This is a genomic window from Methylobacterium jeotgali, assembly GCF_022179345.1.
Taxonomy (GTDB): domain Bacteria; phylum Pseudomonadota; class Alphaproteobacteria; order Rhizobiales; family Beijerinckiaceae; genus Methylobacterium; species Methylobacterium jeotgali.
In genome coordinates, this window is sequence record NZ_BPQR01000044.1 from 1 (window position 1) to 47,547 (window position 47,547).

The following is a 47,547-nucleotide window of genomic DNA, read 5'->3' on the forward strand; positions in this document are numbered from 1 at the left end:
CTGATCGCCGAACGCGCCCGGTCACTGGGCGCGTTCGGCGATCAGGTACACGGCGGCGGCCATGGCGCCCAGGCCGCGGAAGCCCTTCGGCGTGAAGGCGTTCTCCAGCATGGCCTCGTCGGCTGCCAGAACCGGCAGGGCCCCGGACCGACGGACCGCGTCGCCGTAACCCGGGTCGGTGAGCCACTGGACGTGGCACGGGCGGCCCGACCTGACCTCTTCGAGCACGTAGCAGCGGCTCGGCAGGACGCCGTGCGCGGCGGCACGCAATCGCCACTCGACGTCATCGCGTTCGCGTTTCGCCGCCTCGTCGCCGCCGGAGGGGAAGAGGGCCGCGAGGTCGTCCGGCCGGAAGTCGCGCAATCGCACCGGGATTTTGGCGACCGGCGGTTCGATGGCGACCGACAGGTTCCGCCCAAAACCTATCGAGACCCGCCTGGAGTAGGGGCCCAGGGCGATGCGCCGGGCCACCCTGGCGCGCAGCATCGCCAAGCCATCGCCGAGGGAGCCGTCGCCGCGCGCGTGCGGGTAAGGCTTGAACGTCATGCCGAGCCTCCCTCCATTCGCCGCCGGCGCACCAGGGCGGCCATGCGTCGACGCGCACGGGTGACCGGCGCCTTCCGGCGCACCCAGGGGAGCGGCGGGAGCGCCGCCCATTCGGGCCGCATCAGCCGCCCTCCATGATCCGGGCGGTCCGGATCTCGACGGCCCGGACGCGCGCGACGTGCGCGGCCCAGAACCGGTTCGCGAGGAACATGACGGCCGTCGGCGCCGCGCGGGTTTTCGATGCGGATGTCCGCGGGATGCCGGGACCGGCCGTCGCCGCGACCGCCGCGAGCGGCGACCCCATGGCGGCCAGCCGGTCGTGGGCGCGCCGGCAGTGATCGACGGAGTGCGGCGTCATGCGCTCCTCGCCGTGGCCGGCACGATACTTGGCCAGGGCACGGCAGACATCGCCGCCCGCGAGGCTCCAGGCCCGTGCGAGGTAGGCGACGCCGAAGCGGATGTTCGTGGCAGGGTCGAGAAGTTCCGCGGCCGGCCCGCGATGACCGAGCATCGCCGCCGTGGCCGGCCGGACCTGCATCAACCCGAGTTCGCCGACCGTTCCGACCGCCCCGGCGTCGTAGCCGCTCTCGACGAACGCGACCGCCTCGGCGAGCGCGGGCGGGACCCCGCGTGCCGTCGCCTCCCGCATGAGGAGTTCGCCATAGGCGGTGCGACCGCGGGCCTTGGCGTTCCCGGGGGCCGTGGCCGTCGCGGATGGTCCCGCGGTGCCCTCCGCCGCGGCCGCCCCGGCGCCGGCAACGGCGGCGAGGCCGAGGAGGACGCCCAGGGCGCGAGGTGCCGCCGGGCGTGGGACGTTCCGGCCGTATCCCACTACTTGGCTTTCTGGATGCGGGTGACGGCGATCGAACCGTTCACGCGGTCGGCCGAGAACCGCACCCGCTCGCCGGGCCTCAGGCCCTTGAGCATGGCCGGGTCCTGGACCTTGTAGGCCATCGTCATCGCGTCCATCCCGATGTTCGGGATGGTCTCGTGGTCGAGGGTCACCTTGCCCGCGGCGTCGTCGACCTTCTTGACGGTTCCGGCGACGAGCGGGGCGTTCGACGGCGTCGCCTGCGGAGCCGGCTGCGGGGCCGCCTTCTCCGCGGGGGGCGTTTCCGGCTGACCCTGGGCCGGGTCGCCCTTCGCTCGACGGTCCAACGGTCCCTCGCCCGACGGCGTCTGGTTCGGCTGCGGCCGGTAGCCGGCCTCGCGGCTGCGGACCTGCCACTGCTTCAGGGCGTCGATCTTGGCCTGCTGCTCGTCCTGGATCTTCTGCGCGAGCTCGCGCAGCTGCCGGTCACCGCCGTAGTCGAGCTGCGTCTTGGCCAGGAACAACGTCTCCTCGTAGCTGGCGATCAGCAGCTCCGCGAAGTCCCGGTCCGGGTCGCCGGTCAGCTTCGTGTCCCGGAAACGGTTCGACATCGTTTCGCGCGCCCGCTCCAGGGCTGCGGGCGCGCCCTTGGCGGGCTGCGCGCCGGCGTGCTGCGGGATCGGGGCGACGAGCGCGGCCGCGAGCGCGGTGGACAGGATCAGGCGTCGCATGGTTGCTCCATCTCAGGGCTCCGAAGCCCTCGCGCGGGACCGGGCGGAAGCCGCACGGGGCTTCCCTCCAGGGCGCTACTTCGTCTTCTGGATCTTCGTGACGGTGTACGCGCCGCCGGCCTCCGCGACGTCGAAATCGACCTTGTCGCCGGCCTTCAGATCCTTGAGCATCGCGGGATCCTTGACGGGGTACGCCATCGTCATCGCATCCATGTCGAGCTTCGGGATCGCCGCGTGGTCGAGCGTGACCTTGCCCGCGGCCGGGTCTACCTTCGTCACCGTCCCCTTCACGGACTGCGCCCATGCAGGCGCCGCGACCGCCAGGAAGGCCGCCGAAAGGACGGCGAGCGGGAACTTGCTTCTCATGGTTTCTTCTCCTCAGGTCGATTGAACCGCCACGCCGGCGCCGTTGAGGGGATCGGCGACCGGCGCGGCGGACTTCGGACGGGATCGCTCCCGTTCCGAACGGGTTCGCCTGCCTCGCTCGTGGCGATTCCGGCAGGCCGTCTGGCGCGTTGTGGGCGTCCGCCTAGTGCTCGTGGCCGCCCGCGTTCGAGGCCGTGCGGCGCGTCCGCGGATCGACGACCCGCAGGTCGGTCTGCCGGGCGCGCCGGGCCTTCGGGGTGTCCGGGGCGCGGGCCGGCTCCGGCATCGGCTCGCCGGTCCACTCGTATGCGAGGGTGCCTTCCGGATGCCTGTACCAACCGGGGTCGCGGTAATCGCCGGCCGCCAGTCCCGGACGGACCTTCAGGACCGTGAACATCCCGCCCATCTCGACCGACCCGAACGGGCCCGCGCCGGTCATCATGGGCAGCGTGTTCTCGGGCAGCGGCATCTCCATCTCGGACATCATGCCACCGCCCGTCGAACCCATCGGCATGTAACCTGGGGCGATCTTCTGGATCTGCTTGGCCGTGCTCTTCAGGTTCACGCCGATGTAGGTCCGCACGTTGTGGCCCATGGCGTTCATGGTGTGGTGCGACTTGTGGCAGTGGATCGCCCAGTCGCCCGGGTTGTCGGCGTTGAACTCGATGGCCCGCATCTGCCCGACCGCGACGTCGACCGACACCTCCGGCAACTGATAGTTTTCGTTGATCCAGCCGCCGTCCGTGCCGGTGACCTTGAAGTCGACGCCGTGGACGTGGATCGGGTGGTTGGTCATGGTCAGGTTGCCGAAGCGCATCCGGACCTTGTCGCCCTGGCGCGCGACCATCGGATCGATGCCCGGCCACACCCGGCTGTTGAAGCACCACATGTTCATGTTGAGCATCGTGTTGACCTTGGGCACATAGGACCCGGCCTCGATGTCGTAGGCGTTCAGCAGCCAGACGAAGTCGCGGTCGACCCGCCGCTCGGCCGGATCGCGCGGATGCACGACGAAGAAGCCCATCATGCCCATCGCCATCTGGACCATCTCGTCCGAGTGCGGGTGGTACATGAAGGTGCCGGAGCGCCGGAGGATGAACTCGTAGACGAACGTCTTGCCCGGCGGGATGCCGGGTTGGGTCAGGCCGGCGACCCCGTCCATGCCGTTGGGCAGCGTCTGCCCGTGCCAGTGCACGACGGTCGCCTCCGGCAGGCGGTTGGTGACGAAGATGCGGACCTTGTCGCCCTCGACCGCCTCGATGGTCGGTCCCGGCGACTGGCCGTTGTAGCCCCAGAGCCGCGCGTCCATGCCGGGCGCCATCTCGCGCACGACCGGCTCGGCGATGAGGTGGAACTCCTTCCAGTCGCCGCGCATGCGCCACGGCAGCGTCCAGCCGTTGAGCGTCACCACCGGCTGGTAGTCCGGCCCGCTCGTCGGATAGAGCGGGGGCTGCATGGTCGCCTTGTCCATGATCGGGGCTTCCGGAAGCCCGGCGGCCTGGACGCGCCCGCTGATCATGGAGGTGCCGGCGAGCACGAGGCCGCCCGCACCCAGGATCCCCCTGCGCGAAATGTCTGTCATGGTTTCCCTCCGAATGTCATGGGCGGTCCGGGGTCCGGATCTCAGCCGCCGGGCGTCGCGACGGCGAGGCTCGTCCCCGGGGTGCCCCCGGCGGCCTCGCCGCCGAAGTTGCCCCCCGAGAAACCGCCGCCGACAGTCGCCGCCTTGAGGTCGGTCGCCGCGATCCAGAAGTCGCGCTGCGCCTCGATCGCCTGGATGTTGCTGAGGATCCTGGCCCGGGCGTCGACGATCAGCGTCGTGACGTCCAGCAGCATGCCGCTGTACTGGAGCAGCGCCTGGTCCTGGATCGTCCGCCGCAGGGGCAGGACGCTCGTCTGGTAATGCCGGGTGATGTCGTACTGGCCGCGATAGCGCTGGTACGCCTCGCGCACCTCGGAGCGGGCGTTGACCGCGCGCTCCGCCAGGCGGTTGGCGCTGGCGATGTAGCTTTCCTGCGCCCCCCGGACAGCGGTGGCCCCGAAGTCGTAGATCGGGATGACGAGATCCGCCGAGAACCCGTTCAGGCTGGCCTTGTCGACCTTCGGGGCACCGCCCTCGCCCCCCGCGGTCCTCGACCGCGAGAACCGGTTCGCGAAGCCCGCATCGAAGACGCTGACGAAGCCGCTGGCCTGGTTCAGCCCGAACTGCCCCACGAGCGATTGCAGCTCGAAGCGGGCGGCCTGCACGTCGGCCCGCTTGCTCATCGCCTCGGCCTCGATGGCGTGCCCGTCGACGAGCCTCCCAGGCAGGGGCGGCAGGCCGTTAGGCAGGCGGAAATCGATGTCCCGCCCCCAGAGACCGAGCAGTCGGGTGAGCCGCTCCCGTTCGGCGCGTTGCTGCACCCGCGCCTTGGCGAGCTGCGCGCCCAACTCGCTGTAGAAGGCGTGCTCGCGCGCCTGCTCCAGCTTGTTCAGCGCGCCCGTCTCGCCCAGCTGCTTGGCCAGCGTCGAGGCGGATTCCGCGCCGGCCAGCGCCTGTTCGAGGAAGGCGGTCGCCTGGTTGGCCGCCACGGTCCGGTAGAATTGCCGGCGCGCCTCGCCCCCGAGCCGCAGGACCTGCTCCGCCGCGTTGTACTGGTCGGCCGTGAACCGCTGCCGCGCGATCTCGGCGCGCACCGGGAGCGTCGCCAACTCCAGCACGCTGGCGGCGACGGCGCGCTCGATCTCCGTGTTGAACCCCAATCCCCACTGCGTGATCGAGAGGCGCGGCGAGGGCGGCAGCGTGGCCTGCACGTACTGCGCCTCGGAGACGCCGAGGTCGTTGAAGGCGGCCTGCAAGCCCCGGTTCCTCAGGAGTGCGACCTGCACCGCGCCGTCGGCGGTCAGGGGACGGCGCAGCAACGCGTCCACGCGCGCGTCCGCGCTCGGCGCGACGCCCTGGTCGTCCGCCTTCACGATGTCCTTGCGCAGTTCCAACGCTGCGTAGCCGCCTGCGACGGAGAGGCCCGCGTCCGGCGAGAAGCTCGCGCAGCCCCCCAAGGCGAGGCCGAGGCCGGTAACGCTCGCGGCCACGCGCACGAACCGCCCCCGGACGGCCTCGTCCGGCGGTCGCGCGGTCGTACCGGCGTGTCCCGGCGCGGTCGTCGTGCCACTCATGTCCGGTAGTCCGGCGCCGCCGCCCGTTTGGTTACAGCGACGGGCCATCACCGCCCCCCCGAATCGCGCTTGCCGCCCATGCCGGGCATCCCGTCCATGCCCGGCATGCCCCCCATCCCGCCGGACCCGGCCTTCGGCGCGACCTGACGATTGAGCTCGCGCCAATCCTTAGGGTCGACGACGCCGAAATCCTTCACGCCCTGCGTCACCTTGGCGTAGCGGGGCGGCCGGACCGGGATGTCCGGCTCCGAGGGCAGGACGAGCCCGGCGGGAACGGCGGCGGGCAAGCAGCCGGCGAGCGGCAGGACCGCCGCGAGCGCGGCCGGTCTCGGCAGCTTGAACATCTTGGATTTCCCGAATTGAGGCGGACGGCCGAAGGCAGTCCCAGGCGTTGCACGGGCCGCGGGCCGAGCGGCGACGGCGTCGCGCCCAGCGAAGGCGTCGGCTCGTTGTGGGTGTGCGAGGCCGTCCCTTCGGAGCGGCCGGGGGCGGGCGCTAGATCCGCCCGCGCGTCACGCTTGGCGCCTCGGCGGCCGCTCGATCCGTAGCGGATGCGCGTCGACGGCCCCGTCCACCTGGACGATCAGGACCCGCTCGGACGGATGAAATTCCAGGGTGATGCTCGCCCATGGCAGGGTGGGAAGCGCGGCTTGGCACGCGAGCGGGCAGCAGGTCGCCGGGCAGGGAGGATGCTTGGGGCGATGCCGATGGCCGGGGCATCCTTCGTCGGCGGCCGCCGCCGGCACGGCGAGGGAAGTCCCCCGTATCCCAGCCTCGTCCGGCTCGTTCTGGCCGCCCAAGGCGCCGGCGGCGTGCGCGAGAGGCGTCGCCGCGGCGGCTGCTATGTGGCGGTGAGCCATCGACTGCCGGCCCATGGTGCACGGCGCTGCCGGCGCGATGGCCAAGGCCAAGGCGAGTACGGCAAGCAGCAATGCGCGCACGACATTCACTGATCAGGGCCCCTGCCTAATCTTCGCGGACATTCTCACGCCGGGGTGGAAGCTGCAATCCGTGGTGCTCGACCGATGTCCCACAAACTCAGCGTGTTGGAAGTTCGCCACATGCCGGTGTCGACGGCGAAGCCGCACTCGGCGGATTGACCGCCACACCGGTGCCAGGACCCCCGCCGCGTTCATGCGACGGGCGCTTGGGGGTACCCGGGACGGGTATCACCGCGGCCCGTCCGTCAATGAGCGTGTTCGTGCGGTGTGGAGGGGGCGTCCGGCGCCGGGCGCGTCACTACCTTGCCCGCGGCGGCATCGGGCGTCTTTGGGGCGTCCGCGGTCTCGTGGTCGTGGCCGTGCTCATGGGGATGGCCGCCGCTTGCGGGGTGGACGTGGTCGCCCGATCTCGGGAGCGCCATGACGCCCAGGCCGTAACGGTAGACGTTCTCGCCGCCGAGCCAGCCCGTGACCACGAGGGCCCCGGAACCTCCGGCGAGGAGCACCAGCAGCAGGACGCCCGCGCCTGCGACCTTCCGGCGCTCCAGCCAGGCGACGCCGGCGGCGGCGAGGAACACGAGCGCGGTGGCGACGGCCCAGCGAAGGTGGACGGTCATGTTCGCGTGCGAGGGCGCGTCGTGATCGACCGTGTTGTACGCCGACCAACCCGTGGCGAGGGTCGCGACCGTGACTGCCGCGCCGATCGCGAGGTTCCATCGGGCGGCGGCCGTGAGCGCGCCTCCCGATGCCGCTTTCCTGAACAGGGTCCCCGCGGCGAAGAGGACGCTGGCCGTGATGAGGAGGGCGACCGTGAAATGGACCGCGACCGGATGCCAGTTCGGGATCACCTCGATCATGATCGTACTCCTAGGAAAACGTCGATGGCGGGACGGGCCGGCTTCTTGCCCGGACCGCCCGCGGTGAGGGGAAAAGCGATGGCGCCGAACGCCGGCCCCGGGCCGAGCCCGCCGTCTTCCCCGGATCGGAGACCGCCCTCTCCGCGGCGCTCTCGGCAAGCCTGTCCATGCGAAGGGAGAGCGCCGGCGGCGAGGCTCCGGAGGCTTCCCGCCCGGCCCGTGGCGTCGGGTACGGCTGGGTCTAAGATCGGGGCATAGGCTTGGCAATTATGCGCGGCACATGCCTACGCTCCCGGGCATGCCGCGAGCGCTGTAACGTTTCGGCGGCCGCTTGCGGATTGTTCTCCGAGCGGCGCGGCCGATCATACGTCGCTTTCGGCCGACGAGCCTCAGGGCGCAGATCGCCGTACGACACGCTCCTACAGGATGGTGCTGCGGTCGTGAGGACACGGTGGGGTGGCGGAACATGCGACGTATCTCTGACATCCGCTCAGCGGCTACGAACCGGCCCGCCTAGTCCCGGTGCTGCAGGTGGAAGAGGAACTGCGCGCGCTGCTCATCGCCAGCCTTGCGGGCAGCGCGGCCGACTACCGGCGCTTCCTGGGGCGGCTCGGGTCGCACCTACGCGCGTATTACAAAGGCAAGCTGGCTCGCTCCGGCCGTACCGACACCGAGGCGGAGGATCTCGTCCAGGAGACGCTGATGGTGATCCATGTGCGGCGGCACACCTATGACGTCACGCAACCGGTGACGCCGTGGATCCACGCCATCGCCCGCTACAAGCTCATCGACCATTTTCGGCGTACGCGTACGGCCGCGGCCGACGTCCCGGTCGAGGATGCCGGCGTGCTGGTGGCTCGCGACGATCATGTCGCGGCGGAGAGCTCGCTCGACGTCGAGCGCCTCCTGGCGCACCTACCGCCCAAGATGAGGAACGCGATCCTCTCGACGAAGGTCGAGGGCCTGAGCGCCGCCGAGGCGGCCGAACGTGCCGGGATGTCCGAGACCGCGATCAAGGTGAGCGTCCACCGCGGCCTGAAGACCCTGGCCAATCTCGTGGGAGGCAAGGCGAGATGAAGACCGACGAACTCATCGGCCTGCTGGGCGCCAGCTTCGAGCGCGAACCGGTCGGGGCCCCCTGGATGACCCGCCGGCTCGCGCTGGCGGTCGCGGTCGGCGCGACGGCCGCGCTGTGCCTGGCGCTGGCGTTTCTGGGCCTGCGTCCCGGCCTGACCGAGGTCCGGCCGCTCCTGTTCCTCGCGTTCAAGTTCTCGTTCGCGGCCGCGGTCGGGAGTCTCGCGCTCCGGTATCTCGTCAGGGCGGTCAGGCCCGGCGGCGAGAGCCGCGTCCATCTCGGGGTCGCCGCCTTGCCGTTCCTCGTGGTCGCGGCGCTGGCGTGCGTGAGCCTTTTGATGGCGCCGACCGAACATTGGCACGGCATGGTATCCGGTCACACCTGGCTCGAATGCCTCATCTCGATCCCCGTGATCGCCGTCGTGCCGTTCGCCGTCGTCACCTGGGCGGTTCGACGGTTCGGAGCGCCGACGGATCTCGTGCGGGCGGGTGCCCTGGTCGGCCTCTCCGCGGGAGCCGTGAGCGCGCTCGGCTATTCACTGCACTGCATGGACGATACCGTACCGTTCGTCGCCGTCTGGTACGGGGGGACGATCGCGATGTGCACGCTCGTCGGAGCGCTCCTGGGACCGCGCCTCCTTCGCTGGTAGCGAGCCGGTTCGGAACATCCTCCGGATCGCCTGCCGGGGTTCAAGGGGCGACGCGACGGTTTGGGGGCCTGTCGCCGGCCGACGCTTCATGTCACGGGCCTCGCTGCGGTATCGCCGCGGATGGGATCCGGCACGACGACGGGCATGACCCTCCCACCCGCCCGGCCGCGCGAGGCAATGCGGCCGCCGCGCATCCCACAATCGCTTGCAGGATCATCCCCCCGGTGAGCGAGGCGCCGCGCCGGGCGACCCCGGCCCAACCCCACAAAGGTTCGCAGCGCGCTGTAACGGTACGTCCAAGACATCCGGACTTAAAGACAAGGAGCGGCAAGCTTCTCGTCAGATCAACGGGTTCCGCCATGAAAAGCAAGATCATCCCCGCCTTTGCAGGAATCGCCATGCTCGCCGGACTGCCGGGTTACGCGCTCGCGGGATGGATGGACAACGTCCCACCCCGTTTTCTGCCCCAGACGCATCAATCGCAACGGACCGAAACGCCTCAGGTCGAAGCTCCGGACGTCGGCCTGACGACCGGATCGATCAGCGCGGTGCCCCGTCGCCCTGCCGCCGCCCGGTCGGCACCCCCCGCCCAGCACTTCTGAACCTCCCGCGGGGTCCGAACCGCCGGACCGGCCGATTGGGGTTGTACGGGGTGAGGTTTGGCGCGCCGCCCTGCACCGCCTACCGCGCGGAGGGCCAAGTGTGCGGTAGGTTTCCCAGATGCCCGGACAGCACGCGCGCGGATGCCGGGAGCCCGGAACCTGCGCCCTTGCGATGGGCGGCCAGCGCAACAGCCCGAGGGCGACGACCGGCTCACGCCTGCGATGCACGCGACCATTCCCCTGTTGACCGCCTTCCAGATTGCGCGCCCGGCAGACGGCCACCCCATGTCCGCGGGCTTGCCAGGGGACCGACGGTGTCGATGCGGCTTCCATGGGTAGCGGCCTCGATCCGGCCTCTGCCTGCCGTTCGGGGACGGCCATGGCACGGCAGGCCGGACGCGCCATGGCGCGGTCCGGCGGGCTCACGAGAAACGGGTCGCCGAGACGCCCGCCCGGCGAGGTCGGTCGGCGGATCGACCGCCCGACGGAACGAAACCTTGACCCTCAAGACTTGAGACGCGCCGTCTCCCGTGACACTGGCCTTCCGCCCGGATCGAAAAGCTGGCATCGTACCTGCGTGACGTTCTTGATCGCCCTTCGGCGACTGTTGCCGCTCCTGGCGGTACTCAGCCTCGCCCTGACGCCGGTGGCCGCGCCCGCGGCCGCCGCGGGGATGCGCGCGTTCATCATGGCGCAAGCCGCGCCTGAGGCGACCTCGGCCATTGCCCATGCCGAGATGGAGGGGATGGACGTGGGCGACGCGGACATGGCCGACATGCCGTGCTGCCCGCCCGGGAAGGTGGCGAAGCCCGACTGCGCCAAGGCCGGCTGTCCGCTTTTGGCGCTCTGCCTCGCCAGCGTCGCCTCCCTCCTGCCGACCGCGGCGTCCGTCCCGGCCCCGGTGGCGACGCGGACGAGCCGGGTGTGGCCCGATGCGGCGTCCTTCGCCAGCCTGTCCGGCCGCCCCCTACCTGAGCCCCCCCGAGCCTGAGCCCGATGCCGCCGGCGTGAACGCCGGCACGACGCCGCGCGTCCGCGCGTGGCCATCCATCGCGTTCAGGAGACGAAATCCGTGACCACGTACCCCTTCGCGCGCGCCCTCGGTGCCGCGCTGCTCGGCGCCGCGCTGTCGGTCCCGGCCCTGCCGGCGCTCGCCGGCATCAAGGACTACGCCTTCGAGCCGACCCGGACGGAGGCGAAGGTCGGCGAGACCATCCTCTCGGTGCGCCTCATGGACAAGCGCACCGGCAAGCCCGTTCCGGACGCGGTGATCTTCGCCAAGCGCATCGACATGGCGCCCGACAGCATGGACGAGATGACCTCGACGATCGAGCAGGTCCCGTCGACGGAGCCTGGCATCTACCGCTTCAAGGCGAAGCTCACGATGGCCGGGGGCTGGCGGCTCTCGCTGGGGGCGAAGGTCCAGGGCGAAACCGGCACCGTCGAGGACAGGCTCGTCTTCCAGGCGGTCAAGTGAGCCGCTCGGCATGGCTCGCCGGGATCCTCGCCGCGTTGGCGGCGGGGGGCACCGGGTACTGGGCGGGGCGCGATGGCAGCCCCGTTCCGGTCCTCGTCGAGCGCGCACGGACCGAGTTCGCCCACTGGCTGCCGACCGGCATGCCGGGTCCGCAGGCACCGGCGCCGCCGAAGGTCACGGGTCCGGTGGTCTACTACCAGGATCCGGATGGGAAGCCGGTCTACTCCGCGTCGCCGAGAACGACTGCGGAGGGGCACGACTTCCGGGCGGTTCGGGCCAGCGAGGACGTGCGCTTCGACCAGGCACAAGGGAGCGAGACGACATCCCCCGACATGGCCGGCCACGACGTGACCGGGCACGGCATGGCGGCGCCTGGAACGGCGGCGGCCGGAAAGCCCGACCGGGGCACGCGCAAGGTGCTCTACTACCGCAACCCGATGGGCCTGCCGGACACCTCGGCGACCCCGAAAAAGGATTCGATGGGGATGGACTACATCCCCGTCTACGCGGGCGAGGACGAGGGCGGCAACGTCGTGACGGTCTCCCCCGGCAAGGTCCAGCGGACCGGCGTCCGAACCGAAACCGTGGAGCGGCGGGTGGTGGCGCAGCCGGTGCGCGTGCCCGGTACCGTCGCCCTCGACGAGCGGCGCGTGACGGTCATCGCGACCCGGTCGGACGCGTACGTCGACCATGTCGAGGACGTCACCACCGGCGACCGCGTCCGCAAGGGCCAGCCGCTGGTCCACGTCTACTCCCCCGACATCAATTCCGCCGCCGCGCAGCTCATCGCCAACCCCGGCTTCGACGGAGCTCGGCGACGCCTGCAGAACCTCAACGTCTCCGAGGCCGTCATCGACGACATGGAGCGCACCCGGAAGGTGCCGATGGCCATCACTTGGTCGTCGGCCCGGGACGGCTTGGTGCTGCAGCGCTCGGCCGTCGAGGGCATGAAGGCCGCGGCCGGCGACACCCTGTTCCGGATCGGCGACATCTCGGTCATGTGGGTGCTGGCCGACGTGCCCGAGCGCGACCTGGCCGGGGTTCGCGCCGGACAGGCCGTGACCGTGCGCCTGCGTTCGGCCCCGGGCCGGACCTTCTCCGGCAAGGTCGGGGTGATCTATCCGCAGGTAAACCCGGACACCCGGGCCACGCGGGTGCGCATCGAGCTGCCGAACCCGGACGGCGCGCTCCTGCCGGACATGTACGCCGAGGTCGAGATCGCCACGGGGGCGGGCAAGCCCGTCGTGGCGGTGCCCGACGACGCGGTCATCGACACAGGTGCACGGCAGGTGGTGCTGCTCGACAGGGGCGGGGGGCGCTTCGAGCCCCGCGAGGTCAAGGTCGGGGTTCGCGGCACGGGCTACGTCGAGGTCCGCGAGGGCGTCGACGCCGGCGACCGGGTCGTCACGGCGGCGAACTTCCTGATCGACGCCGAGAGCAACCTGAAGGCGGCGCTTCAGTCCATGTCCGCCCCGAAGGCGAGCGACCGGCAGGCCTCGAACCTTGAGGGCAAGCCATGATCGCGCGCCTCATCGGCTGGTCGGCCCGCAACCTCGTCCTGGTGCTGGTCGGCACCGTGTTCGCCGTGGCCGCTGGCGTCATGGCGCTGCGAACGCTGCCGCTCGACGCCATCCCCGACCTCTCGGACGTGCAGGCCATCGTCTACACCGAGTACCCGGGCCAGGCCCCGCAGGTGGTCGAGGATCAGGTCACCTATCCTCTCACGACCGCCATGCTGACGGTCCCGAAGGCGAAGGTGGTGCGCGGCTTCTCGTTCTTCGGGGTCAGCTTCGTCTACGTGATCTTCGAGGACGGCACCGATCCCTACTGGGGCCGTAGTCGAGTGCTGGAGTACCTCAACGCGGCCGCCAGCCGCTTGCCGGCGGGCGTGACCCCGACCCTCGGTCCGGACGCCACCGGCGTCGGCTGGGTCTACCAGTACGTGGTCGTGGCCAAGGAGCGCACGCTCGCGGAATTGCGCTCCCTCCAGGACTGGGTGGTCCGTTTCGGGGCGTCGCGGGCCGAGGGCGTGGCCGAGGTCGCGGGCGTCGGCGGCTTCGTCAAGCAGTACAACGTCGTGGTCGACCCGAACCGCCTACGGGCGCAGGGGATCTCGCTCAACAAGCTCCGGGACGCGATCCGGGCGAGCAACGCCGACGTCGGCGGCCGCACGGTCGAGCTCTCCGAGTTCGAGTTCATAGTGCGCGGACGCGGCTACCTGCGGAGCGTGGCCGACATCGACAACATCGTCCTGAAGACCACCGGTGGTGCTCCCCTGCGGGTGCGGGACGTCGCCCGGGTCGAACTCGGGCCTGACGAGCGGCGGGGCATCACCGAGATGAATGGTGACGGCGAGGTCGCCGGCGGCATCGTCCTGCAGCGGTTCGGCGCGAACGCCCTGACCGTCATCGAGAACGCGAAGGCGAAGCTCGCGGAGGTGGCGAAAAGCCTGCCGGCCGGCACCGAGATCCTGCCGGTCTACGACCGCTCGCAACTCATCGACGCGGCCATCGAGACGCTGCGGCACACGCTTGTCGAGGAGAGCGTCGTCGTCTCCCTCGTATGCATCGTGTTCCTCCTACACGTCCGAAGCGCGCTGGTCGCCATCCTGATGCTGCCCGTCGGCATCCTGATGGCATTCGCCGGGATGAAGGCGCTGGGGCTGGGCGCCAACATCATGTCGCTCGGCGGCATCGCCATCGCGGTCGGCGCCATGATCGACGCGGCCATCGTGATGATCGAGAACGCCCACAAGCACCTGGAGCGGGCGCCGCCGGACAAGCCGCGGGTCGAGATCTTGGTCGAGGCGGCGGGCGAGGTCGGCCCCTCGCTGTTCTTCTCACTCCTCATCATCACCGTGAGCTTCCTGCCCATCTTCACCCTGGAGGGCGAGGAGGGGCGCCTGTTCGGGCCGCTCGCGCTCACCAAGACCTTCGCCATGGCGGCGGCGGCGCTCCTGTCGGTGACCCTGGTGCCGGCGCTGATGGTGTTGTTCGTGCGCGGACGGATCGTCCCGGAGCATCGCAACCCGGTGAACCGGCTCCTGATCTGGCTCTATCGCCCGGTCATCGCGGGCGTACTGCGGGCGCGGTTGCCCACGATCCTGCTCGCCCTCGGCGTCCTGGCGGTCACCGTCTGGCCGGCGCGCCAGCTCGGCTCGGAGTTCATGCCGGAACTCGACGAGGGGACGCTGATGTACATGCCGACGACCCTGCCCGGCATCTCGGTGACGAAGGCGGGCGAGTTGCTGGCGACCCAGGACCGGATCATCAAGTCCTTCGCGGAGGTCGCCTCGGTCTACGGCAAGGCCGGGCGCGCCAGCACCGCGACCGACCCGGCGCCGATGGAGATGGCCGAGACCATCATCAGCCTCAAGCCGAAGGCCGAGTGGCGCCCGGGCGTGACGCTCGCGAGCCTCAAGGCGGAGATGGACCGGGCGCTGCAGTTCCCGGGCGTCTCGAATGCTTGGACGCAGCCGATCCGCGCCCGCATCGACATGCTTTCGACCGGCATCCGGACCCCGGTCGGCATCAAGGTGCTCGGCACCGACCTCGGCGCCATGGAGAAGGTCGCCCGTCAGGTCGAGGCGGTGGTGCGCGACGTGCCGGGCACGTCGAGTGCCTACGCGGAGCGGGTCATCGGCGGGTACTTCCTCGACATCACGCCCGACCGGGAGGCGCTCGGCCGCTACGGGCTCATGGTGGGCGACGTCCAGGACGTGGTCGCCTCGGCTCTCGGCGGGCAGAGCGTCACCAACACGGTCGAGGGCCGCGAGCGCTACACCGTCAACGTGCGCTACCCGCGCGCCTTCCGCTCCGACCCGCGGGCCATCGCCGACGAGGTGCAGGTGCCGCTGCCGGCCGGCGGGACGGTGCCGCTCGGTGAGGTCGCGAAGGTCGAGCTCACCCGGGGGCCGACCTCGATCCGGACCGAGAACGGCCAGCTCGCGGTCTACATCTTCGTCGACCTCACGGGGCGCGACCTCGGCGGCTACGTGGCCGACGCGCGGGCCGCGGTCGACAGGGAGGTCAGGTTGCCCCAGGGCACGACCCTGCAGTGGAGCGGGCAGTACGAGTACCTGGAGCGCGCCGAAGCCCGCCTCAGGATCGTTGTGCCGCTGACGCTGCTCGTCGTGTTCCTGCTCCTCTACCTGAACTTCCGCCGTCTGACCGAGACCCTCATCGTCATGCTCTCGCTGCCGTTCGCGCTCGTCGGCGGCGTCTGGCTGATGTGGTGGATGGGCTTCAACATGTCGGTGGCGGTGGCGGTCGGCTTCATCGCGCTCGCCGGCGTCGCAGCCGAGACCGGCGTGATCATGCTGGTCTACCTCGACCACGCCCTCGACGAGGTCCGGGCAGGGTGCCGGCGTGAGGGACGCCCCCTCACGCGCGAGGACCTGCGGCAGGCCATCATGGTCGGCGCCGTCGAGCGGGTGCGGCCCAAGATGATGACGGTGGTCGCCATCATGGCGGGTCTCCTGCCCATCCTCTGGAGCACCGGTTCGGGCTCCGAGGTCATGCAGCGCATCGCCGTGCCGATGATCGGCGGGATGGTGTCCTCGACCGTGCTGACCCTCGTCGTGATTCCGGCCGTCTACGCGTTGGTGAAAGGTCGCGGGTTGCCGGAGGCCGCCGCGGAGGGTGCACGGATGCCTCTGGCGGCCGAATGAGGAATCAACAGGAGCGAATGATGAAGTCAGACATGATGCCGTCCCGGCGTGCCGTGCTCGCGGGCTTGGCGGCGGGAGTGTCGCTCGGACGACCCGTGATGGGGGAGAGCCTGCCGACCGTCGCCGTGACGAAGGACCCGAGTTGCGGCTGCTGCGCGAAGTGGGTGGACCACCTGCGACAGGCCGGCTTCACGGTGACGGTGACCGAGGGTCCCGTGAACCCGGTCAAGGCGCGTCTCGGCGTGCCGAGGGACCTCGCCTCCTGCCACACCGCTCTCGTGGACGGCTACGTGGTCGAGGGACACGTTCCGGCGGACGCCATCAGGCGGCTGCTGGCGGAGCGGCCGAAGGTGACGGGACTGGCCGTTCCGGGCATGCCGGCAGGGTCGCCCGGCATGGAGGTCGAGGGCAGGGAGCCCGACATCTACGAGGTGGTCCTGTTCGGGCCGGAGGGGCGCGGCGCCTTCGCCCGTTATCGTGGAGGCGCGCCGGCTTGAGCGCAGCCGTCGCGCGGGCGCTCGCCGTCACCGTACTCGTTCGGGGCGGTGAACCGACGTTGAGGCATCCCCCCAGGAGCCGATGCCCGGCTTCTCGCGGAGCTTGGTCGGCCGGCCGGTCCGCCCACCCTGGCCGAAGCGGACGGACGGCGTGGGGGGCGATTGTCCCGGGGACTGGGAAGTCGAAGCCAAGGATGCTGAAGCGCGACCGAGTTCCCATAGCTGCCGAAGCGGTGGAGCGATTACCGTGTCCGCCACAACCCGCCGACAAGTCCGAGGTTGGCGAGGCCGAGGATGAGCAGGAGCCACCAAAGGGCATCCGGGCTGGCGTAGGTCAGCACGAAAGCGCCGGCCGGCGGCGCTAGCGCCTGCGCGATCAGCCCCGGCCGTGCCAAGCGGCCGACGACCAGCGGATAGCGAACGGGGCCGAACAGGGCCAAGGGCACCGTGCCCCGCGCAATCGAATAGATGCCGTTGCCGCCGCCGTAGAGGACCAGCCAGACCCCGACGCCGGGCAGGCCGCCGGCGAGCAGCACCAGGCCGAGGGCGACGAGGCCAAGGGCTGCGGTCGGGGTCCACAGGGGATGGTGCCGGCCCTTGAACGACATTTCCGCGACGCGGGCGCCGACCTGAGCCGGGCCGATCAGCGCCCCGTAGGAGACGGCCGAAGCGAGCGCCACGCCCCGCGCCTGCAGGAGCGTCAGCAGGTGCACCGAAACAAGCGACATGATCGCGCCGCCGATTATCAGCACGCCGGCGAACAGCCGGAACGCCCGCCGTTCCTTCGCGGACAGCGGGCCGGTTCGGTCCTGGTGATGCCCCGCCGACGGCGGTGCCGGGGCCTTGGGGATCAGAAGGAGGACAAGCGGTAGCGTCACCGCGAGGTGCAGGCCGGCATAGGCCAGGCAGGCACCGCGCCATCCGAAATGCGCGACCAGGAAGGCGGAAAGTGGCCAGCAAACGGTGCTGGCGAACCCGCCCCACAGGGTCAGGGTGGTGATCGCCGGCCGCGCCGCCGCGCCGTAGAGCCGGCCGAGGGTCGCGAATGCCGGATCGTACAGGCCGCAACCCATGCCGAGGCCGAGCAGCAGCCAGCCGGCGAGGTAGACCGGCAGGATCGGAGCCAGCGCCAGCATGGTCAGCCCGGCAGCCAGCAGCAGCGCGGCCAGCGCCAGGATGGGCCGGCCGCCGTGGCGGTGGATCGCCGTCCCGATATGCGGCGAGGCGAACGCGGCGACCAGCAGGCCGAGTGACAGTCCGCCGACGACCCAGGCGAGCGGCCAGCCGGTGCTTTCGGCGACCGGGCCGGCAAGCACCGCCGGCAGGTAGAACGACGAGCCCCAGGTGAGGATCTGCACGACGCCGAGGGCGGAGATCACCGGCCAGCGGCGGGCCTCGGACACGGGCTGCCTACCGGGTGCCGAGAAGCGGCAGCCAAGCCGCCAGCGCCACGAGCGTGACCAGCAGCACGGGCGGGGTGATGACAAGCCCGACCTTCATATACTGGCCCCAGGTGATTTTCTGGCCCTTGCTGTCAAGGACGTGCAGCCAGAGCAGCGTGGCGAGGCTGCCGATTGGCGTGAACTTCGGGCCGAGGTCGCAACCGATCACGTTGGCATAGACCATTAGCTCGCGCGTCAGCGGGGACAGGTCCGGCGCCTGCTGGATCGAGAGCGCCCCGATCAGCACAGATGGCATGTTGTTCATCACGGACGACAGGATCGCCGCCGCGAAGCCGGTGCCGACCGTGGCGACCCACGGGCCATGGCCGGCGAGCCAGACCAAGCCCGTGGCCAGCTCGTCGGTCAGGCCGGCGTTCCGCAGGCCGTAGACCACGAGGTACATGCCGAGGCTGAACAGCACGATCTGCCAGGGGGCGCCGATCAGCACCTTGCGGATCGGGATGACCCTGCCCCGGTCGGCAAGCAGTAGAAGAACGGCCGCACCGGCACAGGTGACGGCCGCCACCGGCACGCCGAACGGCGCGGTGACGAAGTAGGCGAGCAGGAGCACGCCAAGCAGCGGGAACGCCGCCCGGAACACCAGCGGATCGCGGATGGCCCCGACCGGGCGCTCCAAGGCGGCCGCCGGGTAGGCCGCCGGCACGTCGCGCCGGAAGAAAGCCCAAAGCACCACCAGGGTCGCCGCCAGGGACACCAGGTTCACCGGCACCATGACGGCCGCATACCTGCCGAAGGTCACGTCGAAGAAGTTGGCGGAGACGATGTTGACCAGGTTGGAGATCACCAGCGGCAGGGAGGTGCTGTCGGCCACGAACCCGCAGGCGACGATGAATGCCAGCGCCGCCGCCGGCTTGAAGTCGAGCCGGAGCAGGATCGCCAGCACAATCGGCGTCAGCAGCAGCGCCGCGCCGTCGTTGGCGAACACCGCAGCGATGGCCGCGCCGAGCAACACGACAAGCGGAAAGAGCCGCCGGCCGGACCCACTGCCCCAGCGGGCGACGTGCAGCGCCGCCCAATGGAAGAAACCGGCCTCATCGAGCAGCAGCGAGATGATGATGAGCGCCACGAAGGTGAAGGTGGCGTCCCAGACGATATGCCAGACCACCGGAATATCGCCCGGATGGATCACCCCCGTGGCGAGCGCGACCGCCGCGCCTGCCAGCGCGCTCCATCCGATCCCGAGGCCCCTTGGCTGCCAGATGACGAAGACGAGGGTGACGAGGAAGATGGCGAGCGCGAGCATCCGGGCGTTTTCTTCTTATGGGTCGGGGTTGGGGTTCAGGCAGTGCCGACGCGGCGGCCGTGCTCGTCCACGACCCGCTCGCCATCCTCTTTGACGAACTCGCCTTGCTGCCCCGGCAGGAGGTCCAGCACGGCTTCGGACGGCCGGCACAGCCGCACGCCCTTGGGGCTGACCACCAGCGGGCGGTTGAGAAGGATCGGATGCGCCTCGATGGCATCGAGCAGCTGCGCATCGGTCAATGCCGGATCGCCAAGGCCCAGCTCGGCGAACGGCGCGCCCTTCTCCCGCAGTGCGTCGCGGACGGGCAGGCCGGCCCGGGCGAGGAGCTGCACCAGCAGCGCCCGGGCGGGCGGCGTCTTCAGATACTCGATCACATGAGGCTCGATTCCGGCGTTGCGGATCATCGCCAGGGTGTTGCGGGACGTGCCGCAGTCCGGGTTGTGGTAGATGATGACGTCCATCAAGCGACCTCCGGCCGGAGCGCGGTGGCACCGGCTTGTTGGCCGATCTCTCTGACTTTGGCCGACAGGGCCGCCTGGTCGAGGCTGCCGAGCGGCAGGGCGATAAAGGCCGCGATGCGGTTCTTCAGGTAGCGCTGCGCTGTCACGAAGGCGCGCTTGCGCTCGATCTCCGAGCCTTCCGCAGCGGCAGGGTCCTCGATGCCCCAATGAGCGGTCACGGGCTGACCAGTCCAGAAGGGGCAGGGTTCGCCGGCTGCGTTGTCACAGACCGTGAACACGAAATCCATCACCGGAGCACCGGGCGCGGCGAACTCGTCCCAGGACTTCGAGCGCAGCCCGTGCACGGGGTAGTCGCTCTCCCGTAGCGTCTGCAACGCCAGCGGATGCGGCTCGCCCTTGGGCTGGCTACCGGCGGAGTAGGACCGGAAGCGGCCTTGCCCATCCTGGTTCAGCATCGCTTCCGCCAGGATCGAGCGGGCCGAGTTGCCGGTGCAGAGAAACAGGACGTTGTAGACGCGATCAGGCATAGAGGGTGTCTCCGGGTGGGCAGTTGCAGGCGGCGAGGGCGGCGACGGCCGGGGTGCAGACCTCCGGGTGGCCCTGACAGCAGTCGCGCATCAGGAACTGGATCAGGTCGGACAGGGCCGGATAGGCAGCACTGTAGATGATCGAACGGCCCTCGCGCCGCGAGGCGACCAAGCCCGCATGGCTCAGCTCCTTGAGATGGTGGGATACGGTCGCGGCAGAGACGCCGACCGCCTCGGCCAGAACGCCGGAGGCGAGGCCGCCTGGTCCGGCGGTCACGAGCGACCGCACCAGACGCAGGCGGTGTTCCTGCGCCAGGGCCGCAAAGGCGGCGAGGGCTTGCGGTTCATCCATTTTCGTTACAATCTTCAAACGATATTTTGAACGTACAAGAAAGACGTCCCTTGGACAAGCTCAGCCAGCCCTTCAAAGATGGCCTGCCGAACCTCAGCCAAGCGCATTTCGAGGTGCCGACCCGCGACAGCCTAGACGCGGCGGCGCCGTTCACCCATGCGCCCCGCTTCCTGATCCTCTACGGCTCGCTGCGGGAGCGCTCGTTCAGCCGCTGCCTCGCGTACGAGGCCGCCCGGCTCCTCGAAGCCATGGGCGGCGAGGTGCGGATCTTCCACGCGGACGGCCTGCCCCTGCCGGACGATGCGACCGCCGACCACTTAAAGGTGCAGGAGCTGCGCAATCTCTCGATCTGGTCCGAGGGCCAGGTGTGGGTCTCACCGGAGCGGCACGGTACCCTGACCGGCGTGATGAAAAGTCAGATCGACTGGCTGCCCTTGAGCGAGGGCAGCGTGCGGCCGACCCAGGGGCGCACCCTTGCCGTGATGCAGGTCTCCGGCGGCTCGCAGAGCTTCAACGCCGTGAACGCCTTGCGCGTGCTCGGCCGCTGGATGCGGATGATCACCATCCCGAATCAATCGTCCGTGCCGATGGCCTACAAGGAGTTTGACGACGCGGGCCGGATGAAGCCGGGGCCGCTCTACGAGCGGGTCGTGGACGTGTGCGAGGAGCTGGTGAAGTTCACGCTCCTGACCCGAGAGCGGGCCGACTACCTGGTGGACCGCTACAGCGAGCGGAAGGAGCGCGCGCCGGAGCGGCTGAGCGCGGTGGCCGCCGACATTGGCTTTGTGAAGCGCTGAGACCAGTCCCGGGAAACAACCCGAGGAGCATGCCGATGCTGACCCTTGAACGCCCGCACACGATGGCACCGGCCGCCGCCAGCGACATACCGCTGGGTGCCCTGCGCGCTGCCTGCGATACGCAGCCGGAGACGCCCATGGGTGTTCAGTCACGCCAGGCGGACGATCCAACGCGGCTGCCACGTCGCCGAGGTGAAGGCCGAACGGTTCGCCGCCCTCGAACGCGGCGCAAGCCCGGAAGCTTGATCGGATACCCTCATCCTCTCCGGGACGTGACCGAGGGCGACCGCACGCAAATGACCGTCGGCAAGTTCGCCGCGATCATCCGCACGGTGTCCTAACACGTCGGCCCCGACCTGGGCGCCCGCCCGAATCGACGCCATTCCCACCTGGCGGGAGGCATTCCGCGACCCTTGACCTTCCCACCATGGGAAGCCCCATCTGTGCGGGACGCCACCACAGGGAGAGCGTCATGTACCGCTACAAGGTCGACAGGATGGGTTGCGGAGGCTGCGCCAAGTCCGTGACCCGGGCCATCGCCGGCATCGAGCCGGGCGCCCTGGTCGAGGTGGACCTCGGGGCCAAGCTCGTGACCGTGTCCGGCGCGACCGGCCCTGCGGACCGCATTGCCGAGACCATAGTCGCCGCAGGCTTCCCCGCCGAGCCGCTGAGCCCGACGGCGTGAGTCGGGGGGACGAGCCGCAACCAAACCCGAATGCGCGCATTCACGTCCCAGGGACGACGCCGTCCCTACGTTTGGGCCGAGGTTGGCGACCGGCATGGGTTTCGACCGGCATATCGTGCGTCTGATGGCGGCGATGATCCTCGCGATCATCGCCCATGTCGCGCCGTCCGCCGTCCAGGCTCACGAGGGGCACGTCCACTGCGGCCACCGCGGTCGCATGGTCTCGGATGCCGCCACGGCGTCCCTTCCCGCGGCGAACCCGGGTCTCGACAAGGCGTCGGGCATCGCCGAGTTGGCGGTGACGCTGTTGACCGCGCCTCGCCTACGCGTGACCACCGGCAAGTCGACGGCATCCGTTCGGGCGGTCGATGCCGACCGATGCTGCTGCCCCGGCCCCTGCAAGCGACGCTGCTGTGGGACGACGGTGGGCGGCACATTCGGTGTTTTTGCCGGACCCGCATCACCCGCCATGCCCATGTTTCGGGCGGCCATGTTAATCCCGGATAATGTCGCCGGACGCGCGGGTATCGCTCCCGAGGCGCTGCGCAAGCCCCCACGAACCCTCGCGTGAGATGAGGCGCGCCCGAGGCGCGCGACGCCCGAGGTGCGACCGCAGTCGTGGCGTGCACCGACTATCCCGTGGCGAGGCCCATCTCTCATCTCGCGTTGATCCGGCGCCGCTGACGTAGGGTCCCTCTGCCGCTGTCTCAGCGGGATGCTCGCCCACGCTCAGCACAAGGTCGGCGACGCCTCGACGAGCCTCGCCGCCGCGTGCCCTCATTGCAGACCCGCGCCTAGACATACAGAAATATTATAGACAATAAATTGAACGTAATCCGACGAATATGGTTATGGATCTGATCGCAATTCAGCAAAAACGCAAATTACGTCTATGTATTTGCTGAACTTATGGCAGCACCCATCAACTTAAGGAGAACAAGGATGCACAAAATGTCTGGCGAGATGCAATCTTGCATCGACGAGTGCCTGCGCTGCTATCAAAGCTGCCTTGGCATGGCCTCCAACCACTGTCTCCCCGCCGGCGGCAAGCACGTCGAGCCGGAGCATTTTCGCCTGATGATGGCCTGCGCGGAAATATGCCGAACCTCGGCGCACTTCATGCTGATCGGCCTGCCCGAGCACACGCACACCTGTCGAGCCTGCGCCGAGGTCTGCGAGGCCTGCGCGCGGAGCTGTGAGGCGGTCGGCGACATGCAGGACTGCGTCGCGCAGTGCCGCCGGTGTGCCGAGACCTGCCGGAAAATGACCGCTTGAACCCTGACGGGGCGGCCGAGCCGGCCGTCCCGATTGATCAATTGGAGGAGATGATCATGAACGTTCGTACCCTGACACTCGCGATGACCCTGGCGCTGACCGGCATCGGCGCGGCCCTCGCCGCGGATAACGACCATGGCTCCAACGACCACGGCTCCATGCAGGCCCCGTCGTTCGAGCTGCCCGCAACCTGCAAGGCGGCGTCGGCCGGCAAGGAGTCCTCGATGAAGGACATGCAGGGCCACATGTCGATGGCGATGCAGGGCATGTCCGGTCAGGCGACCGACACCCAGAAGGGCCTGCAGCACGCCATGATGCAGATGAACGGCCCGATGATGGAAGGCATGATGGCCGGCGACCCCGACGTCGCCTGGATCTGCGCGATGATCCCGCATCACATGGGCGCCATCGCCATGGCCCAGGTCGGCCTGAGGAACGGCGACAATCCCGAGGCTAAGAAGATCGCCGAGAAGAGCATCCAGGAACAGGAGAAGAGCATCAAGGAGCTCACTGCCTGGCTCGACAAGAACGCCCGTAAGGAAGGCAAGCAGTAAGCCTGAGAGAACCACTTGTCCGCGGCCCAAATCGCGTCCGCTCTCGCGGGCCGCGGAGATCGAAGTCGCGCGGAGGGACCGGTCATGAGCAATTCGTCGAAAACGCATCTCGCCCCGGCGGCCCGCGCCTGCTCCGAAGGACACGGGCATGACCACTCCGTCGCTTCCCATGCGCACGACCATGCCGGCATGGCCGCGGATGACGCGGGTGCGTCCCGCGTGAAGGACCCGGTCTGCGGGATGATGGTCGACCCGCACGCGACCGAGCACCGGGCCGAGCACGACGGGCATCCCTACTACTTCTGCTCGAACGGCTGCCGGACGAAGTTCGTGGCCGAGCCGGTCCGCTACCTCGACCCCGGCCAGTCCGCAGCCAAGTCCGACCCGGTGCCGGAAGGCTCGATCTACACCTGTCCGATGCACCCGGAGATCAGGCAGGTCGGCCCCGGGGCATGCCCGATCTGCGGCATGGGGCTTGAGCCGGCGATGGTCGGCGCCGACGACGGCCCCAGCGAGGAGCTCGTCGATATGACCCGCCGGTTCCGGGTCGGGCTGGTCCTGACCCTGCCGGTGTTCGTGCTGGAGATGGGCGGGCACCTCTTCGGCCTGACCGAACGGCTCGGGCAGCAGACCTCGAATTGGATCCAGTTCGCGCTCGCCACCCCGGTGGTGCTCTGGGCCGGCTGGCCCTTCTTCGTTCGGGCCTGGCACTCCGTCCTGTCTCGGAACCTGAACATGTTCACCCTGGTCGCCCTCGGGACGGGCACGGCCTACCTCTACAGCGTGGTGGCGACCCTTGCCCCGGGGCTGTTCCCGGAAGCGCTACGCGGGCACGGCGGGGCGGTGCCGGCCTACTTCGAGGCGGCGGCGGTGATCACCGTGCTCGTGCTGCTCGGACAGGTCCTGGAGCTTCGCGCCCGCGAGAGCACCGGCGGCGCGCTGCGGGCGCTCCTCGACCTCGCGCCGAAAACCGCCCGCCGCATCCGGCCCGACGGCGAGGACGAGGAGGTGCAGCTCGATGCCATCGCCATCGGCGACCGGCTGCGCGTGCGCCCCGGCGAGAAGGTCCCGGTCGACGGCGCGGTGGTGGAGGGCCGCAGCGCCGTCGACGAGAGCCTCGTGACGGGGGAATCGATGCCCGTCACCAAGGAGGTCGGCGGCGCGGTGATCGGCGGCAGCCTCAACCAGTCCGGCTCGCTCGTGGTCGAGGCGACCAGGGTCGGGCGCGACACCATGCTGGCGCGCATCGTCCAGATGGTGGCCGAGGCGCAGCGTTCGCGGGCCCCGATCCAGCGCCTCGCCGATCAAGTCGCGGGCTGGTTCGTGCCGGCGGTCATTGGCGTGGCGGCGCTGGCCTTCGCCGCCTGGATGGCGTTCGGGCCGGAGCCGCGCTTCACCTTCGCGCTCCTCGCCGCGGTGGCGGTGCTGATCATCGCCTGCCCGTGCGCGCTCGGTCTCGCGACGCCGATGTCGATCATGGTCGGCGTCGGTCGCGGCGCCGGGGCCGGGGTGCTCGTCAAGAATGCGGAGGCACTGGAGCGGATGGAGCGGGTCACGACTCTTGTGGTCGACAAGACCGGCACCCTGACCGAAGGCAAGCCGGCCGTGACGCGGGTCGTGGCGGCGGCCGGGTTCGACGAGGACACGCTCCTGCGCCTCGCGGCGAGCGTCGAGCGGGCGAGCGAGCACCCGCTCGCCCTGGCCATCGTGGCGGCCGCCGGGAAGCGCGGGATCGCGACCGGCCCCGTCGCGGATTTCGACAGCCCGACCGGGAAGGGCGCGCTCGGCACCGTTGAGGGCCGCCGCGTGGCGCTGGGCAACGCCGCCTTCCTGCAGGAGCAAGGGGTCGACGTATCGACCCATGCGACCGAAGCCGACGAACTCCGGCGTGACGGCGCGACGGCGATCTTCGCCGGCGTCGATGGCCGGGTGGCCGGCGTCATCGCCATCGCCGACCCGGTCAAGGCCACGACGGCCGAGGCGCTGGCGGCGCTTCGGGCCGAGGGCATCCGGGTGGTGATGCTGACCGGTGACAACCGCACCACCGCCGAGGCGGTGGCACGCCGGCTCGGCATCGAAGAGGTCGAGGCGGAGGTGTTGCCCGACCAGAAGGCTGCGGTGGTCGAGCGCCACAAGGCGGCCGGGCAGGTGGTCGCGATGGCCGGCGACGGCGTGAACGACGCCCCGGCGCTCGCGGCGGCGGATGTCGGCATCGCCATGGGCACCGGGACGGACGTCGCCATCGAGAGCGCCGGGTTGACCCTGCTGAAGGGCGATCTCCTCGGCATCGTGCGGGCACGGCGGCTGTCGCGGGCGGTGATGGGCAACATCCGCCAGAACCTGTTCTTCGCCTTCATCTACAACGCCGCGGGCGTGCCCGTGGCGGCGGGCATCCTCTACCCGTTCCTCGGCATCCTGCTCTCGCCGGTCATCGCCGCGGCCGCCATGGCGCTCTCCTCGGTGAGCGTCATTGGCAATGCCCTGCGCCTGCGGGCGGCCAACCTCGACCCTTCCTCGGCCCGCTAGGAGCGCGCATGTTCCCGACCTGGCTCCATGCCATCTCGATCGCCGCGCTGCTGCTCGGGGCGGCCTGCTCGCTGCTGCTGTCGGCGCAGGTGATCCGTCACCCGCAGCACATGACCGTGATGAACGTGGTCTGGCCGATCAGCGCCCTGTTCGGGACGGTGGTCGTGGTCTGGGCCTATTTCAGTTACGGCCGGCTCGCGACCATGGAGGCGCACCACGACGCGAAGGAGCGGGGCGAGAAGCCGCCGAACACGACGGGGATGCCCTTCCCGGTGATGGTCGGCAAGGGTGCGCTCCACTGCGGCAGCGGCTGCCTGCTGGGCGATGTCGCCGCCGAGTGGCTCGCCTTCGTGGTGCCGGCCGTCGCCGTCTGGTTCGGCTGGCACTCCCTCTTCGATGAGAAGATGTACGCGGTCTGGGTCCTGGATTTCGTGTTCGCGTACGCGCTCGGGATCGCGTTCCAGTATTACGCCATCGTGCCGATGCGCGGGCTATCCCCCGGCGAGGGTCTGGTGGCGGCCGTGAAGGCGGACACCGTCTCGCTGATCGCCTGGCAGGTCGGCATGTACGGCTTCATGGCGTTCGCCCAATTCTTCCTGTTCCCGCACTGGGCCGGCCAGCGCGCCCCGGTGAACTCGGTCGAGTTCTGGTTCGCCATGCAGGTCGCGATGGTGGCGGGATTCCTGACCAGCTACCCGGTGAACTGGTGGCTCGTCGGCTCCGGCATCAAGGAGCGGATGTAGGCCGGTCCGCGCCTATCGGCGGATCACGAGGAGCCAGAAGAGGACGGCGCACGCGTCCGCGAGCATGCAGATCCGGTATGCCGCCTCGTTCGGGGAAGGGCGCATGCCCGCCCCGGTTGCGGCGCGACAGCTCGGGCACCTCGTCGCGTCGGTGCGAACCGTCCGCCCGCAGCAACCGCACTTGGATAAGAGCATGGGCGCCCCTGCCGTCCCGTGCCGAGATCTCGCGGGCCGCCGCACCTCGGTGAGGCCCCTGCGTACGGGCCGACAGGATCACCTTCTGGTCGGCCGCGACGGTCCTGAATGGCTTCGTAGTGCGGCGAGGCAGGCCGACGAAGTACGTCTTCGGTGGTAGCGAGGTTTCCGGCGGCTCAAGGCGGGATGGCGGCTGCTGCCGCCGGCGGTTGGCACGCGACTCCGAGGCGTACGCATAACGGGTAACGTTATGCGTACGCGTTACACGATGGGGGCGTTCGCCGACCGGGCGTTCCTCAATCCGAAGGCCTCCCGCGGCCTATCTGTCCGGTCGCCTTCGGGTCCGGCTCGCGCTCGCGCCCACACCGAGCCTCCACGCGGACCGCGACCGTTTCTTCACCGCTCGCGGCGATGATACCGGTAACGGCTTGGGATGGCGGGCATGGTGACGGAGAACGGGGTCTGGACAGCCGCGGATCGGATACGGGCCAGGCCGGCACCGCCCGGTGGCACCAAGGAGCGGGTCTCGGTCCGCACGGTCCGGAGGGAGCTCGGCGGCGGGTCGTTCGGCGACATCGCTCGCGAGCTCAGGAAGTGGAAGGACAGGGAGGACTACCGGCCGGCCATCGAACGGGCGGACCTGCCGGAGGCGTTCGAGAGGCGGCTTACGGTGATCGGGCGGGAGCTGCTTGAGTTGGCCCGGGTCGAAGCGGCCCGGGCGGGTCTGGCGGACTTCGTCGGAGCCGAGGATTGCAGGGCCGCGGCGAGGGATCTGCTCGACGAGGCGCTGGACCGGGTCGATCTCTTGGAGGAGCGGGTCGCGGCGTTGCAGGTCGAGCTCGACCGGGTGCGGGCCGTCGGCACTCAGGCCGGCGGGGCCGCGCCGCCCGTTTCCGCCGCGGGAGAGGCGGACTCCCTCGCGCAGGGTCGCGCCGGGCCCGGGTTTGTCGATACCGCGCACGGGCTCAAGCTGGCGCGAGAGGCGAACGACTTCTGGGGGCAGGTGCGGGACGCGGTCGAAGCGGCGGTGCGCCAACGCGGCCCCATGGCGGTCCACCCGCTCCTGAGAGCGCTCCCGACCCGGCTCAAGCAGGAGGGCGAGCGGGCGGGTTTCCCGCTCACCGAGGCGTGGCTGCGCTATCACCTCCTGCGCCTGGTGCAGGACGGCAACGGGCTGACCCTCGTCGGCCATCGGTTCGGGCTGGCCGAGCCCGAGCCGGACGTCGCGGCGACGCCCGAGCCGCCACTCGCCGAGGCGGTCGCGGCGATGGGAAAGCGGCCGTTCTGGCGCTTGTTCATGCGGGAGGTCCACGCCCTTCTCGCCAGAGGCGGGGCACAGACGGCGGAAGGCATCCTCGGCGGCCTGGATCCTGAGTTGGTCGCGGCGACGGGGCGCTTCCAGAGGATCACGCCCCGGCTGCTCCGGTGGAAGCTGCGCCAGCGCATAGCGGAGCGGAGGCCGTTCGAGGAACTCCCGGACGAGCGCTTCGCCGCCCTCGTGGGCGAGGCTCCCTGGGACGGTGAGAGCCCGGCCGAGGCCCCGGCGGCGAGGGCCGGATGACGCCCGCGGCCGAGGCCCGCGGCGAGCGGGGCCACCGCGACGCGACAGCCGACTTATCCGACGCCCGCTCGAAGGCTACGCCGCGGGGTCCGGCCGCACCGGCGGAGTTCGTTGTCGTGGGGCCACCGGCATCCCGGCCGACGGCGGAACATCGGCCGCGCCGCGAACGTCTTCGGTGACCGTCGGGATCCGCGCGTGCGGTCCGGCGCCCTCGGAACCCGCGCCCGCGGCTGGACGCCCGATGACGACGGCGGCCACCCGTGACACGGTGCTCGCCCATCGCGCGATGGTCGGACGGCACCAGCGGATCGGGTCCAGGGCGTCGGCGTGGTGGTTGGTCGGTCCCTCGTCGAGGACGGCGCGATAGTGGCCGATGCGGTTGCGCGACCTCCGGACGCTCTCGGCCAGCCGCTGGAATGACGACCGAATCCCTCCGGCCGGCTTCGTCGCGCCGGTCACCGGGGTCAGCGCGGACGCCCGACGGGCTTAGCGATGGCGAGCACGCCCTTCAGGCCGCTCCCGAAGCGGGCGATCGTCTCCCGGTGCCCGCGCAGCTCGCTGTAGGGCAGGTAGCGCAGGTCGAGCTCGGCCACCCGCGAGAAGGCGGGCCGGGCGAACTGCGCGCGCACGTCCTCCTCGCGGTTGTCGGGCGCCACCAGGAAGAAGTTGCGCGCGGCCCCGCCCTCGACCCCGAGCGCCAGGTCGAGCATCCGCACGATGCCCGAGTAGATGCTCGTCGTGTGCTCGACCTCGAAGGCGGCCGCGACGTCGCCGTCCGCCTTGTCCAGCCAGATCACGTCGATGAGCCGGACCATCTCGGCCGACCCATTCGCCGTCAGCCGCCCGGGCAGGCGGTCGAGGCAGCCGTCGGACAGGCGGCCGGAGGCATAGGGGCGGTTGCCGTCGTTCGACGCGATCCAGACGTCGAAGCCGAGGGCGAGGCCGAGGTCGCGCAGCCAGCCCTGGACCTCGGTGTGGGTGTGGTCCGCCTCACGCGCGGCGAGCGCCGCCTTGGAGGCCGTGGCCGCGGCCTCCGCCCGCACTCGGTCGAGATCCTCGCGCCAGCGCGCCAGCGCGGCGGCCCCGTCGCGCTCCGGCAGCGGGTATCGCCCGGACCCGACGTCGAACAGGAAGCCCGCGATGGCGCCGTAATCGTTGGAGAGCAGGCCGCGATGGGCGGCGTTGAGGGCGACGATGCCCCGGCGCATGGCGAGGTACTCGTCCCACTTGCCGAGCTTCACATTGGCGCCGGCGATGGCGTTGTAGCCCTTCACGATGGCCGTGTTGAACGGGGGCACAAGTGTGGGGTGCAGGAAGTACAGCAGGTTCGCCGCGGCCGGACCCAGCCCCTTGATGCGTTGCCGGTCGAGGCCGTGGATGGCGGCCAGCACCCCGTCCTCTGCACTGCAGCACAGGCAGGCGTCGAGGAACCGGCCGAACGCAACCTGGTTGGCGCGGTCTTCGTAGATGTCGGGGATGCGCAGCTTAGGCTTCCAGAGGAATGCGTGGTCGGCGCCCTTGAAGACCTGGCGCTGCTCCGCGATGGAGTGGACCACCGTTTCCAAGGACGAGCCGCGATAGGCGTTGCCGAACGCGTCGGCCCGGATCTCGTCTATCACCGCCTGGAGGCCGCGCCGGATCGAGCGGAAGTTCTTGATGCGCTCCTCCCACAGGAACCAGGTCCGATAGGAGGCGCCGGGGTCCTCGCGCCAATGCCGGATCAGGTTGCCGATCCAGGCCTCGTCCGAGGGGCGGTGATCCGTCCCGGTCTCTTCCGTCAGGCGCATCGGCGCGGCATTCCCAAAATCCGGATTCGGGCCGGAGCATACCATCGCCGCCCCGATCGGCGCTGTCGTCGGCAAGTCTCAGCGGCGCGCCTCCGCCGGGCAAGGCCGCGCGGGCCCGGACGGGTCGCGGCGGTCGGAACGGCGCCGGTCGAGCGAAGGTTGCATGCCCGGTCGCGGACAACGGTCGATCAGGCCGACATCGACGCGGGACCGGCCGACCGCTCCCGATGCCCACCCTCATCGAGGAAGCCGATCAGGGCGTTCATCGCCGGATCGACCGCCCGGCAGACCAGTGTCGTGGCTTGGCGTTCCTGGGCGACCAGACCGGTCTGGATCAGACGGTGGAGATGATGGGAGAGCGTCGAGGCCGGGACATCGACGCGCCGCTGGAGGGCACCGACCGGCAGGCCGTCTCGGCCCGCCCGCGCGAGCGTACGGTACACCCTCAGGCGGGTCAGATTGCCGAGGGCCTCCAACTGTCGTGCCGCGAGTTCGAGCTCCATGGAAGCACCATGGAGACGCGGCACGGGGTGCGCAACCCTTATTTCTGTATATCTAGAACTATGGCCGCGGCATGGGCGTCCGACCGCGCGCGCCGACGCACGGAGGTTCCGCTCCCTCGTGACCGGCCGCTGCGTCCCTGCACGCTCGCCAGTCCCGCCCCATCAGCGCGGCGCGGTGCCGTGGGGCAGCGGATGCATCGGCACCGGCGCCGAGACCGGTCGCGAGGCGCGTGACAACGGTGACCGGCTCCATCCTCCGGCACGCCCGGCGGACCCGAACCACCTCCGGTGCCTCCGCCTGCCGGGGCGTCCGGCCGCGGCGCGGCATCCTCGATGCGGCGTCGCCTCGTCCCTCCCGGAGACAACCTGGGCGGCTCGACCGACCGCTCCCCGACCATGCCACAACCCCGTGTCCCGGCTTCCCGATCAAGCCGAAGGGTCGACGCCCGTAACGCGTCACGCATAACGATACCCGCTACGCGTTCGCCGAGACGCCGCGTCCGAGACGATTTCTGAGGCTCCGAAAGCCGGTCCTTCGCCGTGCGCCGGCTCCCGCTGCGACGCGGAAGCCGGTCCGTGCCGGCTCGCATCCCCCGGGCGCCCTCGCCGTGGGGCCCCGGGAAGCGGTCACGCGTCGTCCGGCTCGTCGCCGCGGTACGGCGACAGCCCGACGAGGACGCACGGGTCCAAGTCCCAGTCGTCGAAACCGGGGTCGAGCAGGCCGACACCGTCCGCCGACAAGGCGTAGAACGCCTCGTAGGGGTTCGCGTCCCGGTGCGGGGGCGCCGTCGGCGCCCGGTCGCGGGAGAGGTCGCCCTGTCCGATCCGGGCGCGGGAGAAGCCCGCCCCGGCGCGCGCCCGGCGGGCGCTTCCGGAGCGACCGGGACGAGCGGTCCCGGGCGAGGCGACGCGCGGCCGGGGCGCTGGCGAGAGGCGGTTCGGTTTCGTGCGGTTGATCATCGCTCTGGTCCTTTCCGTCAGGCGCGAAGGCGGGCGGGTTGCGTTGCGCGGAGGCGAGCGGTCGCCACCGGCGTCGGGCGGGCTTTGCGGATTCGGTCGCCCGCGGCCTCGGCGGTGCCGACGGGGGCGTCTCGGAGAACCGGGTCGGCCAGGGCGGCAGCGCAGTCGAGGAGCCGCTCGTGCAGGGCACGGTCCCGGGCCGGGGAAAGCGGCGACATGAGCGCGGCCAGGTCACCCGCCTCGAAGCGCTCGGCGTCCGGATCCGCCGAGACGGCGAGGAGGGTGGCGGCGAGCGCGACCGCCGCGTACCGCATGCCGCCGCCGAGATCTCCCGCGAGCAGCCGCATCTGTTCCAGCGGCGAGAGCCTCGGCAGCCGGAGGGGCAGGACGCGCGGGGCGATCCGCCAGGCCGGCTGGCCGAGCCCGCTGTCGCAGCGAAGGTGCCACGCCCCCGACGCGGTCGCGTGCAGGGCCTGGGCCGCGGTCAGCCGGCACGCCGTGGCCACGACGCGAAGGTGCCCGGGTTCGCCCGGACCGCCCTCGCGAAGCAGGTCCGTCGGCAGGACGGCGATCACGTCGCCTTCCGACCGTGCCGCCAGTCCCGACAGGACGGCCGCCGCGTCGCCGGGATCGGGGCGGAGCAGGTCGAACGAACCCGAGAGGCGTGCCAGGCCACAGGCCTGGGCGCCGTTGGCGCCGACGGCGACGACGGTGGGACGGGAGCCGGCGGCGGTCAGGCCGCCGGCCACCAACGCTGCGGCCAGGAGGCCGGTGCGGTCGTTGGAATGGATGGTCGCGATCACGGCGTCCTCCTTTGGGCCGATGCATCGAGGGAATCTTGCCATCTGTATTTCTGTAAGTCTAGAAATACAGAAATTACTGGTTATCGGATCCCTGGTCGCTCCCGGCGCACTGTCTATCGCGCGTCGCGCGGTCCCGCGCTCGTGCCGACCGCCGTCGGCGTCCCGCCCTCCTCGGGGCCGGGCCGCGGGCACGGCCCCTTGTCGCGTCCGTCAGCGCCCGCGAGATCCGCACCCGTCAATTCCTGAACTGCCTGAGGCGTGGTCCCCCCTTGCGACCCGGCCGCCGGCTCGTCCCGGCATCGGTGCTGACCGGGCGACCGTCGCGCCGAACCGGCGGTCACGGCGGTCGGTCAAGCCCGGCTCTCAGGGGCGCAGCGGGTCATCTGCGCGACGACGGCATGGGGCGTGGGGATCCAAGCACCGGCCGGCTTCGACCGCAGGTCGCCGCTCGGGTCGCCGGGCGCGGTCCGGACGTGTCACACGGGGCCCCGTGCCGGTCGCAGGAAGCGTACCTCCGGCACCGTCACGCCGGTCCACCTCGCGCGTATGCGTAAGTAATCCGAAGCGCCCAAGACTATATGCCACGACGCCGTTAACCATCCCGAAAATATGGCTCTTGATAATAGTCAGATTATGCTGTTCATTTCCGCTCTTTTGCCTTAAGATTCACGGATCAATCACAACGTGTCCGACGTCGCGCGCCCGGTGGCCATTCCACCGGGCGCGCCGGCGTCCGGATTCCGTCATGGAGATTGCCCTTGATCTCTGCCTTCTTCGGTTCCGCTGGCCGGACCCATGCCGCCTACGCCGCGCTCCTCCTCGCCGACGCCTATGGCGTTCTCGGCCGCCCCGTCACGCTCCTGCGCGTCAGGTTCCCCGAGGAGGCCCCGTTGCCGGGCCGGACGGTCACGGAGGAGGGCCTCACCGTCAGCGAGCGCGAGGCGCGCGACGCACGGGAGGCGGGAGAGATCGCGGCCGAGGCCGTGGGGCGGGACGACGATCTCGTCCTCGACCTGCCGGCGGCGTGCCTGGGGAACCTCGGGCTGAGGGCGCGCATCGACGCGCCGGTGCTGCCGGTGGGCCCGACCCCCTTCGAGGAGCATGCCGCGGCGTCGGCGCTCGCGGGCATGAACCCGTCGGAGGATTTCGGTCTGGACGTGGTCTCGCCGCCCTGGCTCCTCGGGTGCGGGCGCAGCGGCGGAGCCGCCGCTGCCGACGCGTTCGGCCGCGTCATGCGTGGGCACGAGGCGCTCGTGCCGGGTCGAGGCCGTGTCCGGACCCTGCCGACGGTCGTGCCGGCGTTCGGCCGCGGGGAGGCACAGCGCATCGCCGAAGGGGATCGCACGAGCCGCAGCCTCGGGGCCTCCGTCACGCTGCTCGCCGCCCTGCGCGCCGCCGCCGCGAACCCGCACGCCGCCGAGGTCGACCCCGCCGCGTTCGCCGCGAACCTCGGTGTCGACGTCGAACAGGCTCGGGCGCCGGACGAGCGCGAGGCCGGCGACCGGCTGCGCGACCTCGCCGACGAGCTCCAGGGGATCCGCGACCAGGTCAAGCCGACGCGGGAGGACCTGCACGGCGCCCCGCGCCTTGAGCGGTGGCGGGCCTCCACCCGGTCCGTGAGGGTGCTCACCGGCGAGGTCCACGGGCATCCGAACTTCCCCGACGGCCGCCGCATCACCACCAGCGATCTGTACGCCTCCGATGGCCGGCGCTGGGCGCGCACCCTGTCGAGGTACTTCGTCCTGGGCCAACCCGACACGGGCGCCGAGCGCCTCGACCGGCACTAGCCACCGCCATCCCGTCCGAACGAACCCCGCCCGCGCGCCTCGGCGCGCGGGAGCGGGTCCGTCTTGCCCGTCACGAGCCCGGAGGACGCATGCGCGCGAGCGACGATTCCCATCCCCGCGACCGGACCCTCCCGCGCCGCGAGCCGCCCGCGGGAAGCCATCCGCTCGCGCTCTGGCGCACGGCACGGCTTCCGGACATCGAGGCCTCCGCGATCCGGGAGGTCCGCCGAGCCCTCGCCGGCGGCGTCTGCCTGCATCATCGGTCCTGGCCCGCGGCCCGGAGGGGTGAGGCCGCGGCCGCCATCGCCGTCACGCTCGACCTCACGCGGCGCGCCGAACCGGACCCCGCCGTCGTGGACCTCGCGCTCTCGACGGTGCTCGTCGCCGCCTGGCGGGGCGATGCGGCGGCCCGCACCGTCCTCGCCCACGTCCTCGCCGGCCTACCGCCGGACGTGCGCGGCGGGCGTCCGGGCCGACCCGGAAGGCGGCGGGCCGGGCGCCGCCCCCCGCCTCGGCGGTGACCGCCGCCGCATCCCGAAGAGCGAGAAGTTCCCGAGAACCCCGGAGTCGATCACGTGCGGATCTGGATCTTCAGCGACTTGCATCGCGACCTGTCGGGGGCGCCGTGGACGCCCGGGCACATCCCCGAAGCCGACGTCGCCGTCGTCGCGGGCGACGTCGGCCAGGGTCTGGCGGACACCATCCTCTGGCTGGGCCAGGCCATCCGACCGATCATGCCGGTCGTAGTCGTGCCGGGAAACCATGAATTCTACGGCTCGGCCGTTGACGAGGAGCGCGCGCTCGGACGCCGGGCCGCGGAACGGCACGGCGTAACCCTGCTCGACGACGACACCGTCGAGATCGGCGGCGTCGCCTTCTCCGGCGGCACGCTCTGGACCGACTACGGCATCGACGGCGCGGGCAACCGCCGGCGGGCCATGGCGGCCGCGCAGGCCGGCCTCAACGATCACCGTTGCATCGCGACGACCCGCAACCCGGGCTGGCGCACATTCCGGCCGGGGGACGCGGCGGCCCTGCACGCCGCCAGCCGCGCCTTCCTGGAGCGCGCGCTGCTGGAGGTCGACCCGCCGGGCACGCGGGCGCGACCGCACGTCGTGGTCACGCACCACGCCCCCGCCCGTGCCTCGCTCGACCCGGGCTTCGCCGGCAGCGTGCTGAACCCGGCCTTCGCGAGCGACCTCGGCAGCCTCATCGCCGCCGGCCGCCCGGACCTCTGGCTTCACGGCCACGTCCACGCCCGCCGCGACCACCGGATCGGTCCGACCCGGATCCTGTGCAACCCCCTCGGCTACGACGGCGAGAACCCCGCCTTCGACCCGGCCTGCGTCGTCGAGGTGCCGTCGTAGGCCGTCGCCGGCGGATGCGTGCCGCGACCCGGGCCCGCCGTAACCCGGCCCCGGACCTCGACCCACCCTCGGAGCAAGGCGACCATGCCCCACCTGACATTCCTGCGCGACGACCTGAACGAGGCGGAGACCGGGGACGTCGCCGCCGACGAGCGCCGTCCCGCGACCGAGACGCTCGCGGCCTTCGCGCTCGAAGCGGCGCTCTCGCCCGCCCAGCGCCGCCGCATCGCCGCCGACCCCGCCTTCGCCCTCGTCGTCCAGGTTCCGGCCGCAGACTGGGTCGAGCCGGTCCGCGAGGCGTGCGGGCGCCTGGCGGCGTGGGGTTACGTGGCGGCGCGCACCGGCGCTTCGAGAAGCGAGGACCGTGCGGACCGCGGAAACGACCGGGTGGCGGACCGGCTCGCCCGCGGCGACCGGGTGCTCGGCGTCTCGCAATCGCCCGCGCGCTACCTGCCTTCGGCCCTCGTCGCCGCGGCGGACCTGCACGTGCGGCTCCCGGGCGCGACCGACGCCGTGATCGCGCGGGTCGTCCGGGCCGCCACGGGGCGGCGTCCGACCCTGCCGCCCGGGATCGCGCGCGGGCTGGACTTCTTCGAGATCGCCGCCGCGGTGCGCGGGACGACGGCGCGGGCCTGCGTCGCGCGCCTCGCCGCGGCGGCGCGCTCGAAGGCCACCGCGGATCCCGCCGTCGGGTCGGCGCCCGATTTCGCGACCCTGGTCGGCTTCGGCGATGCCCACGCCTGGGGCACGCGCCTCATCGACGAGATCGCGACCTGGCGCGCCTCCGGCGGCGCGCCCGCGTTCCAGCGGCTCGACAGGCACGTCGCCCTCAGCTCCGCCCCGGGACTAGGAAAATCATCTTTCGTCCGCTCGCTCGCGAAGGCCGCGGGCCTGCCGCTGGTCGCGACCTCGGTCGGCGCCTGGTTCACCGGATCCGACGGACATCTGGGTGGCGTGCTCCGCGCATGGGATGCCGCGTACACGCACGCGTGCGCTCTGGCGCCGAGTATTTTATTCCTAGATGAAGCTGACAGTATTCCTAATAGGGCCACGATGGACAACCACGCACGCGAGTGGTGGACCCCCTTGTGCACGAGCATTTTGCTCGGTTTCGATGCGCTCAACGCGCCCGGCGCCCCCGAGGTGTGCATCATCGCGGCGACGAACCACGGCGATAGGCTCGATCCCGCCTTGATCAGGCCCGGACGGCTGGGCCGGGTGATCGAGATCAAGCCGCCCTCGGCCGCCGACCTGGCGGTCATCTTCCGGCAACACCTCGACGACGGCGAGGTGCCCGACATGGACCTCGCGCCGCTCGGCGCGCTTGCGCTCGGCGCCAGCGGCGCCCAGGTCGCCGGGTGGGTGTCCGAGGCCCGTGCCGCCGCGCGCGCCGCCGGACGGCCGATGCGCCCGGAGGACCTGCTCGGCCGCGTCGCGCCGCCGGATCAAGGGAGCCCGGCGGACCGACGTCGGAGCGCGTACCACGAGGCGGGGCACGCCGTGGCGTTCGAGCGGATCGGCGCCCGCGTCGCCCAGGTCGACCTGGTCCCGCGCCGGGATTCGCTCGGCGCGACCTCCGTGGCGACCCGCCTCGGCCAGTCCCCGACCCGCGCGGAGATCGAGGGCCTCGCGGTCGCGCTCCTGTGCGGACGGGCCGCCGAGATCCTGTTCCTCGGGGAGCCGAGCGCCGGGGCGGGCGGCGATAGCCGCTCGGACCTCGCGCGCGTGACGACCCTGCTCGCCGGCAACCACGCCTCGCTCGGCCTCGGCGACCGGTTGGCGTATCGCGGCGCCCCCCACGAAGTGGCGGTCGCGCTGTCGCTCGACCCCACCCTTCTCGGGGCGGTCGAGCGCGACCTCGACCGGCTGAGCGGCGAGGCCTTGGCCGTCATGGAGGCGAACCGCACCGCCGTGGCGGCCGTCGCCGAGCTGCTGATCGCGCGGCGCCTGGTCTCGGGCGACGCGCTCCGGGCGCTGATCGCCGAGGCGGACCAACACCGCGCCGCGCAGGACGGAGGACAGCCGTGACGCTCCACGTTCCCGATCCGGTGGCCCGGGCCGAGGTGCATGCACCGGCACCGACGGAAGGCCCGTCCGCCGTGCCGGCCGCCCCCGGGGCGCGGTCCGCCCCGCCGAAGCCCGTCCCGTTCCGTCTATGGACCCTGTCCGACCTGAGGATTGACCGGGCGCCGCACGTGCTGCCGGACCCGCTGCCGGACTTCGACGCCTTGCTCGTCCCGGGCGGGATCGCGCCCGGCCTGTGCCGGTCCGTGCGCTGGCTTGCGGACGCGCTCGGCGGCCGCCAGGGTCGGCGGCCGGTCGTCCTCGTCCCGGGACCGGCGGAGTACCTCGACGGCGAACCCGTGGGCGAGGCGCTCGCCGAGGCCGTGCCGCTTGGGGCGGCGCTGGGCATCACCGTGCTCCACGACGGCGCCGTTCGCCTCGGCGATCCGCTCCGGCCCGGCCTGATCATCCTGGGGGCGACGCTCTGGACCGACTTCGCCCTGGACGGCGTCGAGAACGCCCGGACCGCCCGCGCGCACGCCCGCAGCCGCTGGACGGTGTCTGACAAGGCGGCGAGCGCACCCGGGGTGCCCTTCTTCCCGCACGACGCGGCCGGCGCGCATGCACGCTCGCGGGCGTTCATCGAGGATGGGCTCAACGCCGTCGCCGTCGGTGCCGGCCTGTATGGCCATATGCCGAACCCGGTCCTGCGTGACATCGGCCCGGGCGACCGCGCCGCGGTCGTCACCGCCTTCGCCCCGTCCCGGTCCTGCCTGCCGCCAGCCCTGGCGAGGCCCGTGCTCGACCCGTGGCGGGTCTGCTGGCACGCCTCCGCCCTGGACCCCGTGATGGAGGGGTGGGGCGCCCCGGCCGTCTGGATCCACGGGAACGTGCCGCAGGCCTGCGACCTGCGGCTCGGGCGCACGCGCGTCGTGAGCAACCCCTACGACCCGGACGACCCGACGAACGGGTTCGACGCCAGCCGCACGATCCTGGTCTGACAGCCGCCCCGGAGAACCGCCCCATGCACCAGACCCGCTCCCCGTCGCCCCGGCTTCGGCTCCCCTCCATGTCCGACGCGAGCGCACCCGCGGCCGGCGCGCGCTCCGCCGTCCGCCACGACCGTCGGCCGGCGGCGGAAACCGGCGTCGATGCGGACGCGCTCCTCGTCGTCGATATCGAGACCGTGCCGGACGAAACCCTGATGCCGCCGCCCGAGGTGTGGGCCAGGGACAGGTTTCCGAAATGCGCGTGGCACGCCGTGGTCGCCGTCAGCTTCGTGCAGGCGGAGATCCTGCGCGACGGCGATACGGGACTGGAGGAATATCGGGTCACCGCCTGCAGGAGCGGCGGCGAGGCGGGCTGGGACGAGGCCCGCATCCTGCGCGGCTTCTGGCGGCATTTCGCCTCCGGCAGGTTCCGGCTCGTCACCTGGAACGGCCGCGGCTTCGACATGCCGACGCTGCTCCACCGCACGATGCTCCACGGCATCTCGGCGGAAGCCTGGTTCCGGCGCGGCACGCGCTGGTCAAGCTACGGCAACCGGTACGGCGGCGCCCACGTCGACGTCATGGACGAGATGTCCGGGTTCGGGTGCGCCAGCCGGCTCACCCTGGAGGAGGCCGCCGCGCTGGTCGGCATGCCGGGCAAACTCGGCGAGCACGGGTCGCTGGTGGCCGACATGGTCGCAGCCGGACAGATCGAGCGCGTCCGGGCGTATTGCGAGACCGACACGATGACGACCTTCGGCATCTACGTCCGCCATGCGTATCTCGCCGGGCGGACCGACGCCGCGGCCCACGACAGGGCGATCGCGGGCCTCCAGGATTACCTGGAGCTGGAGCGGACCCGCAGACCGCATCTCGGCGCCTACCTCGACGCCTGGCGACGCCTGTCCGACACGCGGCCGGCGTTCGTCGTCGACAGGGACCGCCGGGGCGGATGACCCTCGCCCTCGGGTCCCGGCCCCGTCTCCCGAGGGCGCGGGGCGCGGCACCCGGATCGGGCTCGGGGCCCCGGTCCGAATCGCCGCGTCTCGGGCCCGGGCCGCGCGGCGTCGCCGGCACAACGGACCGGCCGGCGGCGCCCGCGCCCGGACCGGTGACGCCCACCGCGAGCGCCGTCGTGCGACGGATGCCGAAGCGGCGCGCCGCGGTCCGGCGCCCCGTGCATTCGCGCCGGGCCGCCTGAGGCGGCCCGGTCCCCGAGAACCCCTGGATGTCGAGGCGGGACATGGCGGAACGCGCGAGCGGAACTTCACCGGGCTTGCCGTCGGGAACGTCGCGGCCGACGGCGGCGCGGCGGCACGTCCCGGCAGGGTCGGGGAGGGCGTTTGTGCCTTGCCGCGCGCCTCGCACAATGGGCTGTGCGCCCGATTCCCGGGCGCCGTCCAAGGACAGGACCGACCCGGCCCGGCCTCCGCGCACAATCCCGGTGCGAGGCCGTGCCGTGCGCCTCGACCGGACGCCCGCGCGCCTGGGGCACCGTCCGGCCATGCATCCCGACCCCGACTTCCCGCTTTCCCCCGCCGACGTCCGCCCGATGCGGGCGGACGTGCACGAACTCGCGCGGGCGCGGCAGGCCATCTCCGCCCTTGCCCATCCCGACACGCGGCCCATCGTCGACACGGCCATGGGCACCCTGCATGCGGCGCTTTCCGGGGGCGGTCTCCAGGTCTCCAAGATCCCCGGGCTGCAGAGCGCCATCCGCAAACACGTCAGGCAGGCCTGGATGGACGGCATCGTCGCCCCCCTAGCCCGGTCGCGCCATCCGGCCGACCGCGCCGTGCTCGACGCGATCCCGAAGGATTTCGCCCTGAGGGCCCACGCCGAGGTGCTGGCCGCCCTGGAACGGATCGCCCGTTGGGTCCCCGAGGATGCCGACGGCACGCGGGCGCACCTCGGGCGGGCCTTCGAGTACCTGCGGATGCTGCCGCTCATCCTACAGGCCCTCGCCGATCTCGAAGGCCTCGCGCCGGGCGCCACACGAACGGGCCGCCCCGCATCCGGACCCGGTTCGTCGGCCCTCGCCGACGCCGCCGCACTGGTCCAGCGCCGGCTCAAGGCGGCGCTGTCGCCGGGCCTTCCATCCTTGATCGGCGACCTGGCCGACCTGGTTCACCGCGGCCCCGCGGCCGCGGCCGACGTCCCCGCGCTGCGCTGGACGGCCGCCGCGCTCCTCGCGCCGCCCGCGCGCGGCACACGGACATCGGACTGGGGCGGTCCGCAATGGCGCCGGAGCCTCGCCGGCGCGCTCTCCCGCGACCTGATCGACGAGGCGCTCGCGCCGGCCGCAGTACGACTGCTGCGCCGGCATGCCGGCCTGGAGATCGGGGACGCCCGCTATGCCCGGGGCGAGAGACACGGAGGCCGGCTGGACCTCGCCCTGTCCCGCGCCGGCGTCAGGCTGCTCCTGGCGGTCCGCTTCGACGTCGCCGCCGGGCGGTTCGAGCAATCATCCGCGGTCGTCTCGTCGGACGGCGCGCCGACGACGCTCGCGCCCGAAGACGCCGATGCGCTCCTCGATGCGTCCATCCCCGACGAGCTCAACACGCCCGCACATCGCGCGATGCGTCGCCTCTCGCGGCTGGACGGCGCATCACTCCTCCCCATGCATGTCAACGGGACCGGCGAGCTCCAGGTCGCTCCTGAGGCGGTTCGGACGCAGGATGCCGGGTTGCTGGAGGAGCTTGTCCGCACCGCCGACGAGGAGGGAAGCGCCGTGAGGTTCGACCCGGTCCGCGACCTCGTGCTGGCGTCCGGCCTGGTCGAGATCGGCTTCGAGTGGCACGACGGGCCGGCCGGTCGGTGCCTGATCCGCGCCCCGGCCCAACCCACCGGTCGGCCAGGCCCGTGACGACCAGGTCCGGGACGGCCGGGTCGCCGGCCGGATCGGGGGCCCTGTCGACGGCAATGCCGCTCGGCCAATGCGAGGGTCGCGCTACCCGCCGACCCGCGGGGGCCAGCTCGATGAAATGCGGCATACGCCTTCGTCTCGGCGCCGATGCTGATCAGAATACGGAGACCGACATTTGTTACGGCGGCCTGTGCTCGAATGAATGCTTCGTCGATTTGAAGATCCACGAACGCGGACGTCGCGTTTGCGGGTGTCCTAGGGTACGTCGACGGCCGCCCGCCGTTGGAGACAAGCGACACTCGGCCGGAGGATGACCCGGGGACGGGACGGACAAGGTTGGCCGGGGGCGCGACCCGGTTTTATTCAGCCACTCAACCGGGTCGACCGGGTCAGCTTCCGTTTACCACGTCCGGTGGACCTGGGCGAAAGAACTTGCGGCTGGGCGGGCACCCGGTCTATGGTCCGATCATCAGGTCGCGGAGCTCCTCCGGACCTGGATGCGGACCTGGACCTGGTCGGGGGTGCCGAATGGATGTGATCACCCAGATGTGCCAGGAGCGCGACCGGGCCCGGCAAGCCGCCGCGGACAGGACGCGGCAGCTTCAGGAGCTCATGTTGGAACACGTGAGCGCCATCGCGGCGGAGACCGCCAAGGCGGCCCGCCTCGACCAGATGATCGCGACCCTGCAGCAAGGGGCGGCATACGCCCCGGAACCGGCCCAGGCGGCCGACCAGGCCGAGACGAAAGCGGAGGCCCGGCCGGCGCCGGACGACGAGCCGGTACCGGACGAGGCCGAACGGATGCCGGCGCCGAAAGTCTCCGGCCTGGTCGCCCAGGTCATCGTCGACGCTCTCGCGAAGGCTGGCGCCAAGGGGTTGTCGGGGACTGAAGTCAACGACGCGGTCCGGGACGCCGGCTACACGCTCGATGCCTCGGAGAAAAATAAGACCCGTCTTAAGAATAAAAACCTCGTTTACCATGATCGGAAGGCACAACATTGGTATCTGAAAGATCCAACGAAGGCCTGAGCGTCATAAGATCAGTCTAGATCCAACAACTCATCAATTATCGAGGAGAATTTCGATGCGCAACCGATATCGCGCAGCCCTCCGCGCGCGCTCCCGCGACCCTCCGGGCCAGGCAGTGATCGTCGAGGCAAAATAAAAGCGCACGGCCCGATCCGGGCCGCACGCTTTGAGCTTGCCCGCTACGCAGCCGAAAGGCTGTAGCGGGTAAGGTCCGGCACGCCGGACGAGAGCTTGAGCCCTCTCGACCACGTCACCGCCGGACCTCGTGATCACGACCGCCGCATACCAAACCGGCCAACCACCGGGACAAGGCCGACATTCGAGACCGATGACGTATGCCAGCTCTCGCCTGCGAAAGCAAGCGGGCTGCGCTCCGCCTCCTCGGGATCCGCCGGCCCAAGCCGGCCGCGCCCGGACCGTCCCCGCGACGGATCCGGACCGGCCCCGCGCGACCCCATCCGAGGAGAGCACCATGAACGAGCCGTACCGCGTCGAGACCCTCACGGCCGACTTCCAGCCGCCCCTCGCCCCCCTGATCGACCGGGCCTTCGATGCCTGGGACGGGGACGTCGCCGCGCTGCTCGGCGTCCCGCGGGGGACGTTCGAGCCGGAGACCGAGGCCAGCGAGCCCACCGAGTTCTGAGCCGCCGCCGAAGCCCCGGCCTCCGGGCCGGGGTCACCGCCCATCCCACCACCAAGGCTGGCTCCGTCCGCCTTTCGAGGACCCGCGCGATCATGAAGCAGCTAGAACTCTTTCCCGCGACGACCGCCGACACCGACCGGCTCCGGGCCGAGATCCAGGCCCTCAACGAGATGACGGAGCGCGAGCGCGCCGCCGCGCTGCGCCGCCACCGTTACGTGCGGGCGGTCGAGGACCTCCCGCCAGGACGGCGGGGCGACCGCCACCTGCGGGTCGCGATCCGCGCCGTCTGCGAGCTGAGCGACGACGTCGATCCGCCCACGCCGCGCCAGGTCAGGGCATGGGAAGCGCGGCTCCGGGAGGCCGACGGCAACCCGGCCGGCCTCGCCCACCGGCGGATGGCGCGGTCGCCCCGGCAGCAGACCCACTGGGCCCCGTGGATCGGCGAGCTTGTCGACCAGGTCGTGGCCGAGGCCGACCCGCGCCGGGGCGTCACTCTGACGGCCATGGCCCGCCTCGCACAGGCGAGGTGCCTGGAAGCGTCGCATGCGCGGGGAGGCGCGGCCGCTGACGTTCCCGCTTTCCGCACCCTCGTGCGGATGGTGGGCGACCGTCTGCGTCCCCTGCAGCAGGCGTACCGGTTCCGGCACCTCTCGTGCGGGCGTCCTCTCGCCGAGGTCGTCGTCGCCCGGGAAGCCCTGCGGGTCGCCGTCCCGGAACTCGGCGCCGACCGCGTTCACCTGGTCACCGCACGCGACAGCTACAGCGGCGTGATCGTGGCGGCGGCGCTCGGCACCGCGCCGCCGGACGGGGAGGACCTGCTCGGCCTGTTCGGGGCGCAAACCGCGACGGCGGCCCCGGAGCCGCTCGGCGCCGCCCGCCTGTGCATGGGGCTGCCGGAGGTGATCGTGCTGGACCGGGATCCCGCCTTCCTCGGCGCCACGTTCCGGCATTCCGCGGCGGCGCTCGGCATCCGGCTGCACTTCGCCGCGGTCGACGATCCGGGCGCTCCCTGCCGGGTGGCGGGCCTGCAGCGCTGGCTGACGGCCCGGGGGGAGGTGGTCGAGGACGCAGGAGGCTTGATGGCGGCCGCGCACGCCTGGCTCGCCGATCTCGACGTCCGCCGCTCCGGACCGGACCGGTCGACCCCGCTGGACCGCTGGCAGGAGGGGGTCGCGCGCTATCCGATCCGGCTGTCGCCCGGGGCCACCCCCGCGATCCCGACCGGCGAGGAATCGGGTGGCGCCGACGCGGCCGAGGGACCTGACGGCCCTGACGCCCGGCGGAGGTCCTGATGCCGGCGACCCTGCGAAGCCGCCATGTCGGCAAGCCGAGCCCGTCGCGCCCGATCGTCACCGGCCGACGGGACTGCATCACGGGCGAGGTCCCATCCGGCAAGGCGGGGATGGGCTACCGCATGGTGGCCTACGAGGGCCTCCTCGCGCGGGACTTCATCCTGATCCTGGAGCAGGACGATGCCGTCCTGCGCTACCAGGAGGAGCCCGCACCCTTCCGTTGGCACGACGGCGTCCGGTGGCGCAGCTACACGGCCGACTTCGGCGTCGAGATCGACGACGGGCGGCGCCTCGCCGTCGAGGTCAAGCCGCGGAAGAGGGTGATCAGGCTGGGCTGGGACGGGATCCGGCACCGCATCGAGGCCGGCGCCAGGGCCGCCGGCTACGACGGCTTCGAGCTCTGGACCGAGGTCGAGATCGACGCGCTCCGCGTCGCGAACGCCGCGCTCGTCGCGAGCGAGCGCACCTTCATGGTCGACGAGGCGGAGCAGCACACCATGCGCGTGGTCCTCGACCGCTTCGGCGGCCGGGGTCTCGTCCGGGAACTCCGGGCGGCGTCGGGGCTCCAGGCCCGCGCCTTCCGGGCCGTCGTGGCCCTGGTCGCGCGCGGCGAGGCCGAGCTGGCCGACCCCGGCCGACCCTTCGACGACCACGCCATGATCCGCCGCCCCGCGAACCTCAGGAGTGCACCTTGAACAGGCTCGACCAGCAGTTCCGCCTTCCCATCGGCGCGGTCGTCGTCGTCGACGGCGTCCCCTACGCCTCCGTCGCCCGCGAGCGGGCGGGCCTCGCCCTGCGCAGGCTCGCGGGCGGTTCCGAGACCGTCTTGCTGAGCGACGCCGTCCTGGTGGACCTCCACCGCGGCGGGAGGGTGCGCATGGCGGGACCCGGCGCATGCGGGGGGCTGCGCTGACCATGGGCGCGTGCCAGATCCGTCTCCAAGCGGACGCGCTCGTCATCGTCGAGGGCGTCTACCACAAGGTGCTCTCGCGCGACGAGGCCGGCGTCACGCTGCGCACGCTCGGGGCGAGGCCGGTCACGGTCACGAAGACCCATGCCGAGTTGGCCGACCTCTACTTCGGCGAGCCCAGGCGGCTCCAACTGGTGGAGGACACCGCCGCCGGGCTCCCCCAAGGCGTCAGGGACAACCTCCTTCGCAACATCGACACCTTCGACGTTCGCCAGCAGGACGCGGCGCTGATGCGCCTCGACTACGTGCAGGCCTGCGACCGGTGCTTCGCCGAGCGGACCCATAGGAAGGTCCCGAAGGGCTACGCCGATATCGCGAGGCTCGTCGCGGCCGAGCGCCGGCAGCGGGCCATCGAGAACGAGGGCTCCCATCCCGACGACGTGCCGCTCGAACGGGTGAGCGGCTCCTCGCTGAAGGGTTGGTACGGGCGTTGGCGCAAGGGCGGCAAGTCCATCGTGGCGCTGATCCCGCTGGACGACCTGAAGGGACGGGCGGGTTTCCGCCTCGATCCCGAGGTCGAGATGATCATCGCGGAGCGCGTGCGCGAGGACTGGCTCACCCGGAACGGACCGCCGCTGAGCCATGTCATCGTCTTCATCCAGGGCAGGATCGAGCGCGAGAACAAGACGCGCACCGTGCCCTTCGACGTGCCCGATGGCATGACGATCCGGCGTTGGGTGAAGGCGAACGTCAGCCAGTTCGACGTGATCTACCATCGCGAGGGCCCCGCGGCGGCGGAGCAGGCCTTCCGGCACGTCAAGAAGGCCCCCCAGGCGACGCGGCCGCTCGAAATCGTCGAGGTCGACCACACGCCGCTCGACGTGCTGGTCCTGGAGGGCGACGGCACGCCGGCGCGGGACCGGCGCCGCAAGGACAAGCGCACGAGGCGGGTCTGGCTCACGGTCGCGATCTGCGCCGCGACCCGCATGATCGTGGGATTCCACCTCAGTGACGAGCGTCCCTCCTGGACTTCGGTGATGCACTGCCTGCGCATGGCGGTGCTGCCGAAGGACCTGACCGGCATCCGGGTCGACACGGCGTGGCCCGTGTTCGGCGTGCCGGAGGTCGTCAAGCTCGATAACGGGAAGGAATTCCACTCCCGGTCGATGAAGGCGGCCGCCGGACAGCTGCGGTTCGAGCTCCGCTACATGCCCCGGCGCAAGCCCCACCTGAAGGGCAAGGTCGAGCGCGCCCTCGGCACCATCGCGCGCGACTTCTGCGCCTACCTTCCCGGCCGGACCTTCCGCGACGTGCGCGAGCGCGGCGACTACGACAGCGTCGGGCAGGCCGCCCTGACCCTGGCCCAACTCGTCGAGTTCTTCACGATCTGGGTCGTCGACATCTACCACAACCGCAAGCATGGCGGGCTGCTCGGACGAACGCCCCTGCTGCGCTGGCAGGACCTGGCGGGCTACGGCACGCGCCTGCCGCCGTCGGCCGACGACCTCGACCCGCTCATCGCCCTGGTGGTCCCGCGGACCATTCAGCGGAACGGGATCACCTTCCTCGGCCTCACCTACCAGTCCGACGAACTGAAGGGCGTCCGTCGCAGGAAGGGCTTCCACTTCGGCGACGAATTCCTCGTCAAGGCCGACGCGTCCGATCTCGGCCACCTCCTCGTCCTGGTGGACGAGGAGGCCGGTTGGATCAAGGTCCCTTGCGAGGACGGGTTGGCCGACGGGACCTCCCTGGCGGAGTGGCGAGACGTGGTCCGCACGGCGCGTCGGATGACGCAGGAAGGCCAGCGCGTCGCTCGCGCGGACGAGCGTCGCGCGAGCGACGCGCTGG

47 protein-coding genes are annotated in these 47,547 nt (G+C 71.2%); 30 read left to right on the forward strand and 17 right to left on the reverse strand.

The features are described from left to right. Positions 1-21: 21 nt before the first annotated feature. The 8 genes from MFF04_RS13520 to MFF04_RS13555 form a co-directional block, all read right to left on the reverse strand. Entirely contained in the window at positions 22-546 is a 525-nt protein-coding gene (locus MFF04_RS13520; protein WP_238276547.1) for a hypothetical protein, read from the reverse strand. A 121-nt stretch (positions 547-667) separates the two neighbouring features. Next, complete coding sequence (locus MFF04_RS13525) at positions 668-1,195, reverse strand: transglycosylase SLT domain-containing protein (RefSeq protein WP_373320056.1); 528 nt, start codon at positions 1,193-1,195, stop codon at positions 668-670. A gap of 182 nt (positions 1,196-1,377) precedes the next feature. Next, on the reverse strand, positions 1,378-2,088 hold the full coding sequence (locus tag MFF04_RS13530; RefSeq protein ID WP_050735101.1) for a copper-binding protein: 711 nt from the start codon (positions 2,086-2,088) through the stop codon (positions 1,378-1,380). 75 nt (positions 2,089-2,163) lie between these two features. After that, positions 2,164-2,454: a copper-binding protein gene (locus tag MFF04_RS13535; protein WP_050735102.1), complete on the reverse strand. Its 291-nt coding sequence runs from the start codon at positions 2,452-2,454 to the stop codon at positions 2,164-2,166. 163 nt (positions 2,455-2,617) lie between these two features. Next, positions 2,618-4,036 (reverse strand): multicopper oxidase family protein, encoded by a 1,419-nt coding sequence (locus MFF04_RS13540; protein ID WP_238276548.1) that lies wholly within the window; start codon positions 4,034-4,036, stop codon positions 2,618-2,620. Positions 4,037-4,077: 41 nt separating this feature from the next. Further along, positions 4,078-5,610 carry a TolC family protein gene (locus MFF04_RS13545; protein ID WP_050735103.1) on the reverse strand — a complete coding sequence of 511 codons (1,533 nt, stop codon included), beginning with the start codon at positions 5,608-5,610 and terminating at the stop codon, positions 4,078-4,080. Positions 5,611-5,657: 47 nt separating this feature from the next. Next, positions 5,658-5,954, reverse strand: a complete 297-nt coding sequence (locus tag MFF04_RS13550) for a hypothetical protein (protein ID WP_050735104.1) — start codon at positions 5,952-5,954, stop codon at positions 5,658-5,660. A gap of 842 nt (positions 5,955-6,796) precedes the next feature. Continuing rightward, entirely contained in the window at positions 6,797-7,408 is a 612-nt protein-coding gene (locus tag MFF04_RS13555; RefSeq protein ID WP_050735106.1) for a DUF2231 domain-containing protein, read from the reverse strand. Positions 7,409-7,930: 522 nt separating this feature from the next. Between MFF04_RS13555 and MFF04_RS13560 the strand changes: the two genes are divergently transcribed. From MFF04_RS13560 to MFF04_RS13595, 8 genes are all read left to right on the forward strand, one after another. Further along, entirely contained in the window at positions 7,931-8,485 is a 555-nt protein-coding gene (locus tag MFF04_RS13560; RefSeq protein WP_039903061.1) for a sigma-70 family RNA polymerase sigma factor, read from the forward strand. Beyond that, positions 8,482-9,132: an NrsF family protein gene (locus MFF04_RS13565; RefSeq protein WP_050735107.1), complete on the forward strand. Its 651-nt coding sequence runs from the start codon at positions 8,482-8,484 to the stop codon at positions 9,130-9,132. Before MFF04_RS13560 ends, MFF04_RS13565 begins: the two co-directional genes overlap by 4 nt. Positions 9,133-9,491: 359 nt before the next feature. Continuing rightward, positions 9,492-9,734: a hypothetical protein gene (locus MFF04_RS13570; RefSeq protein ID WP_039903393.1), complete on the forward strand. Its 243-nt coding sequence runs from the start codon at positions 9,492-9,494 to the stop codon at positions 9,732-9,734. A 577-nt stretch (positions 9,735-10,311) separates the two neighbouring features. Then, positions 10,312-10,725 carry a hypothetical protein gene (locus MFF04_RS13575; RefSeq protein ID WP_050735108.1) on the forward strand — a complete coding sequence of 138 codons (414 nt, stop codon included), beginning with the start codon at positions 10,312-10,314 and terminating at the stop codon, positions 10,723-10,725. 81 nt (positions 10,726-10,806) lie between these two features. Then, positions 10,807-11,211 (forward strand): FixH family protein, encoded by a 405-nt coding sequence (locus MFF04_RS13580; RefSeq protein WP_050735155.1) that lies wholly within the window; start codon positions 10,807-10,809, stop codon positions 11,209-11,211. After that, complete coding sequence (locus tag MFF04_RS13585; RefSeq protein WP_050735109.1) at positions 11,208-12,731, forward strand: efflux RND transporter periplasmic adaptor subunit; 1,524 nt, start codon at positions 11,208-11,210, stop codon at positions 12,729-12,731. The genes MFF04_RS13580 and MFF04_RS13585 overlap by 4 nt, the downstream gene beginning before the upstream one ends. Then, positions 12,728-15,880, forward strand: coding sequence for an efflux RND transporter permease subunit (locus MFF04_RS13590; protein WP_050735110.1), 3,153 nt, complete (start codon positions 12,728-12,730; stop codon positions 15,878-15,880). The genes MFF04_RS13585 and MFF04_RS13590 overlap by 4 nt, the downstream gene beginning before the upstream one ends. Before the next feature lie 20 nt (positions 15,881-15,900). After that, positions 15,901-16,377 carry a DUF411 domain-containing protein gene (locus MFF04_RS13595; RefSeq protein WP_050735156.1) on the forward strand — a complete coding sequence of 159 codons (477 nt, stop codon included), beginning with the start codon at positions 15,901-15,903 and terminating at the stop codon, positions 16,375-16,377. A 242-nt stretch (positions 16,378-16,619) separates the two neighbouring features. Here the strand turns inward: MFF04_RS13595 and MFF04_RS13600 are convergent, their stop codons facing one another. From MFF04_RS13600 to MFF04_RS13620, 5 genes are read right to left on the reverse strand one after another with little or no spacing between them, the layout of a single operon-like run. Then, positions 16,620-17,780, reverse strand: a complete 1,161-nt coding sequence (locus MFF04_RS13600; protein ID WP_050735111.1) for an MFS transporter — start codon at positions 17,778-17,780, stop codon at positions 16,620-16,622. Positions 17,781-17,787: 7 nt separating this feature from the next. Continuing rightward, positions 17,788-19,083 (reverse strand): arsenic transporter, encoded by a 1,296-nt coding sequence (locus MFF04_RS13605; RefSeq protein ID WP_238276550.1) that lies wholly within the window; start codon positions 19,081-19,083, stop codon positions 17,788-17,790. 35 nt (positions 19,084-19,118) lie between these two features. After that, complete coding sequence (gene arsC, locus MFF04_RS13610) at positions 19,119-19,544, reverse strand: arsenate reductase (glutaredoxin) (protein ID WP_050735113.1); 426 nt, start codon at positions 19,542-19,544, stop codon at positions 19,119-19,121. Next, complete coding sequence (locus MFF04_RS13615; RefSeq protein ID WP_050735114.1) at positions 19,544-20,071, reverse strand: arsenate reductase ArsC; 528 nt, start codon at positions 20,069-20,071, stop codon at positions 19,544-19,546. The genes arsC and MFF04_RS13615 overlap by 1 nt, the downstream gene beginning before the upstream one ends. After that, the gene (locus MFF04_RS13620; RefSeq protein ID WP_050735115.1) at positions 20,064-20,423 is read right to left on the reverse strand and encodes an ArsR/SmtB family transcription factor; all 360 of its coding nucleotides are present in this window, start codon (positions 20,421-20,423) and stop codon (positions 20,064-20,066) included. The genes MFF04_RS13615 and MFF04_RS13620 overlap by 8 nt, the downstream gene beginning before the upstream one ends. Positions 20,424-20,473: 50 nt before the next feature. Here MFF04_RS13620 and arsH point away from each other — a divergent pair, with 50 nt between their 5' ends. From arsH to MFF04_RS13665, 9 genes are all read left to right on the forward strand, one after another. Further along, entirely contained in the window at positions 20,474-21,220 is a 747-nt protein-coding gene (arsH, locus tag MFF04_RS13625; RefSeq protein ID WP_050735116.1) for an arsenical resistance protein ArsH, read from the forward strand. Between the two features lie 35 nt (positions 21,221-21,255). Next, entirely contained in the window at positions 21,256-21,561 is a 306-nt protein-coding gene (locus MFF04_RS13630; RefSeq protein ID WP_124262909.1) for a hypothetical protein, read from the forward strand. A gap of 131 nt (positions 21,562-21,692) precedes the next feature. Continuing rightward, complete coding sequence (locus MFF04_RS13635) at positions 21,693-21,905, forward strand: heavy-metal-associated domain-containing protein (protein ID WP_050735117.1); 213 nt, start codon at positions 21,693-21,695, stop codon at positions 21,903-21,905. A gap of 94 nt (positions 21,906-21,999) precedes the next feature. Further along, positions 22,000-22,476, forward strand: a complete 477-nt coding sequence (locus MFF04_RS13640) for a hypothetical protein (RefSeq protein WP_050735118.1) — start codon at positions 22,000-22,002, stop codon at positions 22,474-22,476. A 371-nt stretch (positions 22,477-22,847) separates the two neighbouring features. Then, positions 22,848-23,180, forward strand: a complete 333-nt coding sequence (locus MFF04_RS13645) for a four-helix bundle copper-binding protein (RefSeq protein WP_050735119.1) — start codon at positions 22,848-22,850, stop codon at positions 23,178-23,180. Beyond that, positions 23,177-23,734, forward strand: a complete 558-nt coding sequence (locus MFF04_RS13650; RefSeq protein ID WP_238276552.1) for a DUF305 domain-containing protein — start codon at positions 23,177-23,179, stop codon at positions 23,732-23,734. The genes MFF04_RS13645 and MFF04_RS13650 overlap by 4 nt, the downstream gene beginning before the upstream one ends. Before the next feature lie 84 nt (positions 23,735-23,818). After that, the gene (locus MFF04_RS13655) at positions 23,819-26,260 is read left to right on the forward strand and encodes a heavy metal translocating P-type ATPase (RefSeq protein ID WP_050735120.1); all 2,442 of its coding nucleotides are present in this window, start codon (positions 23,819-23,821) and stop codon (positions 26,258-26,260) included. Positions 26,261-26,268: 8 nt separating this feature from the next. Next, positions 26,269-27,003, forward strand: coding sequence for a DUF4396 domain-containing protein (locus MFF04_RS13660; RefSeq protein ID WP_050735121.1), 735 nt, complete (start codon positions 26,269-26,271; stop codon positions 27,001-27,003). A gap of 637 nt (positions 27,004-27,640) precedes the next feature. Then, positions 27,641-28,759 carry a DNA-binding protein gene (locus tag MFF04_RS13665; protein ID WP_050735158.1) on the forward strand — a complete coding sequence of 373 codons (1,119 nt, stop codon included), beginning with the start codon at positions 27,641-27,643 and terminating at the stop codon, positions 28,757-28,759. A gap of 464 nt (positions 28,760-29,223) precedes the next feature. Here the strand turns inward: MFF04_RS13665 and MFF04_RS13670 are convergent, their stop codons facing one another. The 4 genes from MFF04_RS13670 to MFF04_RS13685 form a co-directional block, all read right to left on the reverse strand. After that, positions 29,224-30,546, reverse strand: coding sequence for a type II restriction enzyme NmeDI-related protein (locus MFF04_RS13670; RefSeq protein WP_050735159.1), 1,323 nt, complete (start codon positions 30,544-30,546; stop codon positions 29,224-29,226). Positions 30,547-30,734: 188 nt separating this feature from the next. Next, complete coding sequence (locus MFF04_RS13675) at positions 30,735-31,049, reverse strand: ArsR/SmtB family transcription factor (RefSeq protein ID WP_050735123.1); 315 nt, start codon at positions 31,047-31,049, stop codon at positions 30,735-30,737. Positions 31,050-31,676: 627 nt separating this feature from the next. Beyond that, entirely contained in the window at positions 31,677-32,009 is a 333-nt protein-coding gene (locus MFF04_RS13680) for a hypothetical protein (RefSeq protein ID WP_050735124.1), read from the reverse strand. 17 nt (positions 32,010-32,026) lie between these two features. Continuing rightward, positions 32,027-32,812: a hypothetical protein gene (locus MFF04_RS13685; RefSeq protein WP_050735125.1), complete on the reverse strand. Its 786-nt coding sequence runs from the start codon at positions 32,810-32,812 to the stop codon at positions 32,027-32,029. A 758-nt stretch (positions 32,813-33,570) separates the two neighbouring features. Between MFF04_RS13685 and MFF04_RS13690 the strand changes: the two genes are divergently transcribed. The 13 genes from MFF04_RS13690 to MFF04_RS13750 form a co-directional block, all read left to right on the forward strand. Further along, complete coding sequence (locus tag MFF04_RS13690) at positions 33,571-34,599, forward strand: hypothetical protein (protein ID WP_007565570.1); 1,029 nt, start codon at positions 33,571-33,573, stop codon at positions 34,597-34,599. Between the two features lie 89 nt (positions 34,600-34,688). Next, positions 34,689-35,120, forward strand: a complete 432-nt coding sequence (locus MFF04_RS13695) for a hypothetical protein (protein ID WP_050735126.1) — start codon at positions 34,689-34,691, stop codon at positions 35,118-35,120. Between the two features lie 54 nt (positions 35,121-35,174). After that, positions 35,175-35,966 carry a metallophosphoesterase gene (locus MFF04_RS13700; RefSeq protein ID WP_050735127.1) on the forward strand — a complete coding sequence of 264 codons (792 nt, stop codon included), beginning with the start codon at positions 35,175-35,177 and terminating at the stop codon, positions 35,964-35,966. Between the two features lie 84 nt (positions 35,967-36,050). Continuing rightward, positions 36,051-37,994 carry an AAA family ATPase gene (locus MFF04_RS13705; RefSeq protein ID WP_050735128.1) on the forward strand — a complete coding sequence of 648 codons (1,944 nt, stop codon included), beginning with the start codon at positions 36,051-36,053 and terminating at the stop codon, positions 37,992-37,994. Further along, positions 37,991-38,971 (forward strand): metallophosphoesterase family protein, encoded by a 981-nt coding sequence (locus tag MFF04_RS13710; RefSeq protein ID WP_050735129.1) that lies wholly within the window; start codon positions 37,991-37,993, stop codon positions 38,969-38,971. The genes MFF04_RS13705 and MFF04_RS13710 overlap by 4 nt, the downstream gene beginning before the upstream one ends. Positions 38,972-38,994: 23 nt before the next feature. Beyond that, positions 38,995-39,915 (forward strand): 3'-5' exonuclease, encoded by a 921-nt coding sequence (locus MFF04_RS13715; protein WP_050735130.1) that lies wholly within the window; start codon positions 38,995-38,997, stop codon positions 39,913-39,915. Between the two features lie 287 nt (positions 39,916-40,202). Then, complete coding sequence (locus MFF04_RS13720) at positions 40,203-41,825, forward strand: serine/threonine-protein kinase (RefSeq protein ID WP_238276554.1); 1,623 nt, start codon at positions 40,203-40,205, stop codon at positions 41,823-41,825. A 528-nt stretch (positions 41,826-42,353) separates the two neighbouring features. After that, on the forward strand, positions 42,354-42,854 hold the full coding sequence (locus tag MFF04_RS13725) for a hypothetical protein (protein WP_050735132.1): 501 nt from the start codon (positions 42,354-42,356) through the stop codon (positions 42,852-42,854). Between the two features lie 472 nt (positions 42,855-43,326). Then, complete coding sequence (locus MFF04_RS13730; RefSeq protein WP_160320619.1) at positions 43,327-43,497, forward strand: hypothetical protein; 171 nt, start codon at positions 43,327-43,329, stop codon at positions 43,495-43,497. A gap of 92 nt (positions 43,498-43,589) precedes the next feature. Further along, a complete protein-coding gene (locus MFF04_RS13735; RefSeq protein WP_050735133.1) occupies positions 43,590-44,789 on the forward strand; it encodes a hypothetical protein in 1,200 nt (399 codons plus the stop codon). Next, the gene (locus tag MFF04_RS13740; protein ID WP_050735134.1) at positions 44,789-45,484 is read left to right on the forward strand and encodes a TnsA endonuclease N-terminal domain-containing protein; all 696 of its coding nucleotides are present in this window, start codon (positions 44,789-44,791) and stop codon (positions 45,482-45,484) included. Before MFF04_RS13735 ends, MFF04_RS13740 begins: the two co-directional genes overlap by 1 nt. After that, positions 45,481-45,702, forward strand: a complete 222-nt coding sequence (locus tag MFF04_RS13745; RefSeq protein WP_050735135.1) for a hypothetical protein — start codon at positions 45,481-45,483, stop codon at positions 45,700-45,702. The genes MFF04_RS13740 and MFF04_RS13745 overlap by 4 nt, the downstream gene beginning before the upstream one ends. Beyond that, positions 45,684-47,547, forward strand: a 1,864-nt coding sequence (locus tag MFF04_RS13750) for a TnsB C-terminal domain-containing protein (RefSeq protein WP_238276557.1), incomplete at its 3' end; no start/stop codon positions are given. The genes MFF04_RS13745 and MFF04_RS13750, both read left to right, overlap by 19 nt.

Excerpts from the sequence above, each read along its gene's own strand:
- MFF04_RS13645 (WP_050735119.1), top strand. The coding sequence starts at position 22,848 with ATGCACAAAATGTCTGGCGAGATGCAATCTTGCATCGACGAGTGCCTG.
- MFF04_RS13655 (WP_050735120.1), top strand. The coding sequence starts at position 23,819 with ATGAGCAATTCGTCGAAAACGCATCTCGCCCCGGCGGCCCGCGCCTGC.
- MFF04_RS13635 (WP_050735117.1), top strand. The coding sequence starts at position 21,693 with ATGTACCGCTACAAGGTCGACAGGATGGGTTGCGGAGGCTGCGCCAAG.
- MFF04_RS13565 (WP_050735107.1), top strand. The coding sequence starts at position 8,482 with ATGAAGACCGACGAACTCATCGGCCTGCTGGGCGCCAGCTTCGAGCGC.
- MFF04_RS13730 (WP_160320619.1), top strand. The coding sequence starts at position 43,327 with ATGAACGAGCCGTACCGCGTCGAGACCCTCACGGCCGACTTCCAGCCG.
- MFF04_RS13570 (WP_039903393.1), top strand. The coding sequence starts at position 9,492 with ATGAAAAGCAAGATCATCCCCGCCTTTGCAGGAATCGCCATGCTCGCC.
- MFF04_RS13605 (WP_238276550.1), bottom strand. The coding sequence starts at position 19,083 with ATGCTCGCGCTCGCCATCTTCCTCGTCACCCTCGTCTTCGTCATCTGG.
- MFF04_RS13715 (WP_050735130.1), top strand. The coding sequence starts at position 38,995 with ATGCACCAGACCCGCTCCCCGTCGCCCCGGCTTCGGCTCCCCTCCATG.
- MFF04_RS13615 (WP_050735114.1), bottom strand. The coding sequence starts at position 20,071 with ATGCCTGATCGCGTCTACAACGTCCTGTTTCTCTGCACCGGCAACTCG.
- MFF04_RS13735 (WP_050735133.1), top strand. The coding sequence starts at position 43,590 with ATGAAGCAGCTAGAACTCTTTCCCGCGACGACCGCCGACACCGACCGG.
- MFF04_RS13520 (WP_238276547.1), bottom strand. The coding sequence starts at position 546 with ATGACGTTCAAGCCTTACCCGCACGCGCGCGGCGACGGCTCCCTCGGC.
- MFF04_RS13555 (WP_050735106.1), bottom strand. The coding sequence starts at position 7,408 with ATGATCGAGGTGATCCCGAACTGGCATCCGGTCGCGGTCCATTTCACG.
- MFF04_RS13720 (WP_238276554.1), top strand. The coding sequence starts at position 40,203 with ATGGCGGAACGCGCGAGCGGAACTTCACCGGGCTTGCCGTCGGGAACG.
- MFF04_RS13530 (WP_050735101.1), bottom strand. The coding sequence starts at position 2,088 with ATGCGACGCCTGATCCTGTCCACCGCGCTCGCGGCCGCGCTCGTCGCC.
- MFF04_RS13525 (WP_373320056.1), bottom strand. The coding sequence starts at position 1,195 with ATGCGGGAGGCGACGGCACGCGGGGTCCCGCCCGCGCTCGCCGAGGCG.
- MFF04_RS13550 (WP_050735104.1), bottom strand. The coding sequence starts at position 5,954 with ATGTTCAAGCTGCCGAGACCGGCCGCGCTCGCGGCGGTCCTGCCGCTC.
- MFF04_RS13595 (WP_050735156.1), top strand. The coding sequence starts at position 15,901 with ATGAAGTCAGACATGATGCCGTCCCGGCGTGCCGTGCTCGCGGGCTTG.
- MFF04_RS13535 (WP_050735102.1), bottom strand. The coding sequence starts at position 2,454 with ATGAGAAGCAAGTTCCCGCTCGCCGTCCTTTCGGCGGCCTTCCTGGCG.
- MFF04_RS13620 (WP_050735115.1), bottom strand. The coding sequence starts at position 20,423 with ATGGATGAACCGCAAGCCCTCGCCGCCTTTGCGGCCCTGGCGCAGGAA.
- MFF04_RS13740 (WP_050735134.1), top strand. The coding sequence starts at position 44,789 with ATGCCGGCGACCCTGCGAAGCCGCCATGTCGGCAAGCCGAGCCCGTCG.
- MFF04_RS13545 (WP_050735103.1), bottom strand. The coding sequence starts at position 5,610 with ATGAGTGGCACGACGACCGCGCCGGGACACGCCGGTACGACCGCGCGA.
- arsC (WP_050735113.1), bottom strand. The coding sequence starts at position 19,544 with ATGGACGTCATCATCTACCACAACCCGGACTGCGGCACGTCCCGCAAC.
- MFF04_RS13705 (WP_050735128.1), top strand. The coding sequence starts at position 36,051 with ATGCCCCACCTGACATTCCTGCGCGACGACCTGAACGAGGCGGAGACC.
- MFF04_RS13630 (WP_124262909.1), top strand. The coding sequence starts at position 21,256 with ATGCTGACCCTTGAACGCCCGCACACGATGGCACCGGCCGCCGCCAGC.
- MFF04_RS13670 (WP_050735159.1), bottom strand. The coding sequence starts at position 30,546 with ATGCGCCTGACGGAAGAGACCGGGACGGATCACCGCCCCTCGGACGAG.
- MFF04_RS13695 (WP_050735126.1), top strand. The coding sequence starts at position 34,689 with ATGCGCGCGAGCGACGATTCCCATCCCCGCGACCGGACCCTCCCGCGC.
- MFF04_RS13590 (WP_050735110.1), top strand. The coding sequence starts at position 12,728 with ATGATCGCGCGCCTCATCGGCTGGTCGGCCCGCAACCTCGTCCTGGTG.
- MFF04_RS13680 (WP_050735124.1), bottom strand. The coding sequence starts at position 32,009 with ATGATCAACCGCACGAAACCGAACCGCCTCTCGCCAGCGCCCCGGCCG.
- MFF04_RS13660 (WP_050735121.1), top strand. The coding sequence starts at position 26,269 with ATGTTCCCGACCTGGCTCCATGCCATCTCGATCGCCGCGCTGCTGCTC.
- MFF04_RS13540 (WP_238276548.1), bottom strand. The coding sequence starts at position 4,036 with ATGACAGACATTTCGCGCAGGGGGATCCTGGGTGCGGGCGGCCTCGTG.
- MFF04_RS13725 (WP_050735132.1), top strand. The coding sequence starts at position 42,354 with ATGGATGTGATCACCCAGATGTGCCAGGAGCGCGACCGGGCCCGGCAA.
- MFF04_RS13640 (WP_050735118.1), top strand. The coding sequence starts at position 22,000 with ATGGGTTTCGACCGGCATATCGTGCGTCTGATGGCGGCGATGATCCTC.
- MFF04_RS13675 (WP_050735123.1), bottom strand. The coding sequence starts at position 31,049 with ATGGAGCTCGAACTCGCGGCACGACAGTTGGAGGCCCTCGGCAATCTG.
- MFF04_RS13665 (WP_050735158.1), top strand. The coding sequence starts at position 27,641 with ATGGTGACGGAGAACGGGGTCTGGACAGCCGCGGATCGGATACGGGCC.